Annotated in this window: 50 protein-coding genes and 1 other RNA gene (2 of these 51 only partly in view); 30 read left to right on the forward strand and 21 right to left on the reverse strand. The window is 62.8% G+C overall.

Going from position 1 to position 57671, the window contains the following annotated elements; genetic code table 11:
* From topA to NRG23_RS09380, 5 genes are all read right to left on the reverse strand, one after another.
* Positions 1-2481, reverse strand: partial view of a type I DNA topoisomerase gene (topA, locus tag NRG23_RS09360; RefSeq protein WP_257374472.1) — the 5' portion only. It extends 132 nt beyond the left edge of the window; 2481 of the gene's 2613 nt are visible here — the first part of the coding sequence; its start codon is at positions 2479-2481; its stop codon lies off the left edge, out of view.
* 114 nt (positions 2482-2595) lie between these two features.
* Entirely contained in the window at positions 2596-2832 is a 237-nt protein-coding gene (locus tag NRG23_RS09365; RefSeq protein WP_023968538.1) for a DUF1653 domain-containing protein, read from the reverse strand.
* Positions 2833-2921: 89 nt separating this feature from the next.
* A complete protein-coding gene (fadA, locus tag NRG23_RS09370) occupies positions 2922-4097 on the reverse strand; it encodes an acetyl-CoA C-acyltransferase FadA (protein ID WP_009047962.1) in 1176 nt (391 codons plus the stop codon).
* Positions 4098-4126: 29 nt separating this feature from the next.
* The gene (fadB, locus tag NRG23_RS09375) at positions 4127-6274 is read right to left on the reverse strand and encodes a fatty acid oxidation complex subunit alpha FadB (protein ID WP_009047961.1); all 2148 of its coding nucleotides are present in this window, start codon (positions 6272-6274) and stop codon (positions 4127-4129) included.
* 565 nt (positions 6275-6839) lie between these two features.
* A complete protein-coding gene (locus tag NRG23_RS09380) occupies positions 6840-7277 on the reverse strand; it encodes a hypothetical protein (protein ID WP_009047960.1) in 438 nt (145 codons plus the stop codon).
* Positions 7278-7381: 104 nt separating this feature from the next.
* On the opposite strand from NRG23_RS09380, the gene NRG23_RS09385 reads away from it, so the two are divergent.
* Entirely contained in the window at positions 7382-7819 is a 438-nt protein-coding gene (locus NRG23_RS09385; RefSeq protein WP_007921319.1) for a universal stress protein, read from the forward strand.
* A gap of 87 nt (positions 7820-7906) precedes the next feature.
* Here NRG23_RS09385 and NRG23_RS09390 read toward each other — a convergent pair whose 3' ends face one another.
* A complete protein-coding gene (locus NRG23_RS09390) occupies positions 7907-9826 on the reverse strand; it encodes an ATP-binding cassette domain-containing protein (protein ID WP_038631232.1) in 1920 nt (639 codons plus the stop codon).
* Between the two features lie 213 nt (positions 9827-10039).
* Here NRG23_RS09390 and NRG23_RS09395 point away from each other — a divergent pair, with 213 nt between their 5' ends.
* Positions 10040-11968 carry a transglycosylase SLT domain-containing protein gene (locus tag NRG23_RS09395; protein ID WP_009047957.1) on the forward strand — a complete coding sequence of 643 codons (1929 nt, stop codon included), beginning with the start codon at positions 10040-10042 and terminating at the stop codon, positions 11966-11968.
* A gap of 60 nt (positions 11969-12028) precedes the next feature.
* Here NRG23_RS09395 and NRG23_RS09400 read toward each other — a convergent pair whose 3' ends face one another.
* Complete coding sequence (locus tag NRG23_RS09400) at positions 12029-13804, reverse strand: ABC transporter transmembrane domain-containing protein (RefSeq protein ID WP_162473256.1); 1776 nt, start codon at positions 13802-13804, stop codon at positions 12029-12031.
* A gap of 346 nt (positions 13805-14150) precedes the next feature.
* Here NRG23_RS09400 and NRG23_RS09405 point away from each other — a divergent pair, with 346 nt between their 5' ends.
* Positions 14151-14330 carry a PA1571 family protein gene (locus NRG23_RS09405; RefSeq protein WP_007921326.1) on the forward strand — a complete coding sequence of 60 codons (180 nt, stop codon included), beginning with the start codon at positions 14151-14153 and terminating at the stop codon, positions 14328-14330.
* 80 nt (positions 14331-14410) lie between these two features.
* Here the strand turns inward: NRG23_RS09405 and pdxB are convergent, their stop codons facing one another.
* A complete protein-coding gene (gene pdxB, locus NRG23_RS09410; RefSeq protein WP_257374485.1) occupies positions 14411-15556 on the reverse strand; it encodes a 4-phosphoerythronate dehydrogenase PdxB in 1146 nt (381 codons plus the stop codon).
* Positions 15557-15735: 179 nt separating this feature from the next.
* Between pdxB and NRG23_RS09415 the strand changes: the two genes are divergently transcribed.
* Positions 15736-17142, forward strand: coding sequence for an MATE family efflux transporter (locus NRG23_RS09415; protein WP_009047954.1), 1407 nt, complete (start codon positions 15736-15738; stop codon positions 17140-17142).
* Here the strand turns inward: NRG23_RS09415 and tusA are convergent.
* Together tusA and rlmM are read right to left on the reverse strand one after the other, a co-directional pair.
* Positions 17139-17390: a sulfurtransferase TusA gene (gene tusA / locus NRG23_RS09420; RefSeq protein WP_007921329.1), complete on the reverse strand. Its 252-nt coding sequence runs from the start codon at positions 17388-17390 to the stop codon at positions 17139-17141. The genes NRG23_RS09415 and tusA overlap by 4 nt on opposite strands.
* A gap of 79 nt (positions 17391-17469) precedes the next feature.
* On the reverse strand, positions 17470-18543 hold the full coding sequence (rlmM, locus tag NRG23_RS09425) for a 23S rRNA (cytidine(2498)-2'-O)-methyltransferase RlmM (protein WP_009047953.1): 1074 nt from the start codon (positions 18541-18543) through the stop codon (positions 17470-17472).
* Between the two features lie 207 nt (positions 18544-18750).
* Here rlmM and acnA point away from each other — a divergent pair, with 207 nt between their 5' ends.
* The 3 genes from acnA to NRG23_RS09440 all read left to right on the forward strand — a co-directional run bounded on the left by acnA (position 18751) and on the right by NRG23_RS09440 (position 24180).
* Positions 18751-21492, forward strand: a complete 2742-nt coding sequence (acnA, locus tag NRG23_RS09430; protein ID WP_038631225.1) for an aconitate hydratase AcnA — start codon at positions 18751-18753, stop codon at positions 21490-21492.
* Between the two features lie 161 nt (positions 21493-21653).
* Positions 21654-22445, forward strand: coding sequence for a CPBP family intramembrane glutamic endopeptidase (locus NRG23_RS09435; RefSeq protein WP_009047951.1), 792 nt, complete (start codon positions 21654-21656; stop codon positions 22443-22445).
* Positions 22446-22614: 169 nt separating this feature from the next.
* The gene (locus NRG23_RS09440) at positions 22615-24180 is read left to right on the forward strand and encodes a PAS domain-containing methyl-accepting chemotaxis protein (protein ID WP_257374487.1); all 1566 of its coding nucleotides are present in this window, start codon (positions 22615-22617) and stop codon (positions 24178-24180) included.
* A gap of 182 nt (positions 24181-24362) precedes the next feature.
* Here NRG23_RS09440 and NRG23_RS09445 read toward each other — a convergent pair whose 3' ends face one another.
* The gene (locus NRG23_RS09445; RefSeq protein ID WP_257374489.1) at positions 24363-25061 is read right to left on the reverse strand and encodes an alpha/beta family hydrolase; all 699 of its coding nucleotides are present in this window, start codon (positions 25059-25061) and stop codon (positions 24363-24365) included.
* A gap of 99 nt (positions 25062-25160) precedes the next feature.
* On the opposite strand from NRG23_RS09445, the gene ccoN (NRG23_RS09450) reads away from it, so the two are divergent.
* From ccoN (NRG23_RS09450) to NRG23_RS09535, 18 genes are all read left to right on the forward strand, one after another.
* Positions 25161-26585, forward strand: coding sequence for a cytochrome-c oxidase, cbb3-type subunit I (ccoN, locus tag NRG23_RS09450; protein ID WP_009047948.1), 1425 nt, complete (start codon positions 25161-25163; stop codon positions 26583-26585).
* 10 nt (positions 26586-26595) lie between these two features.
* Entirely contained in the window at positions 26596-27204 is a 609-nt protein-coding gene (gene ccoO, locus NRG23_RS09455) for a cytochrome-c oxidase, cbb3-type subunit II (RefSeq protein WP_007921349.1), read from the forward strand.
* Positions 27205-27207: 3 nt separating this feature from the next.
* Positions 27208-27432, forward strand: coding sequence for a cbb3-type cytochrome c oxidase subunit 3 (locus tag NRG23_RS09460; protein WP_009047946.1), 225 nt, complete (start codon positions 27208-27210; stop codon positions 27430-27432).
* A complete protein-coding gene (gene ccoP, locus NRG23_RS09465) occupies positions 27429-28370 on the forward strand; it encodes a cytochrome-c oxidase, cbb3-type subunit III (RefSeq protein WP_009047945.1) in 942 nt (313 codons plus the stop codon). Before NRG23_RS09460 ends, ccoP (NRG23_RS09465) begins: the two co-directional genes overlap by 4 nt.
* Positions 28371-28864: 494 nt before the next feature.
* A complete protein-coding gene (ccoN, locus tag NRG23_RS09470) occupies positions 28865-30307 on the forward strand; it encodes a cytochrome-c oxidase, cbb3-type subunit I (protein WP_009042962.1) in 1443 nt (480 codons plus the stop codon).
* Positions 30307-30915, forward strand: a complete 609-nt coding sequence (gene ccoO / locus NRG23_RS09475) for a cytochrome-c oxidase, cbb3-type subunit II (protein ID WP_009042961.1) — start codon at positions 30307-30309, stop codon at positions 30913-30915. Before ccoN (NRG23_RS09470) ends, ccoO (NRG23_RS09475) begins: the two co-directional genes overlap by 1 nt.
* A gap of 5 nt (positions 30916-30920) precedes the next feature.
* Positions 30921-31106 carry a CcoQ/FixQ family Cbb3-type cytochrome c oxidase assembly chaperone gene (locus NRG23_RS09480; protein WP_003175465.1) on the forward strand — a complete coding sequence of 62 codons (186 nt, stop codon included), beginning with the start codon at positions 30921-30923 and terminating at the stop codon, positions 31104-31106.
* Complete coding sequence (gene ccoP, locus NRG23_RS09485) at positions 31103-32080, forward strand: cytochrome-c oxidase, cbb3-type subunit III (protein WP_009047944.1); 978 nt, start codon at positions 31103-31105, stop codon at positions 32078-32080. Before NRG23_RS09480 ends, ccoP (NRG23_RS09485) begins: the two co-directional genes overlap by 4 nt.
* A gap of 165 nt (positions 32081-32245) precedes the next feature.
* The gene (locus tag NRG23_RS09490; RefSeq protein ID WP_016704960.1) at positions 32246-32500 is read left to right on the forward strand and encodes a type II toxin-antitoxin system Phd/YefM family antitoxin; all 255 of its coding nucleotides are present in this window, start codon (positions 32246-32248) and stop codon (positions 32498-32500) included.
* On the forward strand, positions 32500-32910 hold the full coding sequence (locus tag NRG23_RS09495) for a type II toxin-antitoxin system VapC family toxin (protein WP_101282056.1): 411 nt from the start codon (positions 32500-32502) through the stop codon (positions 32908-32910). The genes NRG23_RS09490 and NRG23_RS09495 overlap by 1 nt, the downstream gene beginning before the upstream one ends.
* 205 nt (positions 32911-33115) lie before the next feature.
* Positions 33116-34531 carry a cytochrome c oxidase accessory protein CcoG gene (ccoG, locus tag NRG23_RS09500; protein ID WP_257374544.1) on the forward strand — a complete coding sequence of 472 codons (1416 nt, stop codon included), beginning with the start codon at positions 33116-33118 and terminating at the stop codon, positions 34529-34531.
* 11 nt (positions 34532-34542) lie between these two features.
* Positions 34543-35082: a FixH family protein gene (locus tag NRG23_RS09505; RefSeq protein WP_016704963.1), complete on the forward strand. Its 540-nt coding sequence runs from the start codon at positions 34543-34545 to the stop codon at positions 35080-35082.
* Between the two features lie 109 nt (positions 35083-35191).
* Complete coding sequence (locus tag NRG23_RS09510) at positions 35192-37642, forward strand: heavy metal translocating P-type ATPase (protein ID WP_016704964.1); 2451 nt, start codon at positions 35192-35194, stop codon at positions 37640-37642.
* Positions 37643-37666: 24 nt separating this feature from the next.
* The gene (gene ccoS, locus NRG23_RS09515; protein ID WP_009047938.1) at positions 37667-37897 is read left to right on the forward strand and encodes a cbb3-type cytochrome oxidase assembly protein CcoS; all 231 of its coding nucleotides are present in this window, start codon (positions 37667-37669) and stop codon (positions 37895-37897) included.
* Positions 37890-38573 carry a sulfite exporter TauE/SafE family protein gene (locus NRG23_RS09520; protein ID WP_009042956.1) on the forward strand — a complete coding sequence of 228 codons (684 nt, stop codon included), beginning with the start codon at positions 37890-37892 and terminating at the stop codon, positions 38571-38573. Before ccoS ends, NRG23_RS09520 begins: the two co-directional genes overlap by 8 nt.
* 141 nt (positions 38574-38714) lie before the next feature.
* A complete protein-coding gene (gene hemN / locus NRG23_RS09525) occupies positions 38715-40097 on the forward strand; it encodes an oxygen-independent coproporphyrinogen III oxidase (RefSeq protein WP_009047937.1) in 1383 nt (460 codons plus the stop codon).
* Between the two features lie 308 nt (positions 40098-40405).
* Positions 40406-41140 (forward strand): Crp/Fnr family transcriptional regulator FnrA, encoded by a 735-nt coding sequence (fnrA, locus tag NRG23_RS09530; protein ID WP_009047936.1) that lies wholly within the window; start codon positions 40406-40408, stop codon positions 41138-41140.
* Between the two features lie 83 nt (positions 41141-41223).
* Entirely contained in the window at positions 41224-41772 is a 549-nt protein-coding gene (locus tag NRG23_RS09535) for an adenine phosphoribosyltransferase (RefSeq protein ID WP_009047935.1), read from the forward strand.
* 74 nt (positions 41773-41846) lie between these two features.
* Here NRG23_RS09535 and NRG23_RS09540 read toward each other — a convergent pair whose 3' ends face one another.
* The 5 genes from NRG23_RS09540 to dnaX form a co-directional block, all read right to left on the reverse strand.
* On the reverse strand, positions 41847-42995 hold the full coding sequence (locus tag NRG23_RS09540; RefSeq protein ID WP_009047934.1) for an acyl-CoA dehydrogenase family protein: 1149 nt from the start codon (positions 42993-42995) through the stop codon (positions 41847-41849).
* A gap of 133 nt (positions 42996-43128) precedes the next feature.
* A complete protein-coding gene (gene recR / locus NRG23_RS09545) occupies positions 43129-43731 on the reverse strand; it encodes a recombination mediator RecR (protein WP_009047933.1) in 603 nt (200 codons plus the stop codon).
* 65 nt (positions 43732-43796) lie between these two features.
* A complete protein-coding gene (locus NRG23_RS09550; RefSeq protein WP_009047932.1) occupies positions 43797-44831 on the reverse strand; it encodes an NADP-dependent oxidoreductase in 1035 nt (344 codons plus the stop codon).
* Between the two features lie 269 nt (positions 44832-45100).
* Positions 45101-45439 (reverse strand): YbaB/EbfC family nucleoid-associated protein, encoded by a 339-nt coding sequence (locus tag NRG23_RS09555; RefSeq protein WP_009047931.1) that lies wholly within the window; start codon positions 45437-45439, stop codon positions 45101-45103.
* 66 nt (positions 45440-45505) lie between these two features.
* Positions 45506-47614, reverse strand: a complete 2109-nt coding sequence (gene dnaX / locus NRG23_RS09560) for a DNA polymerase III subunit gamma/tau (RefSeq protein WP_257374559.1) — start codon at positions 47612-47614, stop codon at positions 45506-45508.
* Between the two features lie 139 nt (positions 47615-47753).
* On the opposite strand from dnaX, the gene NRG23_RS09565 reads away from it, so the two are divergent.
* A complete protein-coding gene (locus NRG23_RS09565; RefSeq protein WP_038631208.1) occupies positions 47754-48527 on the forward strand; it encodes an ABC transporter substrate-binding protein in 774 nt (257 codons plus the stop codon).
* 3 nt (positions 48528-48530) lie between these two features.
* Here the strand turns inward: NRG23_RS09565 and NRG23_RS09570 are convergent, their stop codons facing one another.
* On the reverse strand, positions 48531-50231 hold the full coding sequence (locus tag NRG23_RS09570; protein WP_103331033.1) for a bifunctional diguanylate cyclase/phosphodiesterase: 1701 nt from the start codon (positions 50229-50231) through the stop codon (positions 48531-48533).
* Between the two features lie 601 nt (positions 50232-50832).
* On the opposite strand from NRG23_RS09570, the gene NRG23_RS09575 reads away from it, so the two are divergent.
* Both NRG23_RS09575 and NRG23_RS09580 read left to right on the forward strand, forming a co-directional pair.
* Positions 50833-51147, forward strand: a complete 315-nt coding sequence (locus tag NRG23_RS09575) for a helix-turn-helix domain-containing protein (RefSeq protein WP_007922376.1) — start codon at positions 50833-50835, stop codon at positions 51145-51147.
* Positions 51148-51289: 142 nt separating this feature from the next.
* Positions 51290-51664, forward strand: a complete 375-nt coding sequence (locus NRG23_RS09580) for a VOC family protein (RefSeq protein WP_257374562.1) — start codon at positions 51290-51292, stop codon at positions 51662-51664.
* On the opposite strand, the gene NRG23_RS09585 is transcribed toward NRG23_RS09580, so the two are convergent.
* A complete protein-coding gene (locus tag NRG23_RS09585; protein ID WP_257374564.1) occupies positions 51598-52581 on the reverse strand; it encodes a DMT family transporter in 984 nt (327 codons plus the stop codon). The genes NRG23_RS09580 and NRG23_RS09585 overlap by 67 nt on opposite strands.
* Positions 52582-52683: 102 nt before the next feature.
* On the opposite strand from NRG23_RS09585, the gene NRG23_RS09590 reads away from it, so the two are divergent.
* Positions 52684-53550, forward strand: a complete 867-nt coding sequence (locus NRG23_RS09590; RefSeq protein WP_106696893.1) for a LysR family transcriptional regulator — start codon at positions 52684-52686, stop codon at positions 53548-53550.
* Positions 53551-53642: 92 nt separating this feature from the next.
* On the opposite strand, the gene ffs is transcribed toward NRG23_RS09590, so the two are convergent.
* An RNA gene (ffs, locus tag NRG23_RS09595) (signal recognition particle sRNA small type) lies at positions 53643-53739 on the reverse strand.
* Between the two features lie 658 nt (positions 53740-54397).
* Between ffs and NRG23_RS09600 the strand changes: the two genes are divergently transcribed.
* Positions 54398-54784 (forward strand): DUF6124 family protein, encoded by a 387-nt coding sequence (locus tag NRG23_RS09600; RefSeq protein WP_009047925.1) that lies wholly within the window; start codon positions 54398-54400, stop codon positions 54782-54784.
* A gap of 112 nt (positions 54785-54896) precedes the next feature.
* Here NRG23_RS09600 and NRG23_RS09605 read toward each other — a convergent pair whose 3' ends face one another.
* Together NRG23_RS09605 and ligA are read right to left on the reverse strand one after the other, a co-directional pair.
* Complete coding sequence (locus tag NRG23_RS09605; protein ID WP_257374567.1) at positions 54897-56063, reverse strand: putative zinc-binding metallopeptidase; 1167 nt, start codon at positions 56061-56063, stop codon at positions 54897-54899.
* Positions 56064-56355: 292 nt separating this feature from the next.
* A protein-coding gene (gene ligA, locus NRG23_RS09610; RefSeq protein WP_257374568.1) for an NAD-dependent DNA ligase LigA crosses the window boundary here: on the reverse strand, positions 56356-57671 show its 3' portion. The gene runs 1051 nt beyond the window's last position; only the last 1316 of its 2367 coding nucleotides appear in the window; its start codon lies beyond the right edge, outside the window; the stop codon is at positions 56356-56358.

Consider the following 57671-nt stretch of genomic DNA (forward strand, 5'->3'; position numbering starts at 1 on the left):
CTCCGGGTCCTTCTTCGGCGCTTCGCAGAGGAAGTGATACTTCGGATCGATCTCGTCCTTGTGCGGGATCAGCTCGAGCACCAGCGGTGCGCGGGTCTCACGGTTTTTCGGGAACTGGCTGGCTGCCAGGAACAGACCCGAAGCCCCGTCGCGCAGGATATAGGTGTCGTTGACCTTCTCGCATTTCAGCTCGGGCATCTTCACCGGGTCCATCTTCGGTGGCGCCGCGTCACCGTTCTTGAGCAGCTTGCGGGTGTTCTTGCAGGTCGGATTGGTGCAGCCGAAGAACTTGCCGAAACGACCGGTCTTGAGCTGCATCTCGCTGCCGCACTTGTCGCACTCCAGGCTCGGACCTTCGTAGCCCTTGATGCGGTAGCTGCCCTCTTCGATCTCGTAGCCCGCGCAATCCGGGTTGTTACCGCAGATGTGCAACTTGCGTTTCTCGTCCAGCAGATAGGCGTCCATCGCCGTGCTGCAGATCGGGCAACGGTGCTTGCCGCGCAGTACCAGCGACTCGGATTCACCCTCGTCGTCTGCGGCGATCTCGTCGCCCGGCACCAGGTTGACCGTCGCCTTGCAGCGTTCTTTCGGTGGCAGGCTGTAACCCGAACAACCGAGGAACACACCGGTGGACGCCGTACGAATCTGCATCGGACGACCACAAGTCAGGCACGGGATATCGGTCATCACCGGCTGGTTGGCGCGCATGCCGCTGTCGCTGCCTTCGGCCACTTCGAGCTTCTTCTTGAAGTCGCCGTAGAACTCGTCGAGGACGTTTTTCCAGTCGCGCTCGCCCTGGGCCACGTCATCGAGGTGCTCTTCCATGCCGGCAGTGAAGCCGTAGTCCATCAGGTTGGAGAAACTCTCGGACAGACGCTCGGTGACGATGTCGCCCATCTTTTCCGAATAGAAACGACGGTTGTGCAGCGCCACGTAGCCACGGTCCTGGATGGTGGAAATGATCGCCGCGTAGGTCGAAGGACGACCGATGCCACGCTTTTCCATTTCCTTGACCAGGCTGGCTTCGGAGTAACGCGCCGGCGGCTTGGTGAAGTGCTGGCTCGGGTCGAGCTTGATCAGCTTCAGCACATCGCCCTGCGCCATGTCCGGCAGGACATCGTCGTCGCCCGGCTTGCTCATCTGCGGCATGACACGGGTGTAGCCGTCGAACTTGAGGATACGACCCTTGGCACGCAGCTCGAAGCCACCAGCGGCGACGCTGACGGTGGTCGACAGGTATTGCGCCGGCAGCATCTGGCAGGCCACGAACTGGCGCCAGATCAGCTCGTAGAGGCGCTCGGCGTCACGTTCCATGCCCGACAGCTTGCTTGGGTGGGTATTCACATCGGACGGCCGAATCGCTTCGTGCGCCTCCTGGGCCCCTTCCTTGCTGCTGTAGAAGTTCGGCGAGGACGGCAGGTACTTGTTGCCGAACTCTTCTTCGATATAGGTCCGCGCCATCGTCAGGGCATCAGCCGAGAGGTTGGTCGAGTCGGTACGCATATAAGTGATGTAACCGGCTTCATACAGACGCTGGGCCATCATCATGGTTTTCTTCACCCCGAAGCCCAGGCGGTTGCTCGCGGCCTGCTGCAGGGTAGAAGTAATGAACGGGGCCGACGGCTTGCTGCTGGTCGGTTTGTCTTCGCGCTTGGCGATGGTGTAGGTCGAAGCCTTGAGCTTCTCCAGCGCCGCCATGGCCTGGGCTTCGTTCAGCGGCTTGAAGGCCTCGCCGTTTTCACGGGCCACTTCGAAGCGCACATTGGCGCCCTTGGCGGTGCCGAGGTCGGCATGAACTTCCCAGTACTCTTCAGGGATGAAAGCACGGATTTCGCGCTCGCGCTCCACCACCAGCTTCACCGCCACCGATTGCACACGACCGGCAGACAGGCCACGGGCAATTTTGGCCCACAGCAGCGGCGAAACCATGTAACCCACCACGCGGTCGAGGAAGCGACGCGCCTGCTGGGCGTTGACCCGATCGATATCCAGCTCGCCCGGCTGGGAGAAGGCTTCCTGGATCGCCTTCTTGGTGATTTCGTTGAACACCACGCGCTTGTAGCGGCTGTCATCCCCACCAATGGCTTCCCGCAGGTGCCAGGCAATGGCCTCCCCTTCGCGGTCCAAGTCCGTTGCGAGATAGATGGTGTCGGCATCCTTGGCGAGCCGGCGCAGCTCTTCGATGACTTTTTCCTTGCCTGGAAGGATCTCGTACTTGGCTTTCCAGCCGTGGTCCGGATCGACTCCCATGCGCGAGACCAGCTGCTTGCGCGCCTTCTCCTTGGCCGACAGCGCCGGTGCTTCACCAGCAGCCGCCTTGCCTCGCTTGGCGGCAGGCTCTTTGGCGGCGCTCGCCGAACCACTGGTGGGCAGGTCTCGGATATGGCCGATACTCGACTTCACCACGTATTGGTTACCCAAGTACTTGTTGATGGTCTTGGCCTTAGCCGGGGATTCCACAATGACCAGCGATTTGCCCATGGATCGGAAAATTCCTGAATTCGAGAAGTGAGAGGCGGTTGGCGCCTGACGCGGCACCGCTATATATAGTGGCAACAAGGTGAGGTCAAGCGCAGGGTTCTGCGCGACCTCGGCTCATGGCCGTGAAAAAAGACTGGGTTCGGCCTGCACCAAAGCAAAGCGTGGCACCTGCTCGCCGTCAACTTCGACCGACTCCAGGAACATGCTCAAGGGGCGCACCCAAAAGCCGTAATCGCCATACAGGGCTTGATAGAACACCACTTCCTCTTCCGTCTCGGAATGCCGCGCCACGCTGAAAACGCGGTACTGCGGTCCCTTGTAATGCTGATAGAGCCCGGGTTGTAATTGCATGTTCTGGCCCTCGCGCAAAATAAAAAATAATAAATCTTCAGAAAAACAAAAACCGGGGCACTGGGCCCCGGCTTCCATCAACGCAACGCTTAAACGCGTTCGAAGACAGTGGCAATACCCTGACCGAGGCCAATGCACATGGTGGACACGCCAAAGGTGCCGCCATTCTGCTTCATGACATTGAGCAAGGTGCCGGAGATACGCGCACCGGAACAACCGAACGGATGACCCAGGGCGATCGCGCCGCCGTGCAGGTTAACCTTCTCGTCCATCTTGTCGAGCACTTTCAAATCTTTCAGCACTGGCAGAGCCTGCGCCGCGAAAGCTTCGTTGAGCTCGAAGAAGTCGATATCGGCAATTCCCAGACCCGCGCGCTTCAATGCTTTCTGCGTGGCCGGTACTGGACCATAGCCCATGATCGCCGGATCCACACCCGCCACCGCCATCGAGCGGATCACCGCCAGCGGCTGGATGCCCAGGTCCTGGGCACGCTGCGCCGACATCACGATCATGCATGAAGCACCATCGGTGATCTGCGACGAAGTACCGGCAGTCACGGTACCGCCCTTCGGATTGAAGGCCGGCTTGAGGGCCGCCAGGCTTTCCAGGGTGGTCTCGGGACGAATGGTTTCGTCGTAGTCGAACAGTTTCAGGAAACCATTCTCGTCATAGCCCTGCATCGGGATGATTTCGTCCTTGAACTTGCCTTCCACCGTCGCTTTGTGGGCGAGCTGATGGGAACGCACGCCAAAGGCGTCCTGCTGTTCGCGAGTGATGCCGTGCATCTTGCCGAGCATTTCTGCGGTCAGGCCCATCATGCCCGAGGCTTTCGCCGCGTACAGGGACATGTGCGGGTTCGGGTCGACACCGTGCATCATGCTCACGTGGCCCATATGCTCGACGCCGCCAACCACGAATACGTCACCGTTGCCGGTCATGATTGCCTGGGCGGCGGTGTGCAGCGCGCTCATCGACGAGCCACACAGACGGCTGACGGTCTGGCCGGCCGAAGTGTGTGGGATCTGGGTCATCAGCGACGCCATGCGCGCGATGTTCCAGCCCTGCTCCAGGGTCTGGTTCACACAGCCCCAGATCACGTCCTCGACTTCCGCCGGATCGACCTTGGAGTTGCGTTCCAGCAATTTGCTGATCAGGTGCGCCGACATGTCTTCGGCGCGGGTGTTGCGGTGCATGCCGCCCTTGGAGCGGCCCATCGGAGTACGACCGAAGTCGACAATCACGACGTCTCTAGGATTCAAGCTCATATATTCACTCTCGCTCTAGTAGGGGGCGCTTAACCGAAGAAGCTCTGGCCATTCTTGGCCATCTCGCGCAGCTTCGCGGTCGGGTGGTACAGCGCGCCCAGATCGGCGTACTGGTCGGCCAGGGCAACGAACTCGGCAACACCGATCGAGTCGATGTAGCGCAGCGCACCGCCACGGAATGGAGGGAAACCAATACCGTACACCAGGCCCATATCGGCTTCGGCCGCGGTCTCGACGATGCCGTCTTCCAGGCAACGAACGGTTTCCAGGCACAGCGGGATCATCATCCAGTTGACGATGTCCTCGTCAGTGACTTCACGCTGCTCGTACACGATAGGCTTGAGCACTTCCAGCACCGACGGGTCGGCCACTTTCTTCTGCTTGCCTTTCTTGTCGGCCTCGTAGGCGTAGAAACCCTTGCCGTTCTTCTGGCCCAGACGCTTGGCTTCGTAGAGCACATCGATAGCCGAACGGCGATCGTCTTTCATGCGATCCGGGAAACCTTCGGCCATCACGTCACGACCGTGGTGGCCGGTGTCGATGCCGACCACGTCCATCAGGTAGGCCGGGCCCATCGGCCAGCCGAATTTTTCCATGACCTTGTCGATGCGCACGAAGTCCACACCGGCGCTGACCAGCTTGGCGAAACCGCCGAAGTACGGGAACAGCACGCGGTTGACCAGGAAGCCCGGGCAGTCGTTGACCACGATCGGGTTCTTGCCCATTTTCTTGGCGTAGGCAACGGTGGTGGCCACGGCCAGCTCGCTGGACTTCTCGCCACGGATGACTTCGACCAGCGGCATCATGTGCACCGGGTTGAAGAAGTGCATGCCGACGAAGTTTTCCGGACGCTTGAGGGCCTTGGCCAGCAGGCTGATGGAAATGGTCGAGGTGTTCGAAGCGAGGATGGTGTCCTCTTTGACCTGGTCTTCGACTTCGGCCAGAACCGCTTGCTTGACCTTAGGGTTCTCGACGACCGCTTCGACCACCAGGTCGACGTGGCCGAAGTCACCGTAGGACAGCGTAGGACGAATGCCGTTGAGCACCTCGGCCATCTTCGCCGCGGTCATGCGACCTTTATCGACACGGCCGACCAGCAGCTTGGCGGCTTCCGCCAGGCCTTGCTCGATACCGTGTTCGTTGATGTCTTTCATCAGGATCGGCGTGCCTTTGGACGCCGACTGATAGGCGATACCGCCACCCATGATGCCGGCACCCAGTACGGCGGCCTGCTTCACATCGTGGGCGATTTCGTCATAGGCCTTGGCCTTTTTCTTCAGCTCCTGATCATTCAGGAACAGACCGATCAGGCTCTGCGCAGCAGAGGTCTTGGCCAGTTTGACGAAGCCTGCGGCCTCGACTTCCAGCGCCTTGTCACGACCGAAGTTGGCGGCTTTCTGAATGGTCTTGATGGCTTCGACCGGCGCCGGGTAGTTCGGGCCAGCCTGGCCGGCGACAAAACCCTTGGCGGTTTCGAAGGACATCATCTGTTCGATGGCGTTGAGCTTGAGCTTTTCTAGCTTCGGCTGACGCTTGGCCTTGTAGTCGAACTCGCCGGAGATGGCGCGCTTGACGGTGGCCAGAGCCGCTTCATGCAGTTTTTCCGGGGCAACGACAGCGTCGACGGCGCCGACTTTCAGTGCGTCCTCGGCACGGTTTTCCTTGCCGGCGGCAATCCATTCGATGGCGTTGTCGGCACCGATGATGCGCGGCAGGCGAACGGTACCGCCGAAGCCCGGGTAGATACCCAGCTTGACTTCCGGCAGGCCGATCTTGGCGCTGGAGGACATGACGCGATAGTCAGCTGCCAGGCACATTTCCAGACCGCCGCCCAGCGCGATGCCATTGATCGCGGCAACGGTCGGAACGTTGAGGTCTTCGAAATCGCTGAAAATCTTGTTGGCTTCGAGGTTGCCTGCGACAAGCTCTGCATCCGGCAGCTTGAAGTTGTCGACAAATTCGGTGATGTCGGCGCCGACGATGAAGACGTCCTTGCCACTGCTGACGATCACACCCTTGACCGACGCATCTGCCTTGATGGCGTCTACGGCCGAACGCAATTCGTTCAGGGTAAGACGGTTGAACTTGTTGACGGACTCACCCTTGAGGTCGAAATTCAATTCGACGATGCCACTTTCAAGAGCCTTAACCGTGATGGCTTTACCTTCGTAAATCATCAACTGATCTCCACGATATGGAAGCTGAACAGTACACGTCGGACGCTAACTTCTGACTCGGCAACGACGTTTCCATCGATGCTATGCCAATCCGCCAGGCACACCCGCCAACGCGATAGTCGGGATTCTGGAAGAGCCGTCTGGTAATACAAACGCTCAATTCATACGCCCGTTTGATTTGGGTACGCCACATTCAGGCAAAATCCGACAATTGTCAATCGCCCAAAAGGTTGTTTAAAACGCGACTTCTTAGTCATTCCAGACGGGCACGCACCATCAACAAGCTTGCTCATCTCAGGACATTCATAGAATCAATCTTTAGAAAAGTCGCCCTAATACGTGGCCCCCGTAACCGATTCGCGGCTACGCTGGCACAATCCTGGAGCAAAAATATGGATGTCTGGCCGAAAACCAGGTGTAAGATCGGCGACAACTCTATCCCCGCCGGTCAGAACCAGGGGATCAGAAAGGATTTACCGGCCTGCCTGGCCAACCCCGCCCGACCCTGTCGGGCTTTTTATTGCCTGTTTTTCAACAACCTGGCCATTGCAGCGCAGGTCATGCTTCACGCCAGCGCCTTGAGTACCGCGGCAATGTCTTGCAAAACACTGGCTTCGCCACGTTCGCCCCAATACAAGACGATCATCTGCCGGTCGGCCTCGACCTTGAACACATTGGCCGGCAGCGTGCGAAAGTGCTCGAGCAAGGCCGGGTCCGCACAGGCTTCCCGCCATTGGTTGACCCACATGCCCGGCGCACTTTGCCAGTAGGCCCAGCAGGCCGGCTGTGTGCCGCGCCGCGGCCGATGGTATTGCGCACAGGGGCTTGGAGGCTGCGGATCCATCCAGTGCGGCCATTCCTGAGGCGCCAGTTGCATGCCCAGCCCCATGCGTCGCGCCTCCATGCGCAGGGCGATCTGCCCGCTCTGGCGGCGCGACGGGCGCAACCAGGCCAGCGGACTCAAGACCACTGCGAGGATTGACACCACTATCCAGACCGTCATATCTGTACTCCCGATTCTTGATGAGCCGATTGATCCAGGTCGGAACCAATCCGCTTGAAACCAGCCATACTTGAAGCTATTGCAATCCTCAGGAGGAGCACCTCATGCCCTACCACCATATTCTGGTCGCCGTAGATCTAACCGAAGAGTGCGATCCTGTTATCCACCGGGCACGCGAGCTGTCGGTCAGCAACAGCGCCAAATTGTCCCTGGTGCATATTGTCGAGCCGATGGCCATGGCGTTCGGCGGCGACGTGCCGATGGACCTGTCCCAATTGCAACAGCAGCAGTTCGACCAGGCCAAGGAACGCCTCGATCGCCTCATCACCAAATACCCCGAGCTGTCCAAGGAATACAGCCACCTGACCTATGGCCAGCCACGCCAGGAAATCCACCATCTGGCCAAGGAACAGGAATGCGACCTGATCGTGGTCGGCAGCCATGGCCGCCACGGCCTGGCCCTGCTATTGGGCTCGACCGCCAACGACGTGCTGCACGGCGCCCCTTGCGACGTGCTGGCCGTGCACCTGGTCAAACGCTGAGCCCGTCGCAGGCAGAATTCTCCGCCCGCACCGGCCCTGCAAAAAGCCCGACATGAATGTCGGGCTTTTTTATTGACGCCAGGTCACTCAGGCATCCAGCTCGGCCCAGCGCTCGACCATCACGTCCAGTTCAGCGTTGAGCTGTTCCAACTGGGCGATGACTGCCGTGGTCTCGGCCGCAGGACGCTGATAGAAGCCGGCGTCGGCCATCTCCGCTTCCGCGCTGGCGATCTGCTGCTCCATGGCTTCGATCTGGCCAGGCAACGCTTCGAGCTCCCGCTGCAACTTGTAGCTGAGCTTCTTCTTGACCGCAGGTGCTTCCTGTGCCGCAGCAGGTGCCGCTGCGACAGGCGCAACCACCGCCGAATTCAGCTCGGCCTTGCCGGACTTGTTCTCGGTCACGCCCAGCAGGCGTGGCGAACCGCCCTGGCGCAGCCAGTCCTGATAACCGCCGACGTATTCGCGAACCTTGCCTTCGCCTTCGAACACCAGGGTGCTGGTCACCACGTTATCGAGGAATGCCCGGTCGTGGCTGACCATCAGCACGGTGCCCTGGAAGGTCAGCAACACCTCTTCCAGCAGCTCGAGGGTTTCCACGTCCAGGTCGTTGGTCGGTTCGTCGAGCACCAGCAGGTTGGCCGGCTTGCTGAACAGCTTGGCCAGCAGCAGGCGGGCACGCTCGCCACCGGACAGCGCCTTGACCGGCGTGCGGGCACGCTGCGGGCTGAACAGGAAATCGCCCAGGTAGCTGAGCACGTGACGGCTCTGGCCATCGATATCGATAAAGTCGCGACCTTCGGCGACGTTGTCGATCACGGTCTTTTCCAGGTCCAGCTGGTGACGCAACTGGTCGAAGTACGCCACGTCGATACGCGTGCCCTCCTCGACCTTGCCGCTGCTCGGCACCAGGCCGCCCAGCATCAGCTTGAGCAGCGTGGTCTTGCCGGTGCCGTTGGCGCCGAGCAGGCCGATACGGTCGCCGCGCTGCAGGACCATGGAGAAATTCTTGACCAGGAATGGCCCGCCCGGATGAGCGAAGCTCACGTCTTCGAGCACCATGACCTGTTTGCCGGACTTGTCGGCGGTTTCCAGCTGGATATTGGCCTTGCCGGTACGCTCACGACGTTCGCTGCGCTCGACCCGCAGGGCCTTGAGGGCGCGCACGCGGCCTTCGTTACGGGTACGACGGGCCTTGATGCCTTGGCGAATCCAGACTTCTTCCTGGGCCAGGCGCTTGTCGAACAGCGCGTTGGCCGTCTCTTCGGCCGCCAGCACCGCTTCCTTGTGCACCAGGAAGCTGGCGTAGTCGCCGTTCCAGTCGATCAGCCCACCACGGTCCAGTTCGAGAATCCGGGTCGCCAGGTTCTGCAGAAAGGAACGGTCGTGGGTAATAAAAAGCACCGCGCCCTGGAAGTCCTTCAAAGCTTCTTCCAGCCAGGCGATGGCGCCGATATCCAGATGGTTGGTCGGCTCATCGAGCAGCAACAGGTCCGGTTCGGACACCAGGGCCTGGGCCAGCAGGACGCGACGACGCCAGCCACCGGACAACTCGGCGAGGGTCTTGTCGGCCGGCAGTTGCAGGCGGCTCAGGGTGCTGTCCACCAGCGTCTGCAAGCGCCAGCCATCACGGGCTTCGAGGTCGTGCTGGACGTGCATGAGCTTTTCCAGATCGGCATCGGTGACGATGTTCTGGCTCAGGTGGTGGTACTGCGCCAGCAGCTCGCCAACGCCATCGAGGCCCTGGGCGACGACGTCGAACACCGTCCGCTCGTCGGCCACTGGCAATTCCTGCGGCAATTCGCCGATTTTCAGACCGGGCGCGCGCCATACGGAACCGTCGTCGGGCTTCTGATCGCCCTTGACCAGCTTCAGCATGCTGGATTTGCCAGTGCCGTTACGACCGATGATGCACACCCGCTCACCACGGGCGATCTGCCAGGACACCTTGTCCAACAACGGCATAGCGCCGAACGCAAGGGACACATCGCTGAATTTGAGCAGGGTCATGAGCTTCTCCAAAAACCGGGCGCGCATTCTACCTGAGTTGAGGCCTTAGAAGGCCGGCATTTTCAATCCTGAAGCACCCTGAACAACATTTGCAGCGAACTGGCGACAAGAGGCCGGCAAAGCTTTCACCCGTTGCTGGCAAAAGGCTAAGCTAGGGAATAATCAGTGTTGGCATTGTCGGCACTTGTCATGATTTCTCTGCCCGGATGTCTCATGCGCAGTCGCCTTTTCAGTCTTTTGTCCTGCCTGCTTCTTTCTGCCTCTGCCGTGCACACCGCTCAGGCCGCGGACCTCTCACTCCAGCGTCAATATTACGATGAAGCCAAACGCGCCCTGGCCAAGGGCGACACCGGCCCGTATTTCCGCTACCGCCAGGTGCTCGCCGACTACCCGCTCGAGCCCTATCTGGCCTACGACGAACTGACCGCCCGGCTAAAGACCGCCAGCAACGCCGAGATCGAAAAATTTCTCCGTGAACACGGCGACCTGCCCCAGGCCAACTGGATGAGACTGCGCTGGTTGCGCTGGCTGGCCGAACGCGGCGACTGGGCCACCTTCGTCAAGTATTACGACCCCAAGCTCAACTTCACCGAGCTGGACTGCCTGAACGCGCAATACCAGCTGGGCCACAACCTCAAGGCCGAAGGTTACGCCGCCACCGACAAGCTCTGGCTCAGCGGCAAATCCCTGCCGGCCACCTGCGACGCGCTATTCGCCCAGTGGGCCGCCGAAGGCCAGTTGACTGAACAGAAGCGCTGGCAGCGCGCCAAGCTGGCCGCCGAAGCTCGCAACTATCCGCTGGCCAATAGCCTGGTCAAAAGCATGACCACCCTCGCCCCTCAGGGCCGGCTCTTGGTGGATGTTGCCCAGAAACCCGAGCTGCTCAGCCAGCCGTCGCGCTTCACTCCGGCCAGCGAAGCCATGTCCGATGTGGTCGGCCTGGGTCTGCGCCGCCTGGCCCGCCAGGATCCGGACAGGGCCATGGCCTTGCTCGACGGTTATGCCAGCAGCATGCACTTCTCCCGTGACGAAAAAGTGGCGATCGCCCGGGAAATCGGCCTGACCCTGGCGCGGCGCTTCGACAGCCGCGGCCTGGAGGTGATGACCAAATACGATCCCGAGCTGCGCGACAACACGGTCTCCGAATGGCGCCTGCGCCTGCTGCTGCGCCTGGCGCGCTGGGAAGATGCCTACCAGTTGACCCGCAAGCTGCCCCAGGACCTGGCGACCACCAACCGCTGGCGCTACTGGCAGGCGCGCAGCCTGGAACTGGCCGAGCCGCAGAACCCTCAGGCCCAGACCCTCTACAAGGGCCTGGCCAACGAGCGCGACTTCTATGGTTTCCTCGCGGCCGACCGCACCCAACTGCCTTATCAGTTGAACAACAAACCGCTGGTGCTCAGCCAGCAGGTGATCAACAAGGTGCGCAATACGCCGGGCGTGCGGCGCGCCCTGGAGTTCCATGCCCGCGGCCAGATCGTCGATGGCCGGCGTGAGTGGTACCACGTCAGCCGTCACTTCAGCCGTGACGAGATGGTCGCCCAGGCCAAGCTGGCCTACGACCTGAAATGGTACTTCCCAGCCATCCGCACCATCAGCCAGGCGAAGTACTGGGACGACCTGGATATTCGCTTCCCGATGGCCCACCGCGACACCCTGGTGCGCGAAGCCAAGGTCCGTGGCCTGCACTCGAGCTGGATATTCGCGATCACCCGCCAGGAAAGCGCGTTCATGGACGACGCTCGCTCGGGCGTCGGCGCGGCCGGTCTGATGCAACTGATGCCTGGCACCGCGAAGGAAACCGCGCGCAAGTTCAGCATCCCGCTGGCCTCGCCGCAGCAAGTGCTGAACCCGGACAAGAACATCCAGCTCGGTGCCGCCTACCTGAGCCAGGTGCACAGCCAGTTCAACGGCAACCGGGTGCTCGCGTCCGCCGCCTACAACGCCGGCCCCGGTCGCGTGCGCCAATGGCTCAGGGGCGCCGACCACCTGAGTTTCGACGTCTGGGTCGAGAGTATTCCGTTCGATGAAACCCGCCAGTACGTGCAGAACGTGCTGTCCTACTCGGTGATCTACGGCCAGAAACTCAATTCGCCACAGCCACTGGTGGATTGGCATGAGCGGTATTTCGACGATCAGTAAGCGATAACGCCCAATAAAAATGCCCGCAGCGATGCGGGCATTTTTGTTTCCCGCGCGGGCTCAGGAGGCAGCCTGGCCATCGCTGAATTGTAACGCCGCCAGACGCGCATACAGCGGATTGCTGGCGATCAACTCCTGGTGGGTACCCACCGCCACCAGCCGCCCCTGATCCATCACCGCGATCCGGTCGGCATTTTTCACCGTGGCCAGGCGATGGGCGATCACCAGGGTGGTGCGATTCTTCATCAGGCTCGGCAAGGCCTGCTGGATCAAATGCTCGCTCTGGGCATCCAGGGCGCTGGTGGCCTCATCCAGCAACAGGATCGGCGCATCCACCAGTAGCGCCCGGGCAATCGCCAGGCGCTGGCGCTGGCCGCCGGAAAGCCCCAGCCCCGCATCGCCGAGATGGGTCTGGTAACCCTCGGGCATTTTCTCGATGAAGTCATGGGCGTAGGCGATCCTTGCCGCCTCCCTGACCTGCTCCGGGGTGGCCGAGGGTTTGCCATAACGAATGTTCTCCTCGATGCTGCCGAAGAACAGCGCCGGGCTTTGCGACACCAGGGCAAAACAGCGCCGCACGTCCTGCGGGTCGAGCCGGGTCAAGGGCACGCCATCGAGCAGGATGCGTCCCTGCTCCGGGTCATAGAAGCGCAGCAGCAGATCATAGATGGTCGACTTGCCCGCCCCCGACGGCCCGACCAGCGCCAGGGTTTCCCCCTCGCGGACCGTCAGGCTCAGGCCATCGACGGCATAACTGTCCGGACGTGATGGATAAGAAAAGCGCAGGTTCTCCAGCACCAGCTCGCCCCGCACCCGCTCGGGCAAGCTGGCCAGGCCGTCGCTCGGCGGCTGGATCAGGTTTTCCGAACGCAGCAACTCGGCAATCCGCTCCGCCGCGCCGGCAGCCCGTTGCAGCTCGCCGATCACTTCGCTCAGGGTGCCGAAGGCACTGCCGACGATCAGGCTGTAGAAGACAAAGGCCGCCAGCTCGCCACTGGAAATGCGCCCGGCGATCACATCCATGCCGCCGACCCAGAGCATCACCCCGACCGCGCCCAGCACCAGCACGATCACCAGGGTGATCAGCCAGGCACGCTGGACGATACGCCGGCGTGCGGTGTTGAACGCCTCCTCCACCGTCAGGGCGAAACGCCGCTCATCCTGGGGCTGGTGGTTATAGGCCTGGACGGTCTTGATCTGGCCCAGGGTTTCCGCCACGTAACTGCCGACATCGGCGATACGGTCCTGGCTCAAGCGTGACAAGCTACGCACCCGGCGACCGAAAATCAGGATCGGCACCAACACCAGGGGCAAGGCGATCACCACGATGCTGGTGAGCTTGGGGTTGGTGACGAATAGCAGCACGATGCCGCCGATGACCATCAGCGCATTGCGCAAAAACAGCGAGAGCGACGAGCCGATCACCGATTGCAGCAAGGTGGTGTCGGCGGTCAGCCGCGACTGGATCTCCGAGCTGCGATTGTTCTCATAGAAGCCCGGGTGCAGGTAGATCAGATGGTTGAACACCTGCCGACGGATATCCGCCACGCAGCGCTCGCCAATCCACGACACCAGGTAGAAACGCACGAACGTCCCCACCGCCAGCCCCAGCACCAGCAGCAGAAACAGGCCGATGGACTGGTTGAGCAGGTCCGGTGATCCGGTCATGAAGCCCTGGTCCACCAACAGGCGGATGCCCTGCCCCATGGACAGGGTGATGCCCGCGGTCACCACCAGCGCCAGCAATGCCCCCAGGGCCTGCCAGCGATAAGGCGCGATGAAACGACTGGCCAGGCGAATCGCCCGGCGTTGACGCGAAGAAAGCATGAAGTTCATCCGGAAGCACACCTGGGAACGGCCCCGCCCCATCCACCGTTGCCTGATCCAGCAGCGCGATGAGGCGAAGCCCTGTTTGTCGGAACCGATTTCCTGGAGCCTGTTTTTCTGGAACCTTCTTTTCCTGGAACTTAGGTAAATCACAATGAGTCAGGTTAATTATGTCCGCTGACACTAGAGCCTAGATGCTATTGGTCTAAGGTCCGAGTGGAAGTCCACAGGCATTTCTGTTGGACTGAGGACTCCCCGGATAGAAAACGCCGTAGTGGGACCTTGCAGGGAGTTGTCACAGCTTGGTCACCTGGCGGTTTTAAAGTAAGCGCACAACCTGATGAGGAGACAGGCCATGTCCTTGCAAAACAGCAGCAATGACAAGATTGAAGTGATTCGTACCCACCCCGACCAGTCTCTGGGATGCGCCATCATCGACGCTCAGGGTCGCGAAGTACCGATCACCGAAGACATGATCCAGAACGCCTGCCGCGAACTGGAAAAGCGACTGGTCAAGCCTGCGCAGCAAGATTGACGCATAGCCTCACGTCCTCTTGACCCGGCCCTGAAGCCGGGTTTTTTATGCCTGCCGGAAACGACCTGACCAAGACCCAATCAACGAACCGACACCGCGCCCAAGGCCGATACGATCTGCTGCAAGCCTGGCGCTTCACCCTGGATACGCACGGCCAGCCCATCGATTTCACGTCGTGGCGGATAGCCCTTGCGCAACGCATCGAAGGCCGCGCGCTGCTCGGCCACGCTGCCCACCAGGCTGCGGCGGAAATCCGCATCGTCGCGCCGCGGGTCGTAGACCGCCCGACAGATCATCGCCAGGGACCAGGCTGGGTCGCTATTGGCATCGAGACTCACCTCCGACAGCCATGGCCGAGGCAGCAGGTCGCGCAAATGAATCGCTTGCGGCTGCCCAAGGTAATCGCAGAGCGCCTGATAGATCTGCGCCGTCCCGCGCTGCCGGCCATCGAGGCTGTAACCGGCGATATGCGGCGTGGCCAGCACACAGAGGTCAGCCAGGGCCACATCGACCTGGGGTTCGCCTTCCCAGACATCCAGCACCGCCTGCAAGTCTTCGCGCTCGAGCAACACCTCGCGCAGGGCGCTGTTATCCACCACCGCGCCACGGCTGGCGTTGATCAGCCAGGCGCCGGGGCGCAGCTGGCGCAGGCGCTGCTTGTCCAGCAGATGCCAGGTCGGCAGCTCGCCGGCCTTGGTCAAGGGGGTGTGCAGGCTGATGACGTCGCACTGGGCGAGGATCTGTTCCAGGCTGACATAGTCGCCACCTTCCGCCACCTGCCGTGGCGGGTCGCAGACCAGGACTTTCCAGCCCAGGCCGCGCAACACCTCGATCAGCCGTCCACCGACCTCGCCCGCGCCCACCACGCCGTACGTGCGTTGCGTCAGGTCGGCGCCTTCGATTTCCGCCAGGGTCAGCAGGCTGCCCAGCACATAGTCGACCACCCCGCGTGCGTTGCAGCCCGGCGCGCTGGACCAGCGAATGCCCGCCTCGTGGAAATACTCGAGGTCCAGGTGATCGGTACCAATGGTGCAGGTCCCGACAAACCGTACCTGGCTATCCTCGAGCAAGGCGCGACTGACCTGGGTCACCGAACGCACCAGCAGCACATCGGCGCCCTCGATGGCGGCGCGGTCGATGGCCCGCCCCGGGAAACGGCGGATTTCGCCGAAGCCGGCAAAAAAGGCATCGAGCAGGGGAATATTTTCGTCGGCAACAATCAGCATGGCAGGCTCCTTTCGCGGAGCCGCAGTTTAGGCGTAGAAGGCCATTTTCGGCCAGCGAGCAATCCATCCCGCCGGGCGCCGCCAGCACTTACAAATCGACAACAGAGGTTTTTTCCTGACTCATCCGTCAATGCGTAGAATACGCCGCCCTGCGCATCAACCCTGTGGACGCTTCGCCTGTGAATTCCGTGACCGATACCCCTGCCACCTCCCTCAACCGCCCGGCCCGGGTGCGCCTTGAACTGCGCAGCCTGCTGGCCCTGTCCTTGCCGATCATGATCGCGCAGCTGGCGACCACGGCCATGGGCTTCGTCGATGCGGTGATGGCCGGCCGGTACAGCCCACGGGACCTGGCGGCGGTGGCGCTGGGCAACTCGATCTGGATCCCGGTGTTCCTGTTGATGACCGGCACCCTGCTGGCCACCACGCCCAAGGTGGCCCAGCGGGTCGGCGCCGGCACCTATGGCGAGATCGGCCCGATCGTGCGCCAGGCGCTGTGGCTGGCCCTGGCGGTCGGCCTGAGCGCCAGCCTGATCCTGATCAATGCCGAGCCGGTGCTGCACCTGATGAAGGTCGACCCGACGCTGATCGGCCCCTGCATGGAATACCTGCACGGCATCGCCAGCGGCCTGCCGGCGGTGGCGCTGTATTACGTATTGCGTTGCTGCAGCGACGCCCTGGGGCGCACCCGGCCGAGCATGGTCATCGGCCTGTTCGGCCTGGCCCTGAACATCCCCATCAACTACGTGTTCATTTATGGCCACTTCGGCGTGCCGGCCATGGGCGGCGTCGGTTGCGGCTGGGCCACGGCTATCGTGATGTGGGCAATGATGCTGGCCATGGCGGGCTGGACCCGCTGGGCCCCGGCCTACCAGAGCAGCCAGCTGTTCAAGCGTTTCGACTGGCCGCAGTGGGCGGTGATCAAGCGCCTGCTGAGCGTCGGCCTGCCGATCGGCATCGCGGTGTTCGCCGAATCGAGCATCTTCGCGGTGATCGCCCTGCTGATCGGCAGCCTCGGCGCTACGGTGGTGGCCGGGCACCAGATCGCCCTGAACATCAGCTCCCTGCTGTTCATGATTCCGTATTCTCTGGGGATGGCGGTCACGGTGCGGGTCGGCCAGGCCCTGGGCGCCGGCAATCCATACCAGGCGCGCTTCGCCGCCGGCGTCGGCCTGGGCGCGGCGCTGGCCTTCGCCCTGTTCTCCGCGAGCCTGATCCTGCTGCTGCGTGAGTCCATCGCCTCGATCTACACCCCGGACACCGCGGTGATCCAGGTGGCGGCGATGCTGATCGTGTACGCCGCGCTCTACCAGTTCTCCGACGCGATCCAGGTGATCTGCGCAGGCGCGCTGCGTGGCTACCAGGACACCCGGGTGACCATGGTCCTGACGCTGCTCGCCTACTGGGGTATCGGTTTGCCGGTGGGTTATGTGCTGGGGCTGACCGACTGGTTCGGCCCTGCCAGCGGCCCGAGCGGGCTGTGGGAAGGTTTGATTGCCGGCCTGAGCTGCGCGGCGCTGATGCTGTCGATCCGCCTGGCGCGCAGCGCGCGCAAGCGAATCCGCATCAGCCGGGCGGCGGGTTAACCGGACTTCTTGCGAATCCAATACAGATAGGTGCCGGCCTCTTCCTGCTGGGCGACCAGCTCATGGTCGAGGAACACGCAGAACTTGGGGATGTCGCGGCGGGTCGAGGGATCGGTGGCGATCACCTTGAGCAGGCCGCCGGGCTGCAGGTCACGAATATGCTGGTGCAGCATCATGACCGGCTCCGGGCAATTGAGCCCGGTGGCATCCAGCGTGCCGTCGACCGGCGTATCGATGATTTGACTCATAACTCACTCCTGGAACTGGCCGGCATTGTCGCGCAATGCCGGCATCGACGCTATCTGTGACATTGCGCCGCAACTGAGCTCAACGGGCCTTGGCCTTCTTTTCATCCAGCCGGCGCAGGTGGCAGGTCACTTCTTCACGGTCGTGGTACAGCTGCTTGCAGCCGATCGCCACGCGAATGCCACGGGCCTTGAAGCCGTCTTCGATCCGTTCGAGCAAACGCTTCACTTCCGCGTAACGCTGCTTCATCGGCAGCTTCAGGTTGACCACCGCTTCGCGGCAGTGCCCCTCGCCGATCCAGGTTTCCAGCAAGGCAGCGTTGCGCGCCGGTTTCTCGACGATGTCGCAGACCATCCAGTCCACCGGCTGCTTGGGCTTGAAGGTGAAACCGTCGGCCATCAGGTGCTGCACCAGGCCGGTGTCCATCAGGCTTTCGGCCATCGGCCCGTTGTCGACAGCGGTGACCAGCATGCCGCGGTTGACCAGTTGCCAGGTCCAGCCACCCGGGGCGGCACCGAGGTCGACGCCGGTCATGTCGCCGTGCAGGCGCTCGTCCCACTGATCGCGAGGAATGAAGTGGTGCCAGGCCTCCTCCAGCTTCAGGGTCGAGCGGCTGGGCGCTTCACGAGGGAACTTCAAGCGCGGAATGCCCATCGGCCACATGGCCGAATTGCCGGCATCGGCCAGGCCGACAAACACCTCTCGGCCGCTTTTGAAGGTCAGCAGCAAGCGTGGCTTGCCGGCATCGTCCACCAGCTTGCCGGCCGCCGTCAGCGCCTTGCGCAGTGGCGCTTCGAATTTCTTGCAGAAGTTCGACAGTTCTTTGCCGTCATTGGTATCCAGCACTTCCAGCCACAGGCTGCCGCAGGTCGGGAAACTCGCCAGATGGGCCAGGATCACGCTGATGCGGTCGGTTTCCGGCAGATCGACGAAGACGCCCCGCGCCCACTGTCGCGGAAAGATCAGCTCGGCAAAACGCAGCTCGCGCATCAGGCGCTCGGCGCCGTCTTCTTCGCTGCACACAAACTCGGCACAGGCGGTGCTCGGCTTGGCCTTGGCGTACCCGGCCACGTTCAGGCGCGCGGCATGGTCGGCGATCTCGGAGCAGACTTCGCCTTCGAAGCCCGGCCGGCAGTGCATAAAGAGGGTGTTCATCGAATCTCCTGGGCAATTGGCAATGAATCATGCGCAAACCCGCTGTAGCAAAGCCTGTCACGAAAACCGGCGCATGATAGCCGAGTTCGGAACCTTGGACTTGTCCATAGAGTCCAGTTATTAGCCAGCTACTGAAAACAGGGCTAGCTTAAGAGCTCTGCCCTTCCCGTCAGGTCCGTAGCCGTGCGGACCAAAAGGAGTGATTCAATGCCGTCCCTCGATAGCCTGAAAACCCTTAAAACATTAAAAGTCGACGACAAGACCTACCACTACTTCAGCCTGCCAGAAGCCGCCAAGCACCTAGGCGATCTCGACAAGCTGCCGATGTCGTTGAAAGTCCTGCTGGAAAACCTGCTGCGCTGGGAAGACGAAAAGACCGTCACCGGCGCCGACCTCAAGGCCCTCGCCGCCTGGCTCAAGGAGCGTCGCTCGGATCGCGAGATCCAGTACCGCCCGGCGCGGGTGCTGATGCAGGACTTCACCGGCGTGCCGGCGGTGGTCGACCTGGCGGCCATGCGCGCGGCCATGGCCAAGGCCGGCGGCGACCCGCAACGCATCAACCCGCTGTCGCCGGTGGACCTGGTGATCGACCACTCGGTGATGGTCGACAAGTTCGGCAGCAACACCGCCTTCGAACAGAACGTCGACATTGAAATGCAGCGCAATGGCGAACGTTATGCCTTCCTGCGCTGGGGCCAGAGCGCCTTCGACAACTTCAGCGTAGTGCCGCCCGGCACCGGCATCTGCCACCAGGTCAACCTGGAATACCTGGGCCGCACGGTCTGGACCAAGGACGAAGACGGCCGCACCTACGCCTTCCCCGACACCCTGGTCGGCACCGACTCCCACACCACCATGATCAACGGCCTCGGCGTGCTCGGCTGGGGCGTGGGCGGCATCGAGGCCGAGGCGGCGATGCTCGGCCAGCCGGTGTCGATGCTGATCCCGGAAGTCATAGGTTTCAAACTGACCGGCAAGCTCAAGGAAGGCATCACCGCCACCGACCTGGTGCTGACCGTCACCCAGATGCTGCGCAAGAAAGGCGTGGTCGGCAAATTCGTCGAGTTCTATGGCGACGGCCTGGCCGACCTGCCGCTGGCCGACCGCGCCACCATCGCCAACATGGCCCCGGAGTACGGCGCCACCTGCGGCTTCTTCCCGGTGGATGACGTCACCTTGGAATACCTGCGCCTGTCCGGCCGCCCGGACGCCGTGGTGAAACTGGTGGAGGCCTACAGCAAGATCCAGGGCCTATGGCGCCTGCCGGGCAAGGAGCCGGTGTTCACCGACAGCCTGGCGCTGGACATGGGTACGGTGGAAGCCAGCCTCGCCGGGCCGAAGCGGCCGCAGGACCGGGTCTCGCTGCCGAACGTCGGCCAGGCCTTCACTGACTTTCTCGATCTGCAGTTCAAGCCCACCAGCAAGGAGGAAGGCCGCCTGGAAAGCGAAGGCGGTGGTGGCGTGGCCGTGGGCAGCGCCGACCTGATAGGCGAAGTCGATTACGCCCACAATGGCCAGACCTATCGCCTGAAAAACGGCGCGGTGGTGATCGCCGCTATTACCTCCTGCACCAACACCTCCAACCCCAGCGTGATGATGGCCGCCGGCCTGGTGGCGAAAAAGGCCGTGGAAAAAGGCTTGAAGCGCAAGCCCTGGGTGAAGAGTTCGCTGGCCCCGGGCTCGAAAGTGGTCACCGACTACTACAAGGCCGCCGGGTTGACCCAATACCTCGACGCCCTGGGTTTCGACCTGGTGGGTTACGGCTGCACCACCTGCATCGGCAACTCCGGCCCCTTGCCGGAGCCGATCGAGAAAGCCATCCAGAAAGCCGACCTGACCGTCGCCTCGGTGCTGTCCGGCAACCGCAACTTCGAAGGCCGCGTGCACCCGCTGGTGAAAACCAACTGGCTGGCCTCGCCGCCGCTGGTGGTCGCCTACGCCCTGGCCGGCAGCGTGCGCATCGATATCAGCCGCGAGCCGCTGGGCGAAGGCAAGGACGGCAAGCCGGTCTACCTGCGCGACATCTGGCCGAGCAGCCAGGAAATCGCCGAGGCGGTCACCCAAGTCAACACCCGGATGTTCCACAAGGAATACGCCGAGGTATTCGCCGGCGACGCCCAGTGGCAAGCCATCGAAGTACCGCAGGCCGCGACCTATGTGTGGCAGGCGGACTCCACCTATATCCAGCACCCACCCTACTTCGATGACATCTCCGGCCCCCTGCCGGTGATCAAGGATGTGACGGGCGCGCGGATCCTGGCGCTGCTGGGCGACTCGGTGACCACCGACCACATCTCCCCGGCCGGCAACATCAAGGCCGACAGCCCAGCCGGCCGCTACCTGCGCGAGCAAGGCGTGGAACCGCGGGACTTCAACTCCTACGGTTCACGTCGCGGCAACCATCAGGTGATGATGCGCGGCACCTTCGCCAACATCCGCATCCGCAACGAAATGCTCGGCGGCGAGGAAGGCGGCAACACTCTGTACATCCCCACCGGCGAGAAACTGGCGATCTATGACGCGGCCATGCGTTACCAGCAAGCGGGCACGCCGCTGGTGGTGATCGCCGGCCAGGAATACGGCACCGGCTCCAGCCGCGACTGGGCGGCCAAGGGCACCAACCTGCTGGGGGTCAAGGCAGTGATCGCCGAGAGCTTCGAGCGCATCCACCGCTCCAACCTGGTGGGCATGGGTGTGCTGCCGCTGCAGTTCAAGCTCGACCAGAACCGCAAGAGCCTGAACCTGACTGGCAAGGAAACCTTGGATATCCAGGGCCTGACCGGCGTCGAACTGACGCCGCGGATGAACCTGACCCTGGTGATCACCCGCGAGGATGGCAGCCAGGAAAAGGTCGAGGTGCTGTGCCGCATCGACACCCTGAACGAAGTGGAATACTTCAAGTCCGGCGGGATCCTGCACTACGTCCTGCGACAGCTGATCGCCGCATAACGCCTTGCCGCAAAACCAACACCGCCTCCGGGCGGTGTTTTTGTTTCACTTATTCATCGCCCATGCCTCGTTATACTGGCCCCCCGTTCGTTCTATCCAGTAACCGCTGACGCAGGTGGCGCGAGCGGCTGATTCCATTCTTTTCGCAACAAGGATTTCACATGACTGTTCTGCCATGGATGTACCTGGCACTTCTCTCCATTGGTTACGCCCTGGCCCTGAGCTACGGCCAACTGGGCCTGCTGGCGGCGGTTTCCGTCGCCTTGCTGCTGTGCGCGGGCTTTGCCGTGCGCCAGCAGAAAAGCCCATACGCGCGCTACCTGGGGCACGGCCTGTTCGTGGTGCTGGCCCTGGCGCTGGCGATGCACTGGCTGCCCGGTTTCTACAATGGTCGGGCGATCGGCCCGGAACGCTTCACCGCCGACGCCGTGCCGTTTTCCATGTACCTGAACCAGGACAAGCCGCTGATCGGCTTCTGGCTGTTGCTGGTCTGCCCCTGGATCATCGGCCGGCGTTCGCTGCGCCTGTCCCTCTACACCACCGCCCTGGCCTTGACCCTGACCGCACTGGCGGCCCTGGGCGGCGCGGTGTTGCTGGGCATCATCGACTGGGCGCCGAAATGGCCGGATCAGGCCTGGCTGTGGGTGTTGAACAACCTGCTGCTGGTCACCCTGGTGGAAGAAGCGCTGTTTCGTGGCTACATTCAGGGCGGCCTGAGCCGTCGCTTCAAGCATCTGCCCTATGGCGAAAACCTGGCGCTGATGTGCGCGGCCCTGCTGTTCGGCCTGGTGCATGTGGGCGCCGGCTGGCAATGGTGGCTGCTGGCGAGCATCGCCGGGGTCGGTTACGGCCTGGCCTACCGCTTTGGCGGCCTGGGTGCCGCGGTGGCCACCCATTTCGGTCTGAACCTGCTGCACTTCGGGCTGTTCACCTACCCGATGCTCGCGGGTTGACCCTGGCCAAGCCGGGGCTCCTTGAACGGGCCTCGGCTTCGCCGCCCCCTCGCGCCACCTTGCAGAATCAGCTCTCTGTCAATGAGGCACTTCTCAAATTCCAGAAAAAAACTTCAACAATTGGCGAAGACCGCCGACAACCTATCAAAGCCTTGCGGATAGAAAAACCATGCGTAACAACCAGCCCGTCACCCAGCGCGAACGTACCTTTCCGGCTCAGCAACGGTTGATCTCCACCACCGATGCCAAAGGCGTGATCACCTACTGCAACGATGCCTTCGTTGAAATCAGCGGGTTTTCTCGTGAGGAACTGGTCCGCGCACCGCACAACCTGGTCCGTCACCCCGACGTTCCGGCCGCGGTGTTCGCGCATATGTGGGCCACCCTGAAACAAGGCTTGCCATGGATGGGCATTGTCAAGAATCGCTGCAAGACCGGTGACCACTACTGGGTCAACGCCTACGTGACACCGGTCTTCGAAGGTCAGCAAGTGGTCGGCTACGAGTCGGTGCGGGTCAAGCCCACCGCCGAGCAGATCCGTCGGGCCGAAGCGCTTTACCAACGCATCAACCAGGGCAAGTCGGCGATTCCGAAACGCGACAAATGGCTGCCGGTGCTCCAGGACTGGCTGCCGTTCATCCTGGTCAGCCAGCTGAGCTTCCTGATTGGCGTCTGGCTCAACTCTTCCTGGGGCTTTGCCCTCGCCGCCGGCCTTTCCGTGCCGCTCGGCCTGCTCGGGCTGAGCTGGCAACAGCGCGGCCTCAAGCGCTTGCTGCGCCTGGCCGAACAGACCACCTCCGACCCGCTGATCGCCCAGATGTACACCGACAGCCGTGGCGCCCAGGCGCGTCTGGAGATGTCGATCCTCAGCCAGGAAGCCCGCCTGAAAACCTGCCTGACTCGTCTGCAGGACACCGCCGAGCACCTCAACGAGCAGGCGCGGCAGTCCGACACCCTGGCGCACAACAGCTCCAGCGGCCTGGAACGCCAGCGTGTGGAAACCGAACAGGTGGCCACCGCGGTCAACCAGATGGCCGCCACCACCCAGGAAGTGGCCAGCCACGTGCAGCGCACCGCCGACGCCACCCAGGAGGCCAACCGCCTCACCGGGCGTGGGCGCGACATCGCCGGGGAAACCCGCGAAGCGATCCAGCGCCTGTCGGTGGTAGTGGGCGAAACCGGCCTGACTGTGACCCAGCTGGCCAAGGACAGCGACGAAATCGGCGGCGTGGTCGATGTGATCAAGGGCATCGCCGACCAGACCAACCTGCTGGCGTTGAACGCGGCCATCGAAGCGGCGCGTGCCGGGGAAATGGGTCGCGGCTTCGCGGTGGTGGCCGACGAGGTTCGCCAACTGGCGCAACGCACCAGCGAGTCCACCGGCCAGATCCACAACCTGATCGCCAAGCTCCAGCAAACCGCCAGCACGGCGGTGCAGACCATGGACGCCGGGCATCGTCAGGCCGAGGAAGGCGTGGCCTGGGTGCTGGAAGCCGACCAGGCACTGGTGGGGATCAGCGAAGCGGTGGCCAACATCACCGACATGACCACCCAGATCGCCGCCGCCACCGAAGAACAAAGCGCGGTGGCCGAAGAGATCAGCCGCAACATCAGCACCATTGCCCAACTGGCCGACCAGACCTCGGAACAGGCCCAGCATTCGGCGCAACTCAGCGAAGAGCTGACCCGCACCGCCAACACGCAGTACTCGTTGGTCGAACGCTTCAACCGCTAAGCCGCAAAACAAAAAACCCGGAAGGTTTGCCTTCCGGGTTTTTTATTGCCTTTTTCCAGCCCCGCGCACCCTGTAGGAGCGAAGCTTGCTCGCGATACGGCCTGGCAGTCGCCACCGTTGTCGCCTTGAAAAACAATCGCGAGCAATCGAACGTCGACCGGCTGCTCCTACAGAAGAGTCGTTCAGCCAGTCAGACCGCGCAAAACCTCGGCAACCTTCCGCGCGGCCGCCTCCAGGTGCTGCTCATGGGTGAAGCCGGAGGCCTTGAGTGGTTTCAGGTCATGGTCGGCGGCCGCCAGCCAGAACAGTTCGATAGCCGGCGCCAGCGCATAGGCTTCGACCGCCTCGCGGTTACCCAGGGCGTCGCGCTCGCCCTGGACGATCAGGGTCCTGGTGCGCAATTCGGCCAGGTGGGCGACCCGCGGTTTCTCCGACTTGCCGGCGGCATAAAACGGATACCCCAGGCACACCAGCGCATCGGCGCCCAGCTCGTCGGCCAGCAAACTGGCCATGCGCCCGCCCATGGACTTGCCGCCAATGGCCAGCCGCCCAGCGACATGAGGTCGCACCTGGGCATATACCTCGCGCCAGCACTCCAGCAGCTTCGGCGCCGGGTTAGGCGGCCGTTTGCCACCATCGAGGCGACGCTGGGCCATGTAGGGAAACTCGAAGCGCAGGACGTTGACCCCATGCGCCGCAAGGCGTGCGGCCATGTCGTTCATGAAAGCACTGTCCATCGGCGCGCCGGCGCCATGGGCCAGGATCAGGGTCAGGGGTTCGCCGGCCAGCGGCTGCTGCGCGACATCCCAGAGCCAGCCACATTCCCGCACGCACTGCGCCCATTGATCCCCGTCAATAACAGCCCCTTGCCGTTTGCCCATGCTTACCTCGCTTTTAGTCTGCCTATAACTCCAGAAGAAGTGAGCGCGCCTTGCCGTGCGCAGTCGCTTTCACTTCAGCTGAACCGTGGATGGGGAACCATGAACACTTCTATCAGTACCGCCTACAACTACAAGGTGGTCCGCCAATTCGCCATTATGACGGTGGTGTGGGGCATCGTCGGCATGGGGCTCGGGGTTTTTCTCGCTGCCCAGTTGGTCTGGCCCGAACTCAACTTCAACCTGCCCTGGACCAGTTTCGGTCGCCTGCGCCCGCTGCACACCAACGCGGTGATCTTCGCCTTCGGTGGCTGCGCACTGTTCGCCAGCTCCTTCTACTCGGTGCAACGCACCTGCCAGACCCAGCTGTTCGCGCCGAAAATCGCCGCGTTCTGCTTCTGGGGCTGGCAGCTTGTCATCCTCCTGGCGGCCATCAGCCTGCCGCTGGGCTACACCAGTTCCAAGGAATACGCCGAGCTGGAATGGCCGATCGACATCCTCATCACCATCGTCTGGGTGGCCTACGCCATCGTGTTCTTCGGCACGGTGATGAAGCGCAACACCAAGCACATCTACGTCGGCAACTGGTTCTTCGGCGGTTTCATCATCACCGTGGCCATCCTGCACATCGTCAACAACCTGGAGCTGCCGGTCAGCCTGACCAAGTCCTACTCGCTGTATGCCGGTGCGACCGACGCCATGGTCCAGTGGTGGTACGGCCACAACGCGGTGGGTTTCTTCCTGACCGCGGGCTTCCTGGGGATGATGTACTACTTCGTGCCCAAGCAGGCCGAACGTCCGGTGTATTCCTATCGCCTGTCCATCGTGCACTTCTGGGCACTGATCACCCTGTACATCTGGGCCGGCCCGCACCACCTGCACTACACCGCGCTGCCGGACTGGGCACAGTCGCTGGGCATGGTGATGTCGCTGATCCTGCTGGCGCCCAGCTGGGGCGGCATGATCAACGGCATGATGACCCTCTCGGGGGCCTGGCATAAGTTGCGCACCGATCCGATCCTGCGCTTTTTGGTGGTGTCCCTGGCGTTCTACGGCATGTCGACCTTCGAAGGTCCGATGATGGCGATCAAGACCGTCAACGCCCTCTCCCACTACACCGACTGGACCATCGGCCACGTCCACGCCGGCGCCCTGGGCTGGGTAGCGATGATCTCCATCGGCGCGCTGTACCACATGATCCCGAAAGTCTTCGGTCGTGAGCAGATGCACAGCATCGGCCTGATCAACGCGCACTTCTGGCTGGCCACTATCGGCACCGTGCTCTACATCGCTTCGATGTGGGTCAACGGCATCGCCCAGGGCCTGATGTGGCGCGCGGTCAACGAAGACGGGACGCTGACCTACTCCTTCGTCGAAACCCTGGTGGCCAGCCATCCGGGCTTTATCGTGCGCTTCGCCGGTGGCGCGATCTTCCTCTTCGGCATGTTGCTGATGGCCTACAACACCTGGCGCACCGTACGCGCAGCCCAGCCTGCCGAAATCACCGCCGCTGCGCAGATGGCCTGAGGAGTCCGCCATGAAACACGAAGTCATCGAGAAAAACGTCGGCCTGCTGATGCTGCTGATGGTGTTTGCCGTGAGCATCGGCGGTCTGACCCAGATCGTCCCGCTGTTCTTCCAGGACGTCACCAACAAGCCGGTGGAAGGCATGAAGCCCTACACCGCCCTGCAGCTGGAAGGCCGCGATATCTACATCCGCGAAGGCTGCGTCGGCTGCCACTCGCAGATGATCCGTCCGTTCCGCGCCGAAACCGAACGCTACGGCCACTACTCGGTCGCCGGTGAAAGCGTCTGGGACCACCCGTTCCTGTGGGGCTCCAAGCGTACCGGTCCGGACCTGGCCCGGGTCGGCGCCCGCTACTCCGACGACTGGCACCGCGCGCACCTGTACAACCCGCGCAACGTGGTGCCCGAGTCGAAGATGCCGGCCTACCCATGGCTGGTCACCCAGCAGGTCGACAGCAGCCACACCGAAACCAAGCTGCGTGCCATGCGCACCCTCGGCGTGCCGTACAACGACGATGATATCGCCGGCGCCGTCGCTTCCCTCAAGGGCAAGACCGAGATGGATGCCCTGGTCGCCTACCTGCAAGTGCTTGGCACTGCGATCAAGAGCAAGAGGTGAGCCATGGGTCTTGAACTCGATACCGGCATGATCCGCGGGCTCGGCACGCTGGTGGTGATGATTGCCTTCATCGGCCTGTCGATCTGGGTTTTCAACGCCAAGCGCAACCCGGAGTTCGCCCAGGCGCGCCTGCTGCCCTTCGCCGACGAACCTTCGCCGGAAGTGCCCGGCAATCCATCTGATGACGCTCAATCCGAAGAGCATGCGACAAGGAGCATTCGGCCATGACCACCTTCTGGAGTACGTACATCTGCGTACTGACCATAGGCAGCCTGATCGGCCTGACCTGGCTGTTGATCGGCACGCGCAAGGGCGAAACCAAGGGCAGCGTCGACCAGACCATGGGGCACGCGTTCGATGGCATCGAGGAGTACGACAACCCCCTGCCGCAATGGTGGTTCCTGCTGTTCGCCGGCACCCTGGTGTTTTCCGTCGGCTACCTGATCCTCTACCCGGGCCTGGGCAACTGGAAAGGTATCCTGCCGGGCTATGAGGACGGCTGGACCCAGACCAAGGAATGGGAAAAGGAAATGGACAAGGCAGACGCCAAGTTCGGCCCGATCTTCGCCAAGTTCGCCGCCATGCCCGTGGAAGAAGTGGCCAAGGACCCGCAGGCGCTGAAAATGGGCGGACGCCTGTTCGCCTCCAACTGCTCGGTGTGCCACGGCTCGGATGCCAAGGGCGCGTTCGGCTTCCCTAACCTCGCCGACAACAACTGGCGCTGGGGCGGTAACGCCGACACCATCAAGGCCACCATCATGGGTGGCCGCATGGCGGCCATGCCAGCCTGGGGTGAAGTGCTGGGCGAGGACGGGGTGAAGAACGTCGCGGCCTATGTGCGTCACGAGCTCGCCGGCCTGCCGTTGCCCGCCGACAGCAGCGCCGACCTCGTCGCCGGCAAGCAAGCCTTCAGCACCACCTGCGTCGCCTGTCATGGCGCCAACGGCCAGGGCACTGAAATCATGGGGGCGCCGAACCTGACGCAACCGGCAGGCTTCATCTACGGCACCAGCCTGACCCAGCTGCAACAGACCATTCGCCACGGTCGCCAGGGCCACATGCCGGCGCAGAACGAACTGCTCGGCAACGACAAGGTCCAGCTGCTCGCGGCCTACGTCTACAGCCTCTCCCACAGCAGCAAGCCAGAAGCTGCAAGCGATAAGTAAAAGATCAACGGCAAGCTGTGAGTTTTTGACTTGCAGCTTGCCGCTTGAAGCTTAGCCCTCCTCCTTTGCGACCAAGTGTCGCACCCTCTCTACTCCCTGCCTTTCCACTCTCCGGATTCGGGTCTAAGCTGCTTCGCAGTGGACTGGCACTGGCCGGTCACAGACCAGAAGTAGCCGCTCCATTCGAAGCCGTTGTTCGAGGACAGGCCGCAAAGGCTGGTTTATACCGGCTGTCGCGCCACTTACCGTCTGTCGCTCGTTCAAGGGCTTTCCACACACCCGGTTACAACTGACCTGTACCCCTCGCCTTTTTCATCCGCTGCGACATTTTGTCCGGGGCCGATTTTGTCCTTACTCCGCGCATGGAAAGGCCGCAGAATCAGCTTTTGAAAGCATTGACCCAGGTCATGGCGCGTTGCAATGACCCCCCGCTTTCTCCATACTTGCGGCCGATTTTTACTCCTAATAAAACACCCAAACCGTGGAACCTTAGAATGAGCACAGCAATCAGTCCGACTGCTTATAACTATAAGGTAGTCCGCCAGTTCGCCATCATGACGGTGGTCTGGGGGATCCTTGGCATGGGGCTCGGTGTCTTCATCGCCTCGCAACTGGTCTGGCCGGAGTTGAACTTCGGTCTGCCATGGACGACCTTTGGACGCCTGCGCCCGCTGCACACCAACCTGGTGATTTTCGCCTTCGGTGGATGTGCGTTGTTTGCCACTTCTTACTACGTCGTGCAGCGAACCTGCCAAACGCGACTGATTTCCGACAGCCTGGCGGCCTTCACCTTCTGGGGTTGGCAAGCCGTGATCGTCGGCGCGATCGTTACCTTGCCGCTGGGTTACACCACCACCAAGGAATACGCGGAACTGGAATGGCCCCTGGCTATCCTGCTGGCCATCGTCTGGGTCACCTACGGTCTGGTGTTCTTCGGCACCATCGTCAAGCGCAAGACCAAGCACATCTATGTGGGTAACTGGTTCTACGGTGCCTTCATCGTGGTCACCGCGATGCTGCACATCGTCAACCACGCTTCCCTGCCGGTCAGCTTCTTCAAGTCCTACTCGGCCTACTCGGGCGCGACCGACGCCATGATCCAGTGGTGGTACGGCCACAACGCCGTGGGCTTCTTCCTGACCACCGGCTTCCTGGGGATGATGTACTACTTCGTGCCGAAACAGGCCGAGCGTCCGATCTACTCCTATCGCCTGTCCATCGTGCACTTCTGGGCGCTGATCACCCTGTACATCTGGGCCGGTCCGCACCACCTGCACTACACCGCGCTGCCGGACTGGGCGCAGTCCCTGGGCATGGCCATGTCGATCATCCTGCTGGCACCAAGCTGGGGCGGCATGATCAACGGCATGATGACCCTCTCGGGCGCCTGGCATAAGCTGCGCACCGACCCGATCCTGCGCTTCCTCGTGGTGTCCCTGGCGTTCTACGGCATGTCGACCTTCGAAGGTCCGATGATGGCGATCAAGACCGTCAACTCGCTGTCGCACTACACCGACTGGACCATCGGCCACGTACACGCCGGTGCCTTGGGCTGGGTAGCGATGATCTCCATCGGCGCCCTGTACCACATGATCCCGAAAGTCTTCGGTCGCCAGCAGATGCACAGCATCGGCCTGATCAACACCCACTTCTGGCTGGCTACCATCGGTACCGTGCTGTACATCGCCTCGATGTGGGTCAACGGCATCACCCAGGGCCTGATGTGGCGTGCAATCAACGACGACGGCACCCTCACCTACTCCTTCGTCGAAGCCCTGCAGGCCAGCCACCCTGGTTTCATCGTGCGCGCCCTGGGCGGTGCGTTCTTTGCCGCCGGCATGCTGTTCATGGCGTACAACGTGTTCCGTACCGTTCGCGCCTCGAACCCGGCTGAAGCTGAAGCCGCCGCTCAGATCGCTGTAGTTGGAGCTCACTGATGAAGCATGAAGCAGTAGAGAAGAATATCGGCCTGCTGGCCTTCTTCATGGTCATCGCCGTCAGCATCGGCGGCCTGACCCAGATCGTTCCGCTGTTCTTCCAGGACGTCACCAACAAGCCGGTCGAAGGCATGAAGCCGCGCACCGCCCTGGAACTGGAAGGCCGCGACGTCTATATCGCCAACGGTTGTGTCGGCTGCCACTCGCAGATGATCCGTCCGTTCCGTGCCGAAACCGAACGCTACGGCCACTACTCGGTCGCCGGTGAAAGCGTCTGGGACCACCCGTTCCTGTGGGGTTCCAAGCGTACCGGTCCGGACCTGGCCCGCGTTGGCGGTCGTTACTCCGATGACTGGCAGCGTGCGCACCTGTACAACCCGCGCAACGTTGTACCTGAGTCGAAAATGCCGGCTTACCCGTTCCTCGTAGAAAACAAGCTCGACGGCAAAGACACCGCGAAAAAAATGGAAGTCTTGCGCACGCTCGGCGTCCCTTACACCGACGAAGACATCGCCGGTGCCAAGGATGCCGTGAAGGGCAAAACCGAAATGGACGCGCTGGTGGCCTATCTGCAAGGCCTGGGCACCATCATCAAAAGCAAACGGTGATCTGGATGGATATCGGGATGATTCGTGGCCTGGGCACCGTAGTGGTGATGGTGGCCTTCATCGGCCTGGCGCTGTGGGTGTTCAGCCCCAAGCGCAAGTCCGAGTTCGAAGACGCCACCTTGCTGCCGTTCGCGGATGATCCCGAAGCCATCAAGCACGTCGAGCAAGCTTCTAGGAGTAACAAAGAATGACTACGTTCTGGAGTCTGTACGTCACAGTCCTCAGTCTGGGTACCATTTTCGCCCTGACCTGGCTGCTGCTGTCGACCCGCAAGGGCCAGCGCGCCGAGCAGACCGACGAGACGGTCGGCCACTCCTTCGACGGGATCGAGGAGTACGACAACCCACTGCCGAAATGGTGGTTCATGTTGTTCGTCGGCACCATCGTCTTCGCCCTGGGTTACCTAGTGCTGTACCCGGGCCTGGGTAACTGGAAAGGCATCCTGCCAGGCTACAACTACCTGGATACCGAAAAGCAAACCCCCTTCGCCAACGGCCAGACCGGCTGGACCGGCGTGCACGAGTGGGAAAAGGAAATGGCCAAGTCGGACGCCAAGTTCGGTCCGATCTTCGCCAAGTTCGCCTCCATGCCGATCGAGGAAGTCGCCAAGGACCCGCAAGCCCTGAAGATGGGTGGCCGCCTGTTCGCCTCCAACTGCTCGGTCTGCCACGGTTCCGACGCCAAGGGTGCCTATGGCTTCCCGAACCTGACCGACGCCGACTGGCGCTGGGGCGGCGAGCCGGAAACCATCAAGACCACCATCATGGGCGGTCGTCACGCGGTGATGCCGGCCTGGGCGGAAGTCATCGGCGAGCAAGGTGTCAGCGATGTGGCCGCCTATGTGCTGACCAACCTCGATGGCCGCAAGCTGCCGGAAAGCGCCAAGGCCGATCCGGCCAACGGCCAGAAGATCTTCGCCGCCAACTGCGTGGCGTGCCACGGTCCGGCCGGTAAAGGTACCCCAGCCATGGGCGCACCTGACCTGACCCATCCGGGCGCGTTCATCTACGGCTCGAGCTTCGCCCAACTGCAGCAGACCATCCGTTACGGCCGTCAGGGTCAGATGCCTGCCCAGGAACAGCTGCAAGGCAACGACAAGGTTCACCTGCTGGCCGCTTACGTCTACAGCCTGTCCCACAGTGACAAGCCGGCGGACGCCGAGTAAGGCAGACACCTTCGGGTAACAGAAAAAGGCCCCGCCAATGTCCATTGGCGGGGCCTTTTTATTTCCCTCTCCCTCACGTCCGTCGCTCCACCCCCGGTTGAGATTGCCCCCTCCCCGCCAAGAGTAGTAACGTTGCTACATGAAATTCTTGTCGAGGGTATGACGATGCCTATCACCACCATCTCCAGCCGCGAATTCAATCAGGACACAAGTGGTGCCAAAAAAGCCTCCAGAAACGGCCCGGTCATCATCACCGACCGTGGCAGGCCCGCCCATGTGCTGCTAAGCATTGAGGACTACGAAAAACTGAGCGGCCTGAACACCAGCATCGTCGACATGCTGGCCATGCCTGAAGCGCCTGAAATCGATTTCGAAACAGAGCGCGCAACCATCATTCCTCGCGAGATCGATCTGTCCTGATGTTTTTGCTCGATACCAACGTTGTGTCCGAATTACGCAAGCCCAACGCTGATCGCCAGGTAGTGGCCTGGGCTCAGACCGTGGCGCCCACCAGCCTGTTTTTATCAGTCATTACGTTATTGGAACTGGAAACCGGCATCCTGCGGTTGGAACGCCGCGATCGCACCCAAGGGGCCCTGCTGCGTGCCTGGCTGGAACTGCGCGTGATGCCCGCTTTCGACGGACGAATCCTGGCCATTGACCCTGCTGTCGCTATGCGCTGCGCCCGATTGCATGTTCCGGATCGCAGCAATGAATGCGATGCCCTGATTGCGGCGACCGCCCTGGAACATGGGCTGACAGTCGTTACCCGCAACATCGCCGACTTCCAGTCCAGCGGTGTGCAGTTGCTCAACCCGTGGAGCGATTGAACGCGGTCGCGACGAAAAGCGTCCATAATTCACAAGTCAATTGATTCAAGTCATTACACCATCAATTGATTTCCCCCAACGCGACCAAAGGTCGCACCCCTGAGCTAGAGCGACAGGCGTATCATTGCGCCACTGCAACACCCCTATTTGATCGCGGTCGGCACGTACTGACCGGGGCATTTCTCCACTGCCGTGGGATGCAATGATGAGCAACCAGATTCCGGTACATGACGTTACCCCTCCTGCCAAGAATTCGAACAACAGCGTAGATCTCTACGCCTCTCGGGAAAAAATCTACACACGCGCTTTCACCGGCCTCTTCCGCAACCTGCGGATGGTGGGCGGCGCGGCCCTGTTCCTGCTGTATTTCGGTACGGTGTGGCTCAACTGGGGCGGCCACCAGGCTGTCTGGTGGAACCTGCCGGAGCGCAAGTTCTTCATCTTCGGCGCCACCTTCTGGCCCCAGGATTTCATCCTGCTGTCGGGGCTTTTGATCATCGCCGCCTTCGGCCTGTTCTTCATCACCGTGTACGCCGGGCGCGTCTGGTGCGGCTATACCTGCCCGCAAAGCGTCTGGACCTGGATCTTCATGTGGTGCGAGAAGGTCACCGAAGGCGACCGCAACCAGCGCATCAAGCTCGACAAGGCGCCGATGAGCGCCAACAAGTTCCTGCGCAAGTTCAGCAAGCACAGCCTCTGGCTGCTGATCGGCTTCGTCACCGGCATGACCTTCGTCGGCTACTTCTCGCCGATCCGCGAGCTGGTCATCGACTTCTTCACCGGCCAGGCCGATGGCTGGTCGTACTTCTGGGTCGGCTTCTTCACCCTCGCCACCTATGGCAACGCCGGCTGGCTGCGCGAACAGGTGTGCATCTACATGTGCCCCTACGCCCGCTTCCAGAGCGTGATGTTCGACAAGGACACCCTGATCGTCTCCTACGACCCGCGTCGCGGCGAAGGTCGCGGCCCGCGCAAAAAAGGTGTCGACTACAAGGCCATGGGCCTGGGCGACTGCATCGACTGCACCATGTGCGTCCAGGTCTGCCCGACCGGCATCGACATCCGCGACGGCCTGCAGATCGAATGCATCGGCTGCGCCGCCTGCATCGACGCCTGCGACAACATCATGGACAAGATGGACTACCCGCGCGGCCTGATCAGCTACACCACCGAGCACAACCTGTCCGGGCAGAAAACCCATAAACTGCGTCCACGCCTGATCGGTTATGCGCTGGTGCTGCTGACGATGATCAGCCTGCTGGTCACCGCGTTCTTCATGCGCTCGCTGGTGGGCTTCGATGTCAGCAAGGACCGCGTGCTCTATCGCGAGAACGCCGAAGGCCGGATCGAGAACGTCTACAGTCTGAAGATCATGAACAAGGATCAGCGCGACCATACCTACGTACTGGACGCCGCCGGCCTGCCGGACCTCAAGCTGCAAGGCCGACGCGAGATCAAGGTGGCGGCCGGCGATATCGTCAGCATGCCGATCGAGCTGTCGAGCTCGCCGGAGCAACTGCCGTCGAGCACCAACGAGGTGAAATTCATCCTCAAGGACGCCGACGACGAAAGCGTCCACGTTGAAGCCAAGAGCCGGTTCATCGGCCCACAAATTCGTTAAGAGAAGTCATCATGCCCGCAGCGACCGCCACAAGCCCCTGGTACAAGCACCTCTGGCCCTGGATCATCATCGGCATCCTGGCCTGCTCGGTGGCCCTGACCCTGTCCATGGTGACCATTGCGGTGAACAACCCGGACAACCTGGTCAACGACAACTACTACGAGGCCGGCAAAGGCATCAACCGCTCCCTGGACCGCGAACTGCTGGCCCAGACCCTTCAACTGCGCGCCAGCGTGCACCTGGATGACCTCACCGGCGAAGTCGACCTGCACCTGAGCGGCAACAGCGCGCCCGCCACCCTGGAGCTGAACCTGATCTCGCCGACCCAGCCGGAAAAAGACCGCAAGATCACCCTCGCCCGCAGCGAAACCGAACAGGGCCGCTACATTGGCCAGTTGAGCGACAAGGTCGATGGCCGCCGTTTTGTCGAACTGCTGGGCGTCGAAGGCGACAAGACCTGGCGCATGTTCGAAGAGGAACAGGTCAGCCACGACAAGGACCTGCTGCTGGGTGACGAACCGCTGCAGGGGGCTGAAGACCTGAAAAAATAAACACGCGCTTCGTGCATCGCCGGCAAGCCGGCTCCTACGGATCCACGTAATCTCCCGTAGGAGCCGGCTTGCCGGCGATGAGGTCCTTCCAGCCCATAAAGATCACGCCATGACCACCCCAACCCCCTGCTACCACTGCGCCCTCCCCGTCCCGTCGGGCAGTCGGTTTACCGCAGTGATTCTCGGCGAGCGCCGCGAACTGTGCTGCCCGGGCTGCCAGGCAGTGGCCGAAGCGATTGTGGCCGGCGGACTGGAAAGCTATTACCAGCATCGCAGCGAAGCCTCAGCCAACCCCGAGGCCCTGCCGGTGCAACTGGTGGACGAACTGGCGCTCTACGACCGCGCGGATGTGCAGCAACCCTTTGTCCGGCATGAAGGCGAACTGGCCGAAACCACCCTGCTGATGGAAGGCATCAGCTGCGCCGCCTGCGGCTGGCTGATCGAGAAACACCTGCGCAGCCTGCCGGCGGTGGCCGAAGCGCGACTGAACCTGTCCAACCATCGCCTGCATGTGCGCTGGGCCGACAGCCAGTTGCCACTGAGCCAGGTGCTCAGCGAACTGCGCCTGATCGGCTATGCAGCGCATCCCTACCAGGCCGACCGCGCCTCCGAGCAACTGGCCAGCGAAAACCGCCTGGCCCTGCGCCAGCTGGGCGTGGCCGGGCTGCTGTGGTTCCAGGCGATGATGGCGACCATGGCCACCTGGCCGGAATTCAATATCGACCTGAGCCCCGAGCTGCACACCATCCTGCGCTGGGTCGCGCTGTTTCTCACCACGCCGATCGTGTTCTACAGCTGCGCGCCGTTTTTCAAGGGTGCCCTGCGCGACCTGCGCACCCGCCACCTGACCATGGACGTTTCCGTGTCCCTGGCGATTGGCGCCGCCTACATCGCCGGGATCTGGACCTCGATCACCGGGGTCGGCGAGCTGTACTTCGATGCCGTGGGCATGTTCGCCCTGTTCCTGCTGGCCGGGCGCTACCTGGAACGCCGCGCCCGCGAACGCACCGCCGCCGCCACCGCGCAACTGGTGAACCTGCTGCCGGCCTCGTGCCTGCGCCTGGGTACTGACGGCCAGAGCGAACGCATCCTGCTCAGCGAACTGCGCCTGGGCGACAAGGTGCTGGTGCACCCCGGCGCCATCCTGCCGGCGGACGGCAAGATCCTCGATGGCCAGTCGAGCATCGATGAGTCCCTGCTCACCGGCGAATACCTGCCGCAACCGCGCAGCATCGGCGATGCGGTCACCGCCGGCACCCTCAATGTCGAGGGCGCGCTGACCGTGGAAGTCCTGGCCCTGGGGCAGGACACGCGCCTGTCGGCCATCGTCCGCCTGCTGGATCGGGCCCAGGCGGAGAAACCGCGCCTGGCGGAAATCGCCGACCGCGCCGCCCAGTGGTTCCTGCTGTTCTCCCTGATCGCCGCGGCCGCCATCGGTCTGCTCTGGTGGCAGCTGGACGCTTCCCGGGCCTTCTGGATCGTCCTGGCGATGCTGGTCGCCACCTGCCCCTGCGCGCTGTCCCTGGCCACCCCGACCGCGCTGACGGCCGCCACCGGCACCCTGCACAAACTCGGCCTGCTGCTGACCCGCGGCCACGTGCTCGAAGGCCTGAACCAGATCGACACGGTGATTTTCGACAAGACCGGCACCCTCACCGAAGGGCGCCTGGCCCTGCGCTCGATTCGGCCCCTGGGTGACCTCGACAGCCAGCAGTGCCTGGGCCTGGCCGCCGCCCTGGAAAACCGCTCCGAACACCCGATTGCCCGGGCCTTCGGCCGCGCGCCACTGGCCGCCGAGGAAGTCCTGAGCATGCCCGGGCTGGGCCTGGAAGGCCTGGTGGGCGAGCAACGCCTGCGCATCGGCCAGCCCGCCTTCGTCTGCGAGCTCAGCGCCTGCACGGTCCCGGCGATGCCGGACGAAGCCGGCCAATGGCTGCTGCTGGGCGATACCCAGGGGCCACTGGCCTGGTTTGTCCTTGACGATCGCCTGCGCAGCGATGCGCCGGCCTTGCTGGCCGCCTGCAAGGCGCGGGGCTGGAACACCCTGCTGCTCTCGGGCGACAGTTCGCCGATGGTCGCCAGCGTCGCCGCCGAACTGGGCATCGACGAAGCCCGCGGCGGCCTGCGCCCGGACGACAAGCTGCAGGTGCTGCAACAACTGCATCGCCAGGGCCGCAAAGTGCTGATGCTCGGCGATGGGGTCAACGATGTCCCGGTGCTGGCCGCCGCCGATATCAGCGTGGCCATGGGCTCGGCCACCGACCTGGCCAAGACCAGCGCCGACGCGGTGCTGCTGTCCAACCGCCTGGACGCGTTGGTGCAGGCCTTCAGCCTGGCCCGTCGCACGCGCCGGATAATCATCGAGAACCTGCTGTGGGCCGGGCTGTACAATGGCCTCATGCTGCCGTTCGCCGCCCTCGGCTGGATCACTCCGGTATGGGCCGCCATCGGCATGTCCATCAGTTCGTTGACCGTGGTGCTCAATGCCCTGCGCCTGACTCGCCTGCCGCGTCAGCCCCAGGCCGAGGCCACGACCCAAACCCGCCCGCTGCCGGCCTGAGCCGCGCGGGCATGGAGCCTACCCATGCCAGCTCTCTACGTGATGATTCCGGCGGCGCTGCTGATCGTGGCCATCGCCATCTACATCTTCTTCTGGGCGGTCGACAGCGGTCAGTACGATGACCTCGATGGCCCCGCCCACAGCATTCTGTTCGACGACCAGGACCCCAAGCACACCGCCGCGATCGACGAGGCCAAGGGCCAGCCGGCGGCCGAACAGCCGCCGCACAAAGACCAGGCACCGCCCCATGCTTGAGCTGGCGCCGCTGCTGGTTTCCGCGGTGATCCTCGGCCTGCTCGGCGGCGGTCACTGCCTGGGCATGTGCGGCGGCCTGATGGGCGCCTTGACCCTGGCCATTCCCCAGGAGCAGCGCAGCCGGCGCTTTCGCCTGCTGCTGGCCTACAACCTGGGGCGCATCCTCAGTTACGCCACCGCGGGCCTGCTGATCGGCCTGGCCGGCTGGGCCGTGGCCAGCAGTCCGGCGGCCATGGCCCTGCGCGTGCTGGCCGGTCTGCTGCTGATCGCCATGGGCTTGTACCTGGCCGGCTGGTGGAGCGGCCTGACCCGTATCGAAAGCCTTGGACGCGGCCTGTGGCGGCATATACAGCCCGTGGCCAACCGCCTGCTGCCGGTGTCGAGCCTGCCGCGCGCCCTGCTGCTGGGCGCGCTCTGGGGCTGGCTGCCGTGCGGCCTGGTGTACAGCACCCTGCTGTGGTCCGCCAGCCAGGGCAACGCCCTCGACAGCGCCCTGCTGATGCTGGCCTTCGGCCTGGGTACCTGGCCGGTGCTGCTGGCGACCGGGCTCGCGGCGGAGCGGGTCACCGCACTGCTGCGTCGGCGCAGCGTGCGCATGGCCGGTGGCCTGCTGGTGATCCTGTTCGGCATCTGGACCTTGCCCGGTCCGCATCAGCACTGGTTGATGGGCCACTGAGGCTGCCGGCCATCGCCAACAACCATACAAGGCCCGCCCGGCAGGCAGCGCGCACCCGCCAGCCTTGATGCAAATCAAGATGGCCCGGGCGCCAACCCCCTAGACTCGCGAACACTGCCTGCCTACCGGGGGAATTCCCGCATGCTCGACGCCATTCGTTGGGACACCGATCTGATCCGCCGTTACGACCTGGCGGGACCGCGCTACACCTCTTACCCCACCGCTGTGCAATTCCACAGCCAGGTGGGCACCTTCGACCTGCTCCACGCCCTGCGCGAAAGCCGCAAGGCGCTGCGCCCGCTGTCGCTGTACGTGCATGTGCCGTTCTGCGCGAACATCTGCTACTACTGTGCCTGCAACAAGGTCATCACCAAGGACCGCGGGCGCGCCCTGCCCTACCTGCAGCGCCTGGAACAGGAAATCCAGCTGATCGCCTGCCATCTCGACCCCGGGCAGAAGGTCGAGCAACTGCACTTTGGCGGCGGTACCCCGACCTTTCTCAGCCATGACGAACTGCGGCAACTGATGGGCCATCTGCGCCAGCACTTCAACCTGCTGGACGACGACTCGGGCGACTACGGCATCGAGATCGACCCGCGCGAAGCCGACTGGTCGACCATGGGCCTGCTGCGCGAGCTGGGGTTCAACCGGGTCAGCATCGGCCTGCAGGACCTCGACCCGGCGGTACAGCGCGCGGTCAATCGCCTGCAGAGCCTGGAAGAAACCCGGGCGGTGATCGAAGCGGCGCGCACCCTGCAGTTTCGTTCGATCAACATCGACCTGATCTACGGCCTGCCGAAACAGACGCCGGACAACTTCGCCCGCACCGTCGAGGAAGTCATCAACCTGCAGCCGGACCGGCTGTCGGTGTTCAACTACGCGCACCTGCCAGAGCGCTTCATGCCGCAACGGCGGATCAACAGCCACGAGCTGCCGGCCCCGGCGGAAAAACTGCAGATGCTGCAGCGCACCATCGAACAACTGACGGCCGCCGGTTACCGCTACATCGGCATGGACCATTTCGCCCTGCCCGACGACGAGCTGGCGATAGCCCAGGAAGAGTCGACCCTGCAACGCAACTTCCAGGGCTACACCACCCATGGCCACTGCGACCTGATCGGCCTGGGCGTCTCGGCCATCAGCCAGATCGGCGACCTGTACTGCCAGAACAGCAGCGACCTGAACCAGTACCAGAACCTGTTGGGTGGCGCGCAACTGGCCACCAGCCGTGGCCTGGTGTGCAATCAGGACGACCGCGTCAGACGCGCGGTGATCCAGCAGCTGATCTGCAACTTCAGCCTCGACTTCGAGACCATCGAGCAGCAGTTCAACATCGACTTTCGCGGGTATTTCGGCGAGCTGTGGCCACAGCTGCAAGCCATGGCCGAAGACGGCCTGATCAAGCTGAGCAACGAAAACATCGAAGTCCTGCCGGCCGGGCGCCTGCTGGTGCGTTCGGTGTGCATGGTGTTCGACGCGTATCTGGAGCAACAGAATCGACAGCGTTTTTCCCGGGTCATCTAGGGGCATCAGGCGCGGCAGCCTGAGCGCCAGGCGCGACAACTTGTCGCAGATTACGGGCAAAAACTGTCGGGAGAGACAGGGCGCAAGCAAGCCTGATACTTGACGCCGAGACAATCGGCGAGTGCAAGTGACGGCCAGCGCTGGAAATACCTTGAACGGACTGCACGAGCGCATTTTCCCGGAGTGGCCTGGAGGCTACAAACGGACAGCTTTACGACTAAGCGCCAATACGGCACGGACTGGCCGGAACCTCCTCCCGTGAGTTACCCTTACGGCTTATGTGTGTTTTCCCACAAGGATTCTATTGAATGTCCGAGCCAGTAAAACTGCGCGCTCACAACCAGGCCCATTGCAAGGATTGCAGCCTGGCCCCCCTCTGCCTGCCACTTTCTCTGAATCTGGAAGACATGGATGCGCTGGACGAGATCGTTAAACGCGGTCGCCCGCTGAAAAAAGGCGAGTTCCTGTTTCGCCAGGGCGACGCATTCGACTCCGTCTATGCTGTGCGCTCCGGTGCCCTGAAGACTTTCAGTCTCAGCGACAGCGGCGAAGAACAGATCACCGGCTTCCACCTGCCCAGCGAACTGGTCGGCCTGTCCGGCATGGACACCGAGATCCACCCGGTTTCCGCCCAGGCCCTGGAAACCACGTCGGTCTGTGAAATCCCCTTCGAACGCCTCGACGAACTGGCCCTGCAGTTGCCCCAGCTGCGCCGCCAGCTGATGCGAGTGATGAGCCGCGAGATCCGCGACGACCAGCAGATGATGCTGTTGCTGTCGAAAAAGACCGCCGACGAGCGCATCGCCACGTTCCTGGTCAACCTGTCGGCACGCTTCCGCGCCCGTGGCTTCTCGGCCAACCAGTTCCGCTTGAGCATGTCGCGCAACGAGATCGGCAACTACCTGGGCCTGGCGGTGGAAACCGTATCCCGGGTGTTCACCCGCTTCCAGCAGAACGCGTTGATCGCCGCTGAAGGCAAAGAGGTGCACATTCTCGACCCGATCCAGCTGTGCGCCCTCGCCGGCGGCTCCCTGGAAGGCTGAGGCAGAGCCCCCGCCCGAGCCAAGCGGCTCGGGCGGGGCTATACTGGCGCGCTCCACTTCATGCCCGCCAGGACACTGCCACGATGGCCTTCGATTCCTTCGACATCAAATCCCTGATCCGCCCAGTCATCGACTTCCCCAAACCGGGCGTGATCTTCCGTGACATCACCCCGCTGTTCCAGTCGCCCAAGGCCTTGCGCCTGGTCGCCGACAGCTTTGCCCAGCGCTATGTCGAAGAAGACTTCAGCCATATCGGCGCCATGGACGCCCGCGGCTTCCTGATCGGCTCGATCCTCGCCTACCAGCTGAACAAACCGCTGATCCTGTTCCGCAAGCAAGGCAAGCTGCCGGCCGATGTGCTTGCCGAGGGTTACCAGACCGAATACGGCGAAGCCTTTCTCGAGGTCCATGCCGACAGCCTGTGCGAAGGCGATTCGGTGGTGATGTTCGATGACCTGATCGCCACCGGCGGTACCCTGATCGCCGCGGCCAACCTGGTGCGCCGCATGGGGGCCAGCGTCTACGAAGCCGCCGCCATCATCGACCTGCCGGAACTGGGCGGCTCGCAGCGCCTGCGAGACATGGACATTCCAACCTTCTGCCTGACGCAGTTCTCGTTGAGCGAACGGTAAATCGCTGCCATTTGGGTTGCCAGGGCCGGCGCTATCGCGAGCAAGCTTCGCTCCTACAGGGGCCTCCGGCAGGCCTACAGCCCCATCTGCTTGCTGATGATTTCGTTCATCACTTCCCGGGTGCCGCCGCCGATGGAAAGGATGCGGTTGTCGCGGTACAGCCGCTCCACCAGGCTTTCGCGCATGTAGCCCAGCCCTCCGAGAATCTGCACGGCATCGTGGGTGATGCGATCGGCCGTATCGGTGGCGAAGTTCTTGGCCATGGAAATCTCCTTGATCACACTCTGGCCCGCCGCCATCTTCGCTGCCTGGCGATAAGTGAATTCGCGGGACACCTCCAGCGCGGTCGCCATCTCCGCCAGACGATGCTTGATCACCTGGAACTTGCCGATGGGCTTGCCGAACGCCTCGCGCTCCCGGGCCCACTTCAGGCTCTCCTCCAACGCCAGCTGCGCGGTCATGTTGGCCATTAGCGCCAGCGCCAGGCGCTCGCTCTGGAAGTTGCCCATGATGCAGGCGAAGCCCATGTTCTCGACCCCGATCAAATGACTGGCCGGCACCCGGCAATCGTCGAAAAACAGCTCGGCGGTATCCGACGCCCACCAGCCCATCTTCTTCAGTGGCCGGCCGACGGTGAATCCCGGCGTGCCCTTGTCGATCAGCAGCAGGCTGATGCCACCGAAACCGGGTTCGCCGGTGCGCACGGCCACCGTGTAGAAGTCGGCGCGCACGCCACTGGTGATAAAGGTCTTGCTGCCGCTGACGCGGTAGCAGTCGCCATCGCGCAGCGCCCGGGTCTGCAGATTGGCCACGTCCGAACCGCCACCGGGCTCGGTGACCGCCAGGGCGCTGATCTTCTCGCCCGCCAATACCTGCGGCACCACCCGGTCGCGGACCTCGGGGCGCGCCCATTTGACGACCGGCGGCAAACCGATGTCCAGCGAGCCCAGGCCCGCCACCAGGCCGCCGGAGCCACAACGCATCAGTTCCTCGCTGGCGGCGATCTTGGCGAACAGGTCGCCCTCGTGGCTGCCACCCAGGGCTTCTGGATAGCCGATGCCCAGGATGCCGGCTGCGCCAGCCTTGAGGTACAGCTCGCGGGGGAAGCCTTGCGCCTCCTCCCATTGATCGATGTCCGGGAGGATTTCCCGCTCGACGAAACGTCGAACGCTGTCGCGGACCAACTGATGGCTAGGGTCGAAGTATTCCTGGCAGGCAGACATCGGCAAGCTCCTCTGAAGGTTGAGGAAACTTACCTAGCGCTTGCTTGGTTTTCAAGAAAAGTCGCGTTTAAGCGACAGAGCGCGGCCAGCAAGCAAGCCCCTCTGGCAGCGGCGAGCTTGCTGGCCGAAACGCTTACAGGCTGATTGGCTTGCGCCCGGCAAACGAGTGCGCCAGGGTGCCGCCGTCCACCAGCTCCAGCTCGCCGCCCAGGGGCACGCCATGGGCGATACGCGAGGTGATCAGGCCTTTGTTGGTCAACAGCTGGGCGATGTAATGGGCGGTCGCCTCGCCTTCCACCGTCGGGTTGGTGGCCAGGATCACCTCGGTGAAACTGCCCTGCTCTTCGATCCTGGCCAACAGTTGGGGAATACCGATGGCTTCCGGGCCGAGGCCGTCGAGAGGCGACAGGTGGCCCTTGAGCACGAAATAGCGACCGCGATAACCGGTCTGCTCCACCGCATAGACATCCATCGGCCCCTCGACCACGCACAACAGCGTGTCGTCACGGCGCGGATCGGCGCATTGCGGGCACAGATCGTCCTCGGTGAGGGTGCGGCAGAGGCGGCAGTGGCCCACGCCCTCCATGGCCTGGCTCAGCGCCTGGGCCAACCGCGTACCGCCGCTGCGGTCGCGCTCCAGCAGCTGCAAGGCCATGCGCTGGGCGGTTTTCTGACCCACGCCCGGCAAAGTGCGCAGGGCATCGATCAGTTGGCGAATCAGGGGGCTGAAGCTCATGGGGAAAGGTCCGACAAAACGACGAGACGCGGTTTATACCCGCGCCTCCGATTAGCGTCAAATGCTCAGTCCGGGGCGACCCGCACCACCAGCTTGCCGAAGTTGCGTCCTTCCAGCAGCCCGATGAAGGCTTGCGGCGCGCGCTCCAGGCCGTCGACCACATCCTCCTTGAACTTGACCTTGCCTTGCAGCACCCAGGGCGCCATGGCGCTGACAAACTCCGGTTGCCGGTCGCCGTAGTCGTCGAACACGATAAACCCCTGGATGCGCACGCGCTTGGTCAACAGCTGGCGCTGCAACAATGGCAGGCGGTCAGGCCCCGGCGGCAGTTCCTGGGCGTTGTACTGGGCAATCAGCCCGCACAGCGGAATCCGCGCCTTGGGGTTGAGCAACGGCAGCACCGCATCGAACACCTTGCCGCCGACGTTTTCAAAGTAGATGTCCACGCCCTCGGAGCAGGCCTGCGCCAGCTCGTCGGCAAAATTCGGGCTGTGGTGGTCGATACAGGCATCGAACCCCAGCTCCTCGACCACATAGCGGCACTTGTCGGGACCACCCGCCACACCGATCACCCGCAGCCCCTTGATCTTCGCCACCTGCCCCACCACCGAGCCCACAGCCCCCGAGGCCGCGGCCACCACCAGGGTCTCTCCGGCCTTGGGCTGGCCGATGTCCATCAGGCCCATGTACGCGGTCATGCCCGGCATACCCAGCACGCCCAGGGCCATCGAGGGGCTGGGCAAACCCGCCGGCACCGGTATCAGGTTACGGCCATCGGAAATGCTGTGGCTTTGCCACCCGGTGGCACCCACCACCAGGTCGCCCTCCTGGAATTTCGGGTTCAGCGAGCGCTCGACCCGGCTGACCGCGCCGCCGGTCATCACTTCGTTGATTTCCACCGGAGCGGCGTAGGACGGCGCATCACTCATGCGCCCGCGCATATAAGGGTCCAGCGACAGATAAAGGGTCTTGAGCAGCACCTGGCCATCCGCCAGATCCGGTAGTGCCACCCGCTCCAGGCGAAAGTTTTCCGGCACGGGCGCGCCCTGGGGCCGGGAGACCAGAACGATGCGCTGGTTGAGGGTCAATGCTTGCGACATCAGAGCAACTCCTTATCGAGAATTGAATCGGGCCATACAGAGTGCAGACCATCGTATAGCGCTCGGCGTTCGATGTTTCTCTCCCACGCCGCTGCCGCAAGCTGCGATCGATTGCACGGCAACCGCAATCATCCAGCCAGACCCCATCGCCTGAATGACGACCGCTGCGCGCTCGATCGCAGCCTGCGGCAGCGGCTACAGGCGGCACAAACAAAAATGCCAGGCGCGATGCCTGGCATTTTTAAGTTCGACCAATGCGCTGGCGCGAATCAGAACGGCAGTTTCATACCCGGTGGCAGTTGCATGCCAGCGGTCATGCCGGACATCTTGTCCTGGCTGTTGGCTTCGATCTTGCGCACGGCGTCGTTGACGGCAGCGGCGAACAGATCTTCCAGCACTTCGCGGTCATCTTCGCTGACGCCTTCCAGCAGGCTTGGGTCGATGCTCACGCGCTTGATGTCGTGACGACCGGTCATGACCACGGTGACCATATCGCCACCCGCCTTGCCGGTGACTTCGGCGTTGGCCAGCTCTTCCTGCATCTTGGCCATCTTTTCCTGCATCTGCTGCGCCTGCTTCATCAGGCCGGCCATGCCACCTTTCATCATGGGAATCACCTCAAAGTACTTGGATAAAAACAGCGCCCGGCCTCAAGGCCCGGCGCCCTTCAGTTATTAACCCTGGCTGACCAGGGCCTCGACAGGTTCAATAGTATCGTGACGGACCACCGCGCCGAACTCCCGCACCATCTGCTGGATGAACGGATCGCCGTGGATCGACTCCTCGGCTTCGCGCTGGCGATTGGCACGGCGACGCGACGCGGCCTGGGCCGGGGTTTCCTGCTCGGGCTTGATCAGCTCGATGCTCACCGTCAGCGTGCGCTGGTGATACTGGTTCAGGGCATCGTTCAGGCGCCGCTGCTGAGTGGCGTTGAACAGGGCGCTGTGGGCCGGATCCAGGTGCAGCAACCAGTTGTCGCCCTCGGCGGCGATCAAGGTGCAGTTGGCGGCGATGCTCGCCGTCATCCCGGAAATCGGCAGTTTCGGGAACAGTTCCAGCCACTCCAGCGCCAGGCCGGTGGCCGGCTGGGCAGCCGGCAGCGGCTCGGGTTCCGGCTCGGGATCGGCGGCGTGTTCGCTGGCCAGTTCGTCCAGGTAGCTGTAGGCCGAATCCATGTCCGGCTCGATGTAGTCTTCGTCCAGCGGCGGCTCGTCATCCAGGTCGATGCCCGGCGTCGCGGCATCGACCTCGGCAACGCTGGGCTCCGGCACCGGGGCACTGACCCATTCCGGCGCATCCGGCACCACGCTGTCCGGGGTCGGGGTCGGCATCGGGGTCAGCTCAGGCTGCTCCGCGGCGGTCTCCAGCACGGGCTCGACGGCCGGCTGCTGTGCGACGACCGGTTCGACCGGGTCGTTCCACGGCAGGTCGACCACCTCTTCGGCGGCGACAGGCGCAGCCTGCGCTGGCGCCTCGACCACAGGCTGCGGCGCAGGCGCCATGGGCGCTACAGGAGCCGGTGCGGGCACTGCGACAGGGGCAACCGCTGGAGCGGCCTCGACCACCGGCGCTGCAACCGGAGCGGCGGCAACACTTACCGGCGCAGCAACGGCTGCGCCAGCCACGGATTGGGCGGAATCAACTGTGGCCTGGCTGATCCCCACTGGCTTTAGCGGCTGTCTCGGCGCATCTGCCGAGTCCGCTGGCCGGAAGGCCAGCATCCGCAGCAGGACCATCTCGAAACCACCGCGCGGGTCCGGCGCCAGCGGCAGGTCGCGCCGGCCGATCAGGCCCATCTGGTAATAGAACTGCACATCTTCGGCCGGCAACGCCTGGGCCAGGGCCAGCACCCGGTCGCGGTCGCCATGGCCGTTGTCGACACCGTCCGGCAAGGCCTGGGCAATGGCCACACGGTGCAGGACGTTGAGAATCTCCGACAGCACGCCGTTCCAGTCCGGGCCCTGTTCGGCCAGGTGGCGCACAGCCTCGAGCAAGGCCTTGGCATCGCCGTTGATCAGCGCATGCAGGACGTCGTAGACCTGGCCGTGATCGAGAGTGCCGAGCATCGCCCGCACATCGGCGGCCATGACCTTGCCTTCACCGAAGGCAATGGCCTGGTCGGTGAGGCTCATGGCATCGCGCATCGAACCGTCGGCGGCGCGGCCCAACAGCCACAGCGCGTCGTCTTCGAACGGCACGTTCTCGACGCCCAGCACGTGGGTCAGGTGCTCGACCACCCGTTCCGGGGTCATGTTCTTCAGGGAGAACTGCAGGCAGCGCGAAAGAATCGTTGCCGGAAGTTTCTGCGGGTCGGTGGTCGCCAGAATGAATTTGACGTAGGGCGGCGGCTCTTCCAGGGTCTTCAACAAGGCGTTGAACGAGTGGCTGGACAGCATGTGCACTTCGTCGATCAGGTAGACCTTGAAGCGTCCGCGGCTCGGTGCGTACTGCACGTTGTCCAGCAGCTCGCGGGTGTCCTCGACCTTGGTCCGGCTCGCGGCGTCGATCTCGATCAGGTCGACGAAACGCCCTTCGTCGATCTCGCGGCATACCGAGCAGGTGCCACAGGGCGTGGAAGTAATGCCTGTTTCACAGTTCAGGCATTTGGCAATGATCCGCGCGATGGTGGTCTTGCCCACCCCGCGGGTGCCGGTAAACAGATAGGCATGGTGCAGCCGCTGACTGTCCAAGGCATTGATCAGAGCCTTGAGCACATGGGTCTGGCCGACCATTTCGCGAAACGAGCGCGGACGCCATTTACGTGCAAGAACCTGATAACTCATCGAAAACCGTCGCAACTGGGAAGCGGAAGCCCGTAATGCTAGCGGAGCAAGGGCGAAATTGCATCCGGTGCGCTCGTCTAATCTGGCTAAGCTGCTTTTTGTCAGGCTCGTCAGCGGCCTTTTCCTGCGTGGAGACTCTATGCGTTTAGCCTTGGGCGCCTTTCTGCTGGTTGCCATGAATGGTTTTGCCGCAGAACCGGCCCTGCGCTTCTCGATCCCCGACAGCTGGGCCATGCCCGTGGTACAGATCGAACGTGGCCGACCCACCCAGGGCATTCTCCACGACCTGATGGCCAGCCTCGCCACCCAGGTCGGCACCCCGGCCGAATTCCACGTCCTGGCGCGGGCCCGCGTGCAGGCGGCCATGGATCACGGGGAAATCGATGTCCGCTGTTATGCCGCCCAGTCCTGGCTGCCCAACCAGGCCGGCGATTACATCTGGAGCATCCCGCTGTTCATTCAGCGCGACCTGTTGGTCGGCCGCGAGCGACACCTATTCCCGGTCACGCCCCGGGACCTGCCGACGCAGCCCATCGGCACCGTCCTCAGCTACACCTACCCTTCCCTGCAACCCTTGTTCGACAGCCGCCAGTTGCTCCGCGACGACGCGCGCAACCAGGAACAGGTGCTGCAAAAACTCTGGGCCGGCCGCTACCGCTACGCGGTGAGCAACCAATGGACGCTGGACTGGTTCAATCAGACCTTGCCGCCCGAGCAGCAACTGCACAGCGTGGCCATCCTGCAGGAACAGGCGGTCGGCTGCGTCGTCCGCAACGATCCGGCGCTGCCGGTGCAACGCGTGCTGCGCACCTTGTTGCGCATGAAGATGTCAGGAGAGATCGACGACCTCATCGGCCTGTACACCGGCCGCAGGCCGACCGAGAGCGCCCCGCAGAGCTACGAGGCACCTTAGGCGTCAGCCGACTTCGTCCTGCGGACACCATTCCAGCGGCGGCAGGAAGGTCGCCACCCAACCCGGCACCTCGCTGGCCGGCATGGGCGGGGCGATGAAATAGCCTTGCGCCACGTCGCAGCCCAGCGACATCAGCAACTCGCCGTGCTCCATGCTTTCCAGGCCCTCGGCCACCACCTGCCGGTCAAACGCCCGGGCCAGGCCGATCAGGGCCTGGGTCAGCGCCAGGTCACCCTGGTCGTGCAGCATGTCGCGCACGAACATGCGGTCGATCTTGATGGTCTGGGTGCGCAAGCGCTTGAGGTAGCTCAGCGACGAATGCCCGGTGCCGAAATCCCCCAGGGAAAACTGCACCCCCAGCGCCTGGCAGGCCTCGAGGCAAGCGCTGACATGCTGGATATTCTCCACCGCCACCGCTTCGACGATTTCCAGGTCCAGCAACTGCGGGGCAATCTGTGGATGGCGCTCGAGCACCGCTTTGAGTCGGTCGACGAAATCCGCCCGCTGGAAATGCCGCGCTGCGATATTGACGCTGATCGGCCAGCGCTGTCCGGCCAGCTGCCATTGCCGCAACTGGGCCATGACTTGCTCCATCACCCACTCGCCGATATCGACGATCAGGTCGGTCTCCTCCACCAGCGGCAGGAACTCCCGAGGCGCGACCATGCCCCGCTGCGGATGCTGCCAGCGCAGCAACGCCTCGAAACCCACCACCTCGCCGCTGCGCATATTGACCTTGGGTTGAAAGTGCAGGCACAGCTCGCCGGACGCCAACGCCTGCCGGACCCGCTCCACGGTCTGGTGGGTAGCCTTGACCTCGCGGTCCCGCGACACATCGAACAAGTGAAAGCGATTGCGCCCGCTCTGCTTGGCCACGTACATCGCCTGGTCGGCATGCCGCAACAAAGTGTCGGCATCGTCGTTGTCGGCGGGAAACAGCGTCACGCCGATGCTGGCGCAGACGTTGATCTCCTTGTCCTGGATCAGATAGGGCGTGGAGATCACCCCCAGCACCCGATGCAGCGCCGCCCGCAACTCGCGAATGTCGCGCACATGGCGCAGGATCAGCACGAACTCGTCCCCGGCCAGGCGCGCCACCACGTCTTCGCCGCGAATGATCGAGCGCAGGCGCGCCGCTACCTCCACCAGCAACAGATCGCCGCTGGCGTGCCCGTAGCCATCGTTGACCGCCTTGAAGCCGTCGAGATCGAGCATGCACACCGCCAGCGCGATGTTCTCCTTGCGCGAGTAATCCAGCGCCTGGTTGAGCAGGTCGGAAAGGAAGGAACGGTTGGGCAAACCGGTCAGCACATCGTGGCCGACCCGCCATTGCAGCGAGTGCAGCAAGCGCCGTTTTTCACTGATATCGAAACGAATTGCCACATAACGCTGGACCCGACCAGTGGCCTCATCGAGCAAAGGTACGACGGTGCTGTCGACCCAATATAAAGTCCCGTCCTTGGCCCGGTTGCAGATCTCGCCCTTCCAGACCTGGCCCAGGGCAATGGTGCGCCACATGCTGCTGAAGAATTCGGGAGGGTGCAGGCCGGAGCCGAGAATCCGGTGATTGGCGCCCAGCAGCTCTTCTCGGCTGTAGCCGGAAATCGAACAGAACTGGTCGTTGACGTAAGTGATCCGGCCGGTCAGGTCGGTCTCGGAAAAAATGGCGGCTGCATCCACGGCCCTGCGGTATTTCTCATCCATGAGTCTGACTCACTGTCGCTAGCGGTTGAACCGCTCGACCAGGGCACGGAGCCCGGAAGAGATGTTTGGGCGTTCACTCTCAATATTTTCGCAATCCCAGGCAGGCCTGGGCTGCTGGTCCGAAAATATCTGTTCAACAGAGGTGACCGGCACATTCAGACGCACGTTAAAACTCCATAGACAGCATTCGACAATGCCAGCCCAGACAAGCCGGCAAGAGGCCGACTCACGGAAAATGGCGCACCGTCTTGCCCCACCTGACACAATTGCAACCGTACAGCGACCGACACCGTCATTGACCTTCGAATCGACGAAGACCAACTAAAATCACTTAAGGATCAGCCGAATTTGGCGGGTGGGACACTGGCAATCATCAGCGAGACGTTCGCGCCTGCGCCATACCCTCGATTCTGGTGAACAAGGAAAATGCAATGAGTTCTTGTTTCATCAGTTCATCTTCTGAAACTAGATCACCAAATGCCTGTCCGAAGCGTCGATTCTACGAATTGCATCACATTTTGCAAGGCAAGGTGATGAATCATGGCGTTGCCTAATGCAAAGATTTATCGTTAAGTTCTTGATTCTAAATGGGAATTGAGCGATGCAAATTTCAAGTTTGGGTCCAGCCATCAGGCGTTACCGCAAGGTAGCGGGGCTTACTCAGGCTGAACTAGGCGAAAAAACCGGTTTTGACCCTAAAACCATCAGCCGCTTCGAAACCGGCACCTACACCCCCAGTGTGGAAGCGCTGTTCCTGCTGGCCGATGTACTGGGAGTGAAGCTGAAAGCCTTTTTCGCAGATCTGGGCGACGAAGACGAACAGCGGGCGTATCTGTTCGGTGTCATTCACAAAGCCACCCCGAAGGACCTGGGAAAGCTGATAGCAGCGGTAGACCTGGCCTTGTCCAAGCCTTAGAGCCGAGCAACACGCAGAGGAGGCAGCCCTATCGAAGCCGATAGCCTGCCTCCTCTTTATTTCCCCCAGATGACTCCTGACAGGAACTGACAACGGCGCCCCTTAAGCTGGCGTGCGCAGCCCAACCTTTCCAGGAGTCCGGATGATCGCTACCAGCACTTACCTTCTGCTATACGTCGACAGCCCCGCCACCAGCGCCAATTTCTACAGCCGCCTGCTGGACAGGCCGCCGGTCGAGCTGTCGCCGACCTTCGCCCTGTTCATCCTCGATTCGGGGCTCAAGCTCGGCCTCTGGTCCAGGCAGGATGTCGAGCCAGCCACCCAGGTCGCCGGTGGCGGCGGCGAATTGGCCTTAGGGGTGGCCGACAACCAGACCGTCGACCGACTGCACAGCCAATGGGCCGAATCCGGCGTGAGCATCGCCCAGGATCCGACCGCCCTGGACTTCGGCTACACCTTCGTCGCCCTGGACCTGGACGGACATCGACTCAGGGTGTTCTGCCCGATCCTGGAGTGAACGGCAGTCGCGGCGATAGCCTCCGGCAGTACCGAGCGACGCCGCGACCAACGCCCCTCCAACTGCATCGCCATCACGCTGCCGAGGACGATCGCCGCCCCCACGACCACCGCGCCATGCACCCGCTCATGCAGGACCAGCGCCGCCAGCAGCATGGCGATCGGCGGTATCAGGTACATGGCGATGGACGCGCGGCTGACCTCGACCCGCGCCAGCACGTAGGCCCAGGCCAGGTAAGCCAGCGCACTGGGAAACAGCCCCAGCAGCAACACCGCCAGGTTCACCCGCCACGACGCCTGGACCACCGCGACCGCCAGCCCCGGCCAATACAGGCTCAACAGCAAGGTGCCGGCCCAGACCATGTAGCAGACGGTGGTCAGCAGGTCGTAACGCCCCGAATAACGCCGCTGCAACACGAAGTACAACCCCCAGGAGAAGGCCGCCAGCAGTACGAGCAATCCCTGAGGCTTGATCGACGCCACGCCCTGGTCGCCCCAGACCACCACGACCGCGCCGAACAACCCCAGCCCGACACAACCCCAGCGCCAGCCGCTGACCGGCTCCCTCAACCAGAAAAACGCAATCAGGGTGCTGAAGATCGGCGCCGACTGCGCCAGCACACTGGACGCCCCCGCGCTCAACCCCTGCTGGCCATAGTTGAGGCTGACGTGATGCAGGGCGATGGCAAAAAAGCCCAGTACCAGCAACCAGGGCAGATCGCGCCAGCGTGGCAGGGCGATTCTTTTCACCAGGGCGATGGCGCCCATGAACAGCGAAGCGATCAGAAAGCGCAGCAACGCCAGATGGCCAGGCTCGTAACCCTCCAGGCCGATGTGGATACCCACCGGGGAATAAGCCCAACACAGAATGACCGCGGCGGTCGCCAGGACCAGTTTCAACGCAGGGGAGATATTCAAGACACAGGCACTCGGTAGCACAAGGAAGGCCTTCAGTCTCCCGCCCGCCACAACTCACCACAATTAACGGATACTGAGACCAGACCTCACTGGAAATGAGCAATGGAACTGAGCCAGCTGAAGATGGTGAAAGCAGTCGCCCGTACCGGCAGCATTGCCCGGGCGGCCGAACAACTGCATTGCGTGCCCTCCAACATCACCAACCGCCTCAAGCAACTGGAAGGCGAGCTGGGCACCCGGCTGTTTATCCGCGCGGGCCGCGGGCTGAAAATCAGTCCGGATGGGGAAATCTTTCTGGGTTACAGCGAGCGCATCCTGGCCTTGGTGGATGAAGCCAAACGCGCCGTCGATCGCCAGGCCGAACCCAGCGGCATCCTGCGCATCGGCGCCATCGAGTCCTGTGCCGGCGGACGCCTGCCGCCGCTGCTGGCGGAGTTCCATCAGCGCTTTCCCCAGGTCACTCTGGAGCTGGTAACCGGTACCTGGTCGCAGTTGTTCGAAGAGCTGCAACACCACCGGATCGACGGCGCATTGGTTGCGGTCGACACGCCCCAGCCAAAGCTGGAGCGCACCGCCCTCTACAGCGAGCCCCTGGTGCTGGTCGCCAGCGCCGATGCGGCACCTGTACTAAGCCCGCGCGACCTGCAAGACCAGACCCTGTTCATGTGGCCCGGCGGCTGCCCTTACCGCCGCGCCCTGGAGCATTGGCTGAACGCCCACGACGTGACCGCGACCATCATCGGCTATGCCAGCTGGGGCACCATCATCGACTGTGTCAGCGCCGGTGCCGGCATGACCCTGGCCCCGGAAGGCGTGCTCGAGCGCTACACCCTGTCCGCGGGCCTGACGCGCCACCGCTTCGCCGACCTGCAGCCGATCGACATTCGTTTTGTCTGGAACAAGGAAATAGAACGCCACACCGCACGGGACGCGTTTGCGCAGTTGTTGCAGGAACGATTGGGGAAATGAAACGAGCGACCGGCGAGAGGCCAGATCAGGTGAAAGCAGGGGGAGAATTCAAAACATTCGTCGAGGACCGACAGAGGGCGTTATGGAGGCAACCCCACCAGCCACACCCCGGCACACAATGTCACCGCTGCGGCTGCTCCCTTCCAGGCCTGACCGGGTTCACGGCTGATCGTTGCGAGGGGACCAATGGGGTCACCATAACGACGCTCACCTGACGGCGAGCCGCGCCATTGTACCTATCTGCGGCGAAGTTACAACCGCTCTGTAAAGATTAAAAAATCTGAACGGCTTCAAGTACTTGGATCATTACCCCTCTCCCCGCCCGCTCGTCGATTCCTGTAGCCGCTGCCGCAGGCTGCGTTCGGTCGCGCAGCGGCCGCCATCGCGGGTGACACCGTATTTCAGCTGAGCGCAATCGAATGGCTGGCGACTGCTTTGCAGTCGATCGCAGCCTGCGGCAGCGGCTACAGGGGACCGCGCATGAGCGGAATGGCAGTTTTGCGGTAAGGCGGCAGTCGATTTTTCGCTTTGTTTTGTAAGGGGTTTCCTAGAAACTCTGGAACGCCTTTGGGCCGGTTGTACCCCTGAATTTGATCGGGCAGTCTGCGTGGGTCGTTGCAATTTCAACGACCCGGATGTGGAAGTCTGGAGCTAAGGACGTACAACCCTCTCAACAAGCACGGGTGCCTCATGGCACTGGTGAACTTGTTCTATGGCGGCTGTGCGTGGGGCACCTTCGGGTGCGCCGGATTCCTTTAGCTCCGGTCTTCCACACCTACGCACGGCTGCCACCCCTCATGTGGAAGTGAGATTTGGCAGTTCCTTAAATGCTAAAGGAATCGCACACATGAAAAAGCTCGTCCCCGATCCGCCACTCACTACCCCGCGTCGACTACGCGATCCTGAACTGGACGCGGCGAATATCTCCCTGCTCCTGTCGCTCAACGACCAGCAGCAACCGCTGCTCACACAACTCAAAGAAACCCGCAGCCAGCCGTTCGGCCTGCGCGACGCCCAGCAGCGCCCGCTGTTCGCGGTACAGGCCGGGGTGAATGCCGAAGAAGCCTTGATGCATGTTTCACTGCTGCTCAAATGCGCCGAAGAAGTCTCGGATGAAATCACCGAACAGGGCAGCGGCATCGAACGCGGCCTGATCTGGTCCATGGTGCATTCCGTGGAGATGGCTCGCGCAGTGGTCGATGCCCTGCTCGATGGCGTGCGCACAGCTCGCTAACCACCCTTGGTAGGAGCGAAGCTTGCTCGCGATAGCATCGCCGCGGCCTTCTGCCGGACCGAGTCGCCTGCATCGCGAGCAAGCTTCGCTCCTGCAGAGGCAGGTGGTGGGTTCAGGCCTGTTCGAGCACTTCGTCGGCCTTGCCGCCAGCTTGCTGGATCACCAGGTGGATGAAGTGCAGCTTGGCGATCACCGCGGGCGGCAGGATGAAGGGATAGAAGTCGGGCTGGCCCATGCTGCGTGACAATTCGTTGAGCATGCCCGCCAGTTCGATCCAGGCGTTGACGAAAGAGAGGAACGCCAGGCCGCCGGGATGCTGTGGGTCATACAGGGTGTTCAGCGGGAACGGCTGGTAGTCGAAGTCCATTTCCCGGGCGCTCATGCCGAAGCCCAGCGCGGTGTCCACCGCGTCCATCATGTGCAGGTAGTGGGCCCAGGTTTCCGCCCAGTCTTCCCAGGGGTGCATGGTGGCGTAGGCGCTGACGTAGGCCTGCGACCAATCGTTGGGCGCGCCCTGTTGATAATGCCGGTCCAGGGCTTCGGCGTAGCTTGCGCGCTCGTCGCCGAACAGCGCACGACAGGGTTCCAGCCAATGGCTGTTGGCGATCAGGCGGTCCCAGTAGTAATGCCCCACCTCATGCCGGAAGTGCCCGAGCAAGGTGCGATAGGGTTCGCGCATCTGTACCCGCACCTGCTCGCGATAGGCGTCATCGGCTTCCTTTATGTCGAGGGTGATCAGACCGTTGGCGTGGCCGGTCATGGGCGCCTTGCCCTGCCGATCGACACCGAGGAAATCGAAAGCCAGGCCAGCCTCTTCATCCTCGCTCTTGGCGATCAGCTGCAACCCCAGGCTCATCAGTTGCGCCACCAGGCGGCGCTTGGCGATTTCCACCTTGCGCCAGCGCTCGGGGTTTTCCGCCACGCCAAGATCGGGAATGGTCCGGTTCAACCGGCACGCCATGCACAAGGTGCCGGCGCCATAAGCCGGCAGCAGCCAGTTACAGGCCGCCGGGGTATCGAGGTTGGCGCAGCGCCGGAACAGCCCCGCTTGCGGGTCGACGTCCAGCAGCCAAGTATCGACCTCCGGCCCTGGCTGCAGCGACGACAGGCGACTCTGTTCCGGTTGATAACCCAGGGCCGCCGAACAGGCCAGGCACTGACTGTTGCGAAAGAACAGCGACTGCCCGCAGCGGCACAACCAGACCTTGCTGTTGCGGCTGTTCTCACGGACAAAGGGCGCGGCGATACGGGAACTGAGCTGTTCGAAGAAGCGGTACATGGCGATCTCTCCCTGGGCTTGCCAAGACTAGATCATGGGAACGGGACTATTGTTCCATCGCCTTGCTGGCGATCCGCTTTTCTGTAGGAGCGAGCTTGCTCGCGAAACGATTTCCATATCGCATCGCGTGCAAGCCTGGAGATTTTTTCGCGAGCAAGCTCGCTCCTACAAGGAAACGCGATTCCATGTAGCCGCTGCCGCAGACTGCGATAAGGTCCGCAGGACCTTCCGGCGCCCGACAAAGCAACGCCCGCTGCGCGGTCGATCGCAGCCTGCGGCAGCGGCTACAGGGTTATGCCGAGATACCGTGCTGGCCGAGGAAGGCCACGAAGGCTTCTTCATCCAGCACCTTGAGGCCCAACTCGTTGGCCTTGGCCAGCTTCGAGCCGGCGCCAGGACCGGCCACCACACAATGGGTCTTGGCCGAAACCGAGCCGGCAACCTTGGCGCCCAGGCTTTCCAGCTTGTCCTTGGCCACGTCGCGGCTCATCAGCTCCAGCGAGCCGGTGAGCACCCAGGTCTGGCCAGCCAGCGGCAGCCCTTCCACCACCTTCTTCTCGCTCTGCCAGTGCATGCCGAAGGCTTGCAACTGCGCCTCGATGGCCAGCGCCCGTGTGGCGTTCTCGGCGATATCGAAGAACTCGCGCACGGCCTTGGCCTGCTTCTCCGGCAGGGTCTGGCGCATGTCCAGCCAGTCCGCCTTGACCACACCCTCGAGGGTCCCGAACTTGTCCGCCAGCTTCTGCGCCGCACCCGGCCCCACCGATGGAATGTTCAGCTTGTCGAGCATGCCACCCAGGGTGGTGCTGGCAGCGAACTCGGCGCCCAGGTCGCCCTGATCCTGCAACTGCAGCCCGCACTGCTGCGGATCGAGCAAGGCACCGATGACCTGCTGGTTATGGCTGTCCTCGAAGAAGCTGTGAATCTCGTGAGCCACTTCCAGGCCGATATCCGGCAGGTAGGTCAACACTTCCGGCAAGGCCTGCTGCACGCGCTCCAGGGAGGCCAGGGAGCGCGCCAGGACCTTGGCCGTCTCCTCGCCCACATCGGGAATGCCCAGGGCATAGATGAAGCGCGCCAGGCCCGGCTTCTTGCTGTCTTCGATGGCCTTGAGCAGCTTGTTGCTGGAGACCTCGGCGAAACCTTCCAGGTCGATGATCTGCTCGTACTTGAGCTTGTAGAGGTCGGCCGGTGAGCCGATGAGTTTTTCGTCCACCAGCTGTTCGATGGTCTTGTCGCCCAGCCCTTCGATATCCATCGCCCGACGGGAAACGAAGTGGATGATCGCCTGCTTGAGCTGCGCACCACAGGCCAGGCGACCGACGCAGCGGTACACCGCGCCCTCGCTGATGGTTTCCTTGCCCTTGCTGCGCTTGATCAGTTGCGTGCGCTCGACATGGGAACCGCATACCGGGCAGGTCTGCGGGATATGCACCGGGCGCGCATCCTGTGGACGGCGCTCGGTGACCACCTGCACCACTTGCGGAATCACATCGCCGGCGCGGCGGATGATCACGGTGTCGCCGATCATCAGGCCCAGGCGCGCCACTTCGTCCATGTTGTGCAAAGTCGCGTTGGAGACGGTGACACCCGCCACCTTGACCGGTT

The organism is Pseudomonas sp. T8 (assembly GCF_024610635.1).
GTDB lineage: Bacteria > Pseudomonadota > Gammaproteobacteria > Pseudomonadales > Pseudomonadaceae > Aquipseudomonas > Aquipseudomonas chlororaphis_I.

Coding starts and splice junctions, on each gene's coding strand:
- NRG23_RS09365 (WP_023968538.1), bottom strand. CDS start 2,832: ATGCAATTACAACCCGGGCTCTATCAGCATTACAAGGGACCGCAGTAC.
- fadA (WP_009047962.1), bottom strand. CDS start 4,097: ATGAGCTTGAATCCTAGAGACGTCGTGATTGTCGACTTCGGTCGTACT.
- fadB (WP_009047961.1), bottom strand. CDS start 6,274: ATGATTTACGAAGGTAAAGCCATCACGGTTAAGGCTCTTGAAAGTGGC.
- NRG23_RS09380 (WP_009047960.1), bottom strand. CDS start 7,277: ATGACGGTCTGGATAGTGGTGTCAATCCTCGCAGTGGTCTTGAGTCCG.
- NRG23_RS09385 (WP_007921319.1), top strand. CDS start 7,382: ATGCCCTACCACCATATTCTGGTCGCCGTAGATCTAACCGAAGAGTGC.
- NRG23_RS09390 (WP_038631232.1), bottom strand. CDS start 9,826: ATGACCCTGCTCAAATTCAGCGATGTGTCCCTTGCGTTCGGCGCTATG.
- NRG23_RS09395 (WP_009047957.1), top strand. CDS start 10,040: ATGCGCAGTCGCCTTTTCAGTCTTTTGTCCTGCCTGCTTCTTTCTGCC.
- NRG23_RS09400 (WP_162473256.1), bottom strand. CDS start 13,804: ATGAACTTCATGCTTTCTTCGCGTCAACGCCGGGCGATTCGCCTGGCC.
- NRG23_RS09405 (WP_007921326.1), top strand. CDS start 14,151: ATGTCCTTGCAAAACAGCAGCAATGACAAGATTGAAGTGATTCGTACC.
- pdxB (WP_257374485.1), bottom strand. CDS start 15,556: ATGCTGATTGTTGCCGACGAAAATATTCCCCTGCTCGATGCCTTTTTT.
- tusA (WP_007921329.1), bottom strand. CDS start 17,390: ATGAGTCAAATCATCGATACGCCGGTCGACGGCACGCTGGATGCCACC.
- rlmM (WP_009047953.1), bottom strand. CDS start 18,543: ATGAACACCCTCTTTATGCACTGCCGGCCGGGCTTCGAAGGCGAAGTC.
- acnA (WP_038631225.1), top strand. CDS start 18,751: ATGCCGTCCCTCGATAGCCTGAAAACCCTTAAAACATTAAAAGTCGAC.
- NRG23_RS09435 (WP_009047951.1), top strand. CDS start 21,654: ATGACTGTTCTGCCATGGATGTACCTGGCACTTCTCTCCATTGGTTAC.
- NRG23_RS09440 (WP_257374487.1), top strand. CDS start 22,615: ATGCGTAACAACCAGCCCGTCACCCAGCGCGAACGTACCTTTCCGGCT.
- NRG23_RS09445 (WP_257374489.1), bottom strand. CDS start 25,061: ATGGGCAAACGGCAAGGGGCTGTTATTGACGGGGATCAATGGGCGCAG.
- ccoN (WP_009047948.1), top strand. CDS start 25,161: ATGAACACTTCTATCAGTACCGCCTACAACTACAAGGTGGTCCGCCAA.
- ccoO (WP_007921349.1), top strand. CDS start 26,596: ATGAAACACGAAGTCATCGAGAAAAACGTCGGCCTGCTGATGCTGCTG.
- NRG23_RS09460 (WP_009047946.1), top strand. CDS start 27,208: ATGGGTCTTGAACTCGATACCGGCATGATCCGCGGGCTCGGCACGCTG.
- ccoP (WP_009047945.1), top strand. CDS start 27,429: ATGACCACCTTCTGGAGTACGTACATCTGCGTACTGACCATAGGCAGC.
- ccoN (WP_009042962.1), top strand. CDS start 28,865: ATGAGCACAGCAATCAGTCCGACTGCTTATAACTATAAGGTAGTCCGC.
- ccoO (WP_009042961.1), top strand. CDS start 30,307: ATGAAGCATGAAGCAGTAGAGAAGAATATCGGCCTGCTGGCCTTCTTC.
- NRG23_RS09480 (WP_003175465.1), top strand. CDS start 30,921: ATGGATATCGGGATGATTCGTGGCCTGGGCACCGTAGTGGTGATGGTG.
- ccoP (WP_009047944.1), top strand. CDS start 31,103: ATGACTACGTTCTGGAGTCTGTACGTCACAGTCCTCAGTCTGGGTACC.
- NRG23_RS09490 (WP_016704960.1), top strand. CDS start 32,246: ATGCCTATCACCACCATCTCCAGCCGCGAATTCAATCAGGACACAAGT.
- NRG23_RS09495 (WP_101282056.1), top strand. CDS start 32,500: ATGTTTTTGCTCGATACCAACGTTGTGTCCGAATTACGCAAGCCCAAC.
- ccoG (WP_257374544.1), top strand. CDS start 33,116: ATGAGCAACCAGATTCCGGTACATGACGTTACCCCTCCTGCCAAGAAT.
- NRG23_RS09505 (WP_016704963.1), top strand. CDS start 34,543: ATGCCCGCAGCGACCGCCACAAGCCCCTGGTACAAGCACCTCTGGCCC.
- NRG23_RS09510 (WP_016704964.1), top strand. CDS start 35,192: ATGACCACCCCAACCCCCTGCTACCACTGCGCCCTCCCCGTCCCGTCG.
- ccoS (WP_009047938.1), top strand. CDS start 37,667: ATGCCAGCTCTCTACGTGATGATTCCGGCGGCGCTGCTGATCGTGGCC.
- NRG23_RS09520 (WP_009042956.1), top strand. CDS start 37,890: ATGCTTGAGCTGGCGCCGCTGCTGGTTTCCGCGGTGATCCTCGGCCTG.
- hemN (WP_009047937.1), top strand. CDS start 38,715: ATGCTCGACGCCATTCGTTGGGACACCGATCTGATCCGCCGTTACGAC.
- fnrA (WP_009047936.1), top strand. CDS start 40,406: ATGTCCGAGCCAGTAAAACTGCGCGCTCACAACCAGGCCCATTGCAAG.
- NRG23_RS09535 (WP_009047935.1), top strand. CDS start 41,224: ATGGCCTTCGATTCCTTCGACATCAAATCCCTGATCCGCCCAGTCATC.
- NRG23_RS09540 (WP_009047934.1), bottom strand. CDS start 42,995: ATGTCTGCCTGCCAGGAATACTTCGACCCTAGCCATCAGTTGGTCCGC.
- recR (WP_009047933.1), bottom strand. CDS start 43,731: ATGAGCTTCAGCCCCCTGATTCGCCAACTGATCGATGCCCTGCGCACT.
- NRG23_RS09550 (WP_009047932.1), bottom strand. CDS start 44,831: ATGTCGCAAGCATTGACCCTCAACCAGCGCATCGTTCTGGTCTCCCGG.
- NRG23_RS09555 (WP_009047931.1), bottom strand. CDS start 45,439: ATGATGAAAGGTGGCATGGCCGGCCTGATGAAGCAGGCGCAGCAGATG.
- dnaX (WP_257374559.1), bottom strand. CDS start 47,614: ATGAGTTATCAGGTTCTTGCACGTAAATGGCGTCCGCGCTCGTTTCGC.
- NRG23_RS09565 (WP_038631208.1), top strand. CDS start 47,754: ATGCGTTTAGCCTTGGGCGCCTTTCTGCTGGTTGCCATGAATGGTTTT.
- NRG23_RS09570 (WP_103331033.1), bottom strand. CDS start 50,231: ATGGATGAGAAATACCGCAGGGCCGTGGATGCAGCCGCCATTTTTTCC.
- NRG23_RS09575 (WP_007922376.1), top strand. CDS start 50,833: ATGCAAATTTCAAGTTTGGGTCCAGCCATCAGGCGTTACCGCAAGGTA.
- NRG23_RS09580 (WP_257374562.1), top strand. CDS start 51,290: ATGATCGCTACCAGCACTTACCTTCTGCTATACGTCGACAGCCCCGCC.
- NRG23_RS09590 (WP_106696893.1), top strand. CDS start 52,684: ATGGAACTGAGCCAGCTGAAGATGGTGAAAGCAGTCGCCCGTACCGGC.
- NRG23_RS09600 (WP_009047925.1), top strand. CDS start 54,398: ATGAAAAAGCTCGTCCCCGATCCGCCACTCACTACCCCGCGTCGACTA.
- NRG23_RS09605 (WP_257374567.1), bottom strand. CDS start 56,063: ATGTACCGCTTCTTCGAACAGCTCAGTTCCCGTATCGCCGCGCCCTTT.